This window comes from Rhizobium jaguaris (assembly GCF_003627755.1).
In the GTDB taxonomy this organism is placed as follows: Bacteria; Pseudomonadota; Alphaproteobacteria; order Rhizobiales; family Rhizobiaceae; genus Rhizobium; species Rhizobium jaguaris.
Window position 1 is genome coordinate 4,414,925 of the sequence record NZ_CP032694.1, and the last position, 57,671, is coordinate 4,472,595.

At 59.6% G+C, this 57,671-nt stretch carries 44 protein-coding genes (1 of these 44 cut by a window edge); 14 read left to right on the top strand and 30 right to left on the bottom strand.

What is annotated here, in order from left to right; genetic code table 11:
• Positions 1 to 9: 9 nt before the first annotated feature.
• A complete protein-coding gene (locus tag CCGE525_RS21440) occupies positions 10 to 732 on the bottom strand; it encodes a DUF1868 domain-containing protein (protein WP_120706053.1) in 723 nt (240 codons plus the stop codon).
• A gap of 95 nt (positions 733 to 827) precedes the next feature.
• Positions 828 to 1,574: a monofunctional biosynthetic peptidoglycan transglycosylase gene (gene mtgA, locus CCGE525_RS21445; protein ID WP_414128282.1), complete on the bottom strand. Its 747-nt coding sequence runs from the start codon at positions 1,572 to 1,574 to the stop codon at positions 828 to 830.
• Between the two features lie 181 nt (positions 1,575 to 1,755).
• Between mtgA and CCGE525_RS21450 the strand changes: the two genes are divergently transcribed.
• Complete coding sequence (locus CCGE525_RS21450; RefSeq protein ID WP_120706054.1) at positions 1,756 to 2,670, top strand: polyprenyl synthetase family protein; 915 nt, start codon at positions 1,756 to 1,758, stop codon at positions 2,668 to 2,670.
• 45 nt (positions 2,671 to 2,715) lie between these two features.
• Here CCGE525_RS21450 and CCGE525_RS21455 read toward each other — a convergent pair whose 3' ends face one another.
• Complete coding sequence (locus CCGE525_RS21455) at positions 2,716 to 3,669, bottom strand: GlxA family transcriptional regulator (protein WP_245472056.1); 954 nt, start codon at positions 3,667 to 3,669, stop codon at positions 2,716 to 2,718.
• 190 nt (positions 3,670 to 3,859) lie between these two features.
• Here CCGE525_RS21455 and CCGE525_RS21460 point away from each other — a divergent pair, with 190 nt between their 5' ends.
• The gene (locus CCGE525_RS21460; RefSeq protein ID WP_120706056.1) at positions 3,860 to 5,239 is read left to right on the top strand and encodes an FAD-binding oxidoreductase; all 1,380 of its coding nucleotides are present in this window, start codon (positions 3,860 to 3,862) and stop codon (positions 5,237 to 5,239) included.
• 209 nt (positions 5,240 to 5,448) lie between these two features.
• Entirely contained in the window at positions 5,449 to 6,090 is a 642-nt protein-coding gene (locus CCGE525_RS21465; protein WP_120706543.1) for a LysE family translocator, read from the top strand.
• A gap of 33 nt (positions 6,091 to 6,123) precedes the next feature.
• Here CCGE525_RS21465 and ispG read toward each other — a convergent pair whose 3' ends face one another.
• Complete coding sequence (gene ispG, locus CCGE525_RS21470; RefSeq protein WP_120706057.1) at positions 6,124 to 7,377, bottom strand: flavodoxin-dependent (E)-4-hydroxy-3-methylbut-2-enyl-diphosphate synthase; 1,254 nt, start codon at positions 7,375 to 7,377, stop codon at positions 6,124 to 6,126.
• Between the two features lie 128 nt (positions 7,378 to 7,505).
• Entirely contained in the window at positions 7,506 to 8,705 is a 1,200-nt protein-coding gene (locus tag CCGE525_RS21475) for an MFS transporter (RefSeq protein ID WP_120706058.1), read from the bottom strand.
• A 254-nt stretch (positions 8,706 to 8,959) separates the two neighbouring features.
• On the opposite strand from CCGE525_RS21475, the gene CCGE525_RS21480 reads away from it, so the two are divergent.
• The 6 genes from CCGE525_RS21480 to CCGE525_RS21505 all read left to right on the top strand — a co-directional run bounded on the left by CCGE525_RS21480 (position 8,960) and on the right by CCGE525_RS21505 (position 15,258).
• Positions 8,960 to 9,829, top strand: coding sequence for a DMT family transporter (locus CCGE525_RS21480; protein ID WP_120706544.1), 870 nt, complete (start codon positions 8,960 to 8,962; stop codon positions 9,827 to 9,829).
• Positions 9,830 to 10,099: 270 nt separating this feature from the next.
• On the top strand, positions 10,100 to 12,013 hold the full coding sequence (locus CCGE525_RS21485; protein WP_120706059.1) for an acyltransferase family protein: 1,914 nt from the start codon (positions 10,100 to 10,102) through the stop codon (positions 12,011 to 12,013).
• A 181-nt stretch (positions 12,014 to 12,194) separates the two neighbouring features.
• The gene (locus tag CCGE525_RS21490; protein WP_120706060.1) at positions 12,195 to 12,680 is read left to right on the top strand and encodes a BA14K family protein; all 486 of its coding nucleotides are present in this window, start codon (positions 12,195 to 12,197) and stop codon (positions 12,678 to 12,680) included.
• A 284-nt stretch (positions 12,681 to 12,964) separates the two neighbouring features.
• Positions 12,965 to 13,738, top strand: a complete 774-nt coding sequence (locus CCGE525_RS21495; protein WP_120706061.1) for an amino acid ABC transporter substrate-binding protein — start codon at positions 12,965 to 12,967, stop codon at positions 13,736 to 13,738.
• A gap of 81 nt (positions 13,739 to 13,819) precedes the next feature.
• Complete coding sequence (locus CCGE525_RS21500; protein ID WP_120706545.1) at positions 13,820 to 14,500, top strand: amino acid ABC transporter permease; 681 nt, start codon at positions 13,820 to 13,822, stop codon at positions 14,498 to 14,500.
• Positions 14,497 to 15,258 carry an amino acid ABC transporter ATP-binding protein gene (locus CCGE525_RS21505; protein WP_120706062.1) on the top strand — a complete coding sequence of 254 codons (762 nt, stop codon included), beginning with the start codon at positions 14,497 to 14,499 and terminating at the stop codon, positions 15,256 to 15,258. The genes CCGE525_RS21500 and CCGE525_RS21505 overlap by 4 nt, the downstream gene beginning before the upstream one ends.
• An 89-nt stretch (positions 15,259 to 15,347) precedes the next feature.
• Here CCGE525_RS21505 and aidB read toward each other — a convergent pair whose 3' ends face one another.
• From aidB to CCGE525_RS21520, 3 genes are all read right to left on the bottom strand, one after another.
• The gene (gene aidB / locus CCGE525_RS21510) at positions 15,348 to 16,244 is read right to left on the bottom strand and encodes an AidB family quorum-quenching N-acyl homoserine lactonase (RefSeq protein WP_245472057.1); all 897 of its coding nucleotides are present in this window, start codon (positions 16,242 to 16,244) and stop codon (positions 15,348 to 15,350) included.
• 7 nt (positions 16,245 to 16,251) lie between these two features.
• A complete protein-coding gene (pyc, locus tag CCGE525_RS21515) occupies positions 16,252 to 19,713 on the bottom strand; it encodes a pyruvate carboxylase (protein WP_120706064.1) in 3,462 nt (1,153 codons plus the stop codon).
• A 116-nt stretch (positions 19,714 to 19,829) separates the two neighbouring features.
• Positions 19,830 to 20,570: a helix-turn-helix transcriptional regulator gene (locus tag CCGE525_RS21520; RefSeq protein WP_120706065.1), complete on the bottom strand. Its 741-nt coding sequence runs from the start codon at positions 20,568 to 20,570 to the stop codon at positions 19,830 to 19,832.
• A gap of 366 nt (positions 20,571 to 20,936) precedes the next feature.
• Between CCGE525_RS21520 and CCGE525_RS21525 the strand changes: the two genes are divergently transcribed.
• The gene (locus CCGE525_RS21525; protein ID WP_120706546.1) at positions 20,937 to 22,706 is read left to right on the top strand and encodes a glucan ABC transporter ATP-binding protein/ permease; all 1,770 of its coding nucleotides are present in this window, start codon (positions 20,937 to 20,939) and stop codon (positions 22,704 to 22,706) included.
• Between the two features lie 428 nt (positions 22,707 to 23,134).
• On the opposite strand, the gene CCGE525_RS21530 is transcribed toward CCGE525_RS21525, so the two are convergent.
• From CCGE525_RS21530 to CCGE525_RS21595, 15 genes are all read right to left on the bottom strand, one after another.
• A complete protein-coding gene (locus tag CCGE525_RS21530) occupies positions 23,135 to 24,226 on the bottom strand; it encodes a porin (RefSeq protein WP_120706066.1) in 1,092 nt (363 codons plus the stop codon).
• Between the two features lie 346 nt (positions 24,227 to 24,572).
• Positions 24,573 to 25,787 carry an OpgC family protein gene (locus CCGE525_RS21535; RefSeq protein WP_120706067.1) on the bottom strand — a complete coding sequence of 405 codons (1,215 nt, stop codon included), beginning with the start codon at positions 25,785 to 25,787 and terminating at the stop codon, positions 24,573 to 24,575.
• A gap of 92 nt (positions 25,788 to 25,879) precedes the next feature.
• Positions 25,880 to 34,390, bottom strand: coding sequence for a glycoside hydrolase family 94 protein (locus CCGE525_RS21540; RefSeq protein ID WP_120706068.1), 8,511 nt, complete (start codon positions 34,388 to 34,390; stop codon positions 25,880 to 25,882).
• A gap of 424 nt (positions 34,391 to 34,814) precedes the next feature.
• Entirely contained in the window at positions 34,815 to 35,495 is a 681-nt protein-coding gene (locus CCGE525_RS21545; protein ID WP_205587409.1) for a helix-turn-helix domain-containing protein, read from the bottom strand.
• Positions 35,496 to 35,829: 334 nt separating this feature from the next.
• On the bottom strand, positions 35,830 to 35,988 hold the full coding sequence (locus CCGE525_RS38390) for a hypothetical protein (RefSeq protein ID WP_162950232.1): 159 nt from the start codon (positions 35,986 to 35,988) through the stop codon (positions 35,830 to 35,832).
• 166 nt (positions 35,989 to 36,154) lie between these two features.
• On the bottom strand, positions 36,155 to 36,343 hold the full coding sequence (locus CCGE525_RS21550; RefSeq protein WP_120706069.1) for a hypothetical protein: 189 nt from the start codon (positions 36,341 to 36,343) through the stop codon (positions 36,155 to 36,157).
• A 164-nt stretch (positions 36,344 to 36,507) separates the two neighbouring features.
• Positions 36,508 to 37,257, bottom strand: coding sequence for an ABC transporter ATP-binding protein (locus tag CCGE525_RS21555; RefSeq protein WP_120706070.1), 750 nt, complete (start codon positions 37,255 to 37,257; stop codon positions 36,508 to 36,510).
• Positions 37,254 to 38,087: an ABC transporter ATP-binding protein gene (locus CCGE525_RS21560; RefSeq protein WP_120706071.1), complete on the bottom strand. Its 834-nt coding sequence runs from the start codon at positions 38,085 to 38,087 to the stop codon at positions 37,254 to 37,256. The genes CCGE525_RS21555 and CCGE525_RS21560 overlap by 4 nt, the downstream gene beginning before the upstream one ends.
• On the bottom strand, positions 38,084 to 39,010 hold the full coding sequence (locus tag CCGE525_RS21565; RefSeq protein ID WP_120706072.1) for an ABC transporter permease: 927 nt from the start codon (positions 39,008 to 39,010) through the stop codon (positions 38,084 to 38,086). Before CCGE525_RS21565 ends, CCGE525_RS21560 begins: the two co-directional genes overlap by 4 nt.
• On the bottom strand, positions 39,007 to 40,074 hold the full coding sequence (locus tag CCGE525_RS21570; RefSeq protein WP_120706073.1) for an ABC transporter permease: 1,068 nt from the start codon (positions 40,072 to 40,074) through the stop codon (positions 39,007 to 39,009). Before CCGE525_RS21570 ends, CCGE525_RS21565 begins: the two co-directional genes overlap by 4 nt.
• A gap of 21 nt (positions 40,075 to 40,095) precedes the next feature.
• Positions 40,096 to 41,736, bottom strand: a complete 1,641-nt coding sequence (locus CCGE525_RS21575) for an ABC transporter substrate-binding protein (protein WP_120706074.1) — start codon at positions 41,734 to 41,736, stop codon at positions 40,096 to 40,098.
• Positions 41,737 to 41,773: 37 nt separating this feature from the next.
• A complete protein-coding gene (locus CCGE525_RS21580; protein ID WP_120706075.1) occupies positions 41,774 to 42,841 on the bottom strand; it encodes a dipeptidase in 1,068 nt (355 codons plus the stop codon).
• A gap of 177 nt (positions 42,842 to 43,018) precedes the next feature.
• Positions 43,019 to 44,044: an ABC transporter permease gene (locus CCGE525_RS21585; protein ID WP_120706076.1), complete on the bottom strand. Its 1,026-nt coding sequence runs from the start codon at positions 44,042 to 44,044 to the stop codon at positions 43,019 to 43,021.
• A gap of 32 nt (positions 44,045 to 44,076) precedes the next feature.
• Positions 44,077 to 45,618: a sugar ABC transporter ATP-binding protein gene (locus CCGE525_RS21590; RefSeq protein ID WP_120706077.1), complete on the bottom strand. Its 1,542-nt coding sequence runs from the start codon at positions 45,616 to 45,618 to the stop codon at positions 44,077 to 44,079.
• Positions 45,619 to 45,687: 69 nt separating this feature from the next.
• Positions 45,688 to 46,617 (bottom strand): sugar ABC transporter substrate-binding protein, encoded by a 930-nt coding sequence (locus tag CCGE525_RS21595; RefSeq protein ID WP_120706078.1) that lies wholly within the window; start codon positions 46,615 to 46,617, stop codon positions 45,688 to 45,690.
• A gap of 391 nt (positions 46,618 to 47,008) precedes the next feature.
• On the opposite strand from CCGE525_RS21595, the gene CCGE525_RS21600 reads away from it, so the two are divergent.
• Complete coding sequence (locus tag CCGE525_RS21600) at positions 47,009 to 47,515, top strand: DUF1993 domain-containing protein (protein ID WP_120706079.1); 507 nt, start codon at positions 47,009 to 47,011, stop codon at positions 47,513 to 47,515.
• A 21-nt stretch (positions 47,516 to 47,536) separates the two neighbouring features.
• On the opposite strand, the gene CCGE525_RS21605 is transcribed toward CCGE525_RS21600, so the two are convergent.
• The 5 genes from CCGE525_RS21605 to CCGE525_RS21625 all read right to left on the bottom strand — a co-directional run bounded on the left by CCGE525_RS21605 (position 47,537) and on the right by CCGE525_RS21625 (position 51,882).
• On the bottom strand, positions 47,537 to 49,093 hold the full coding sequence (locus CCGE525_RS21605; RefSeq protein ID WP_120706080.1) for an alkaline phosphatase family protein: 1,557 nt from the start codon (positions 49,091 to 49,093) through the stop codon (positions 47,537 to 47,539).
• Positions 49,071 to 50,054, bottom strand: a complete 984-nt coding sequence (gene galE, locus CCGE525_RS21610; RefSeq protein WP_120706081.1) for a UDP-glucose 4-epimerase GalE — start codon at positions 50,052 to 50,054, stop codon at positions 49,071 to 49,073. Before galE ends, CCGE525_RS21605 begins: the two co-directional genes overlap by 23 nt.
• A gap of 149 nt (positions 50,055 to 50,203) precedes the next feature.
• Positions 50,204 to 50,887 (bottom strand): DUF1275 family protein, encoded by a 684-nt coding sequence (locus tag CCGE525_RS21615; protein WP_120706082.1) that lies wholly within the window; start codon positions 50,885 to 50,887, stop codon positions 50,204 to 50,206.
• Between the two features lie 111 nt (positions 50,888 to 50,998).
• Entirely contained in the window at positions 50,999 to 51,187 is a 189-nt protein-coding gene (locus CCGE525_RS39050) for a hypothetical protein (RefSeq protein WP_120706083.1), read from the bottom strand.
• Between the two features lie 128 nt (positions 51,188 to 51,315).
• Positions 51,316 to 51,882 (bottom strand): cytochrome b, encoded by a 567-nt coding sequence (locus tag CCGE525_RS21625; RefSeq protein ID WP_120706084.1) that lies wholly within the window; start codon positions 51,880 to 51,882, stop codon positions 51,316 to 51,318.
• Between the two features lie 237 nt (positions 51,883 to 52,119).
• Here CCGE525_RS21625 and CCGE525_RS21630 point away from each other — a divergent pair, with 237 nt between their 5' ends.
• On the top strand, positions 52,120 to 53,406 hold the full coding sequence (locus CCGE525_RS21630) for a nucleotide sugar dehydrogenase (protein ID WP_120706085.1): 1,287 nt from the start codon (positions 52,120 to 52,122) through the stop codon (positions 53,404 to 53,406).
• A gap of 4 nt (positions 53,407 to 53,410) precedes the next feature.
• On the opposite strand, the gene CCGE525_RS21635 is transcribed toward CCGE525_RS21630, so the two are convergent.
• Positions 53,411 to 54,343 carry a UDP-glucose 4-epimerase family protein gene (locus CCGE525_RS21635; protein ID WP_120706086.1) on the bottom strand — a complete coding sequence of 311 codons (933 nt, stop codon included), beginning with the start codon at positions 54,341 to 54,343 and terminating at the stop codon, positions 53,411 to 53,413.
• 189 nt (positions 54,344 to 54,532) lie between these two features.
• Here CCGE525_RS21635 and CCGE525_RS21640 point away from each other — a divergent pair, with 189 nt between their 5' ends.
• Both CCGE525_RS21640 and CCGE525_RS21645 read left to right on the top strand, forming a co-directional pair.
• Positions 54,533 to 55,108, top strand: a complete 576-nt coding sequence (locus tag CCGE525_RS21640) for a sugar transferase (protein WP_120706087.1) — start codon at positions 54,533 to 54,535, stop codon at positions 55,106 to 55,108.
• Positions 55,109 to 55,284: 176 nt separating this feature from the next.
• Entirely contained in the window at positions 55,285 to 56,670 is a 1,386-nt protein-coding gene (locus tag CCGE525_RS21645; RefSeq protein WP_120706088.1) for an O-antigen ligase family protein, read from the top strand.
• A gap of 61 nt (positions 56,671 to 56,731) precedes the next feature.
• Here CCGE525_RS21645 and CCGE525_RS21650 read toward each other — a convergent pair.
• Positions 56,732 to 57,671 (bottom strand): IS630 family transposase gene (locus CCGE525_RS21650; RefSeq protein WP_120703057.1). Its coding sequence is split into 2 segments (ribosomal slippage): positions 56,732 to 57,343 and positions 57,345 to 57,671, totalling 948 coding nucleotides (it continues 9 nt past the right edge of the window); the frame shifts between segments, so codons are not numbered across the junction.

Sequence of the window (57,671 nt, forward strand, 5' to 3'; positions counted from 1 at the left end):
TTGTCCTTCTTATTTTTGGAACTCGAATACCAGAAGTTCCTCGAAATGATTCATGTCGTCGAACGAACAAAAGGCCGGCGGTCGCAGCTCGATAACCGGCACCGCAGCGCGGACATCGGCGGCAACCTGGTCCAGCATCGCCTGCCAGCGCGGCAGCGCCTCATCAACCAGCCGCTCGATGACATAGGCGAAGGTGATGTGGAACGGATAGACGTCGTGGTCGGGATGGCGATAGCCGAGAAGATCGGCAAGGGCATTGCGCCACTCCCGCATCACCTTCCGATCCGTCTCGGTCGCGCCGTCCACCAGCAGGCCGCTCGGCCGCGCACGCGTCACCGCCACCTTGAACGGATCGTGCGTGGAAAAGGCCTTCAAACGCTCGCCCATGATCTCCGTCATCTCATCGACCGGTGCATCGAGCGCGATATCGGCCGGCCAATAAGGCCGCGTGCGGCGATATTCGATAATACCCTGAAACAGCGTCATATGCAGGCTGGAAATCGGCGTGAAGGTGAATTGCGAGGCTTCCGGCATCGCCAGAAATTTCTCCCGTGCCGCCACAACGGCGCGCTGCGTCTCAGAACCTTCCACCACATGGCAGACGATCGTATTGCCCGGCTCGTATTGAAAATTGCCCGAGAGGTCGTAGCGCGTACCGAGATGAACGGGCGGTTCCGGATGACGGCTCTTGGAATATTTCAGCAGTTCGGGCGAGAAGGCATCGATGCTCATGGGCAGGTCCGGTTTTGGTTGGCAGATCACCCGCCCTTACGTCACATGCAAGAATGCCAGATGACGGTTACCGGATCGAACGACAAGTTCTGATATCAATCATAAAGGCATTTGATGTACTCGCCGGAATTCTTCGCCCGCCGCTGGATCAGCGACGCGAGCTGGCGCAGTCCGCGCCCCGGTCTGCTGGCCACCCTGTCGATCGGATTGGGCAAGGAGACGGCGAGAAGGGCGGCCTGGCGGCCTGTCAATTTCGAGGCCGGCACCTTGAAATGATAACGCGCCGCCGCCTCTATGCCGTAGATGCCCGGTCCCCATTCGGCGATGTTCAGATAGATTTCCATCATCCTCCGTTTCGACCAGACGGACGAGGAGAAAACGGCGAGCGGCAGTTCCAGCGCCTTGCGCACGAAGGAGCGGCTGTTCCAGAGGAAAAGATTCTTCACGGTCTGCATCGGGATCGTGCTGCCACCGCGCGTGGACTCGCCCCGCAGCGTCTCCTGCACAAGCATGCGCATCTCGCCCCAGTCGACACCACCGTGAAAACAGAATTGCCCGTCCTCGGAAACCATGACCGACTGCACCAACACCGGTGCTATATCGTCGAAGGAAACCCATCGCCGATCATATCCCCGAAGCATGATGGCATCGCGCAACATTAGGGTCGAAATCGGATGGATGAACGGCAGCGCATAGAGGAGGATGAGGAAATAGGGCAGCAGCAGCAAGCCGATGAGGACAAGGACGATACGCTGCCAGAGCGGACGGCCCTTGAAGCGCGCAAGTCGGCCCGGCCGTCGCGGCATCTCGGCTTCTTCCTCGCTGTCCGTCGGAATGTCCAATTGTTGAAGGTCCACCGTTTCTCCACCCCGGAGCACTCTTCGCGTGTCCGGGGGACGCGCCAAGAATACTGCAAGTGTCATACCGTCTACACAGAGCGATGACCAGAGTGCGCCGAGATTCCCACCCCGGCGGTTGACAATTCTCGTTGCCAGCGACCGGCACTCATGCCAAACAGCGGCCATGGACAGCACCACTTCTTCCTTTGAACATCGCCTCAGGGACAACGCCGGCAAAGTCGAGGCTGTCCTGAGTGGGCTTCTTGCCGACGCCTGCCTGAACGGCGAAATCGTTCGCCCCACGCGTTTGCTCGAAGCGATGCGTCATGGTGTGCTGAACGGCGGCAAGCGGCTGAGGCCGTTTCTGGTGATGGAGACTGCAGCGCTTCTCGGTGGCAACGATGACGCGGCGCTGCGCATCGGCGCGGCACTCGAATGCGTGCATTGCTATTCGCTGGTGCATGACGACCTGCCGGCCATGGACGACGACGACCTGCGCCGAGGGCAGCCGACCGTGCATGTCGCCTTTGACTATGCGACGGCGATCCTCGCCGGCGACAGCCTGCTGACCTACGCCTTCGACATCATCGCCGCGCCGGAAACCGACCTGCCGGCTGAGAGAAAGATCGAACTCGTGCTGGCACTGTCGCGCGCGGCCGGTATCGGCGGCATGGCCGGCGGCCAGGCCCTCGATCTTGCGGCTGAAAAAGAGGCTCCGGACGAGCACGGCATCACCATGCTGCAGGCGATGAAGACCGGTGCACTGATCCGATTTGCCTGCGAAGCCGGCGCCATCGTTGCCGGCGCCTCAGCTGAGGATTGTCAGCGGCTGCGTCTCTTCGGTGAAAAGATCGGCCTCGCCTTCCAGCTCGCCGACGATCTTCTCGACCTGACTGCCGATACTGCTACCATGGGCAAGGCTACCGGCAAGGACGCCGCCCGCGGCAAGGGAACATTGGTCGCGCTGCACGGCCAGGCCTGGGCGGAAGCCACACTTGCCCGCCTGGTCACGGAAGCCTCGGAACTGCTGTCTCCCTACCGAGAGAAAGCGACTATCCTGATCGAGACGGCCCAGTTCGTGGCGAACCGCAAGAGCTGAATTCTTTCGTGCAGAGAGGATATGTGGACGGGCGAGGTTGTCACCTCAGCTAGCGGCCAGCTTTGACAAATGGCCGAAACGAAGCCGGTACTGGGCGGGCGTCAGGCCGGTCTTACGTCGGAACAGGCGGTTCAGAAAGCTAACGTCCTCGTAGCCGACCTCGTCGGCTATGGCTTCTACGCTCATGTCACTTGTCTCGAGCAGTTGCTTGGCCTCCTCAATCCGAATCGCGTGGAGATAATCGATCGGCTTCATCCCGGTCGCCTTGGTAAAACGACGGAGGAAGGATCGTTCGGGCAATCCGGATCGCGCGATGATCGATGCGATCGGCGCGCGTGTACGGTAGTGGAGCGCCAGCCATTCCTGACAACTGCCGATCACAGGATCGTCCGAGCGGCGGCGGCAGGTAAGAGACGCGAACGGCTGCTGGCCAAGGTCGTGCCACTGCAGCATATAGACCTTGGCGACCTCGATCGCTTCCTTCAGCCCCACGAATCTCGCGATGACATAGAGTGCGAGATCCTGCCAGCTCGAACCTCCTCCGGCCATGACGATCCGCTCACCTTCGCCCGCCAGGACGAGGGAGCGGTTGATGCTCACACGCACACCGGGATAATTGTCCGCCAACGTCGATACATAGCCCCAATGTATGGTCGCCTCGCAATCCGAGAGCAGTCCCGCCTCGCCAAACAGCACGGCCCCAGCGCACGCGCTGGCAAGGAATGATCCTCGCCTGTAGTTTTCTGCCAGCCATTGCGCCTCGGGCTCATATTGGCCGGAGACGCTTTGGCCCGGGTTCACAAAGAAGTCGGGAATGCAGATGATGTCGGGGGACGGGCAATCATGCAAGGCGAAGTCTGGATGGATCCGCACCTCGTTTATCGCCCGAAAATTCTCGACGTTTCTGGCGACGACATAAGGCCGCATCCGTGGCTCGCAGATCTCGCCCCTGGTTATGAACGGCCAGTCGCGACCGGGCGACGAGAACAGATCGAGCATGCCGTAGAGGGTCGAAGCGGTCGCCGCGGGAACCGCGAGTATCGCGACGTTCAGTGGTCGATCGCCTGCGGTCATCGAAATCACCCCATCAAATGGCGGAAATCACCAGGTCATGGCAGTTATAGCTTTAGCACCTCATCCGACGTTGAACTAGCTTTGTGACATTCCGGGCAGAAGACGGAGGTTCGACATGTCGACTGACCATCTACGCAACGGCTTTCGCGGAGAGCTGCTGGAACCGGATGACGCCGGATATGAGCAGGCCAGGATCGTCTGGAACGGCATGATCGACCGGCGGCCGGCGGTGATCGCGCGGTGTCGCAACGCCGCCGACGTTGTTCTCGCCGTAAACTATGCCCGGGAGCGCGATCTCCTGATCGCCGTGCGAAGCGGCGGCCACAATGTTGCGGGATACGCCGTCTGCGATCGGGGGATGATGATCGACATGTCGCAGATGAACTCGGTGCGCGTGCCTCCCGAGCTCGATCGCGTGTTCGTGGAAGGAGGCGCGACCTGGGCCGACGTCGACGCGGCCACAACGCCGTTCGGCAGGGCCACTCCGGGTGGCCTCATTTCCGCGACCGGCGTGGCTGGCCTTGCCCTCGTCGGCGGCATCGGCTGGCTGCGGGGAAAGTATGGATTGAGTTGCGACAACATAATCTCGGCAGAACTGGTGACCGCCGACGGGCGCTTGGTTCGCGCCAGCGCATCGGAAAATCCAGATCTCTTCTGGGCGCTTAGGGGCGGAGGCGGCAATTTCGGCGTCGTCGTCAATTTCGAGTTCATGCTCCATGAGATCCCGCCGCTGCTCATGTTCTGCGCGCCGGTCTATCCGGAGGAGAGAGCCGTGGAGGTACTCGCCCTGTGGCGCGATTACATGGCGGGGGCGCCCGACGAAGTCACAGGATTGGCCGAGTTCTCCGCGGTTCCTGACGATCCGGCCTATCCGCAGAATTGTTGGGGCCGCAGGGTTTTGAGCTTGGCGACCGTATACGACGGTCCTGCGGAGACCGGCGAGCTGGTCACGATGCCGCTTCGTCAGTTCGGCGAACCCCTGATGGATTTCAGCGACCGGATGCCCTACCGCACCTTACAGACGCTCTACGATAGTCTTTTCCCAAAAGGACGCGACCGGTGCTATTGGAAGTCCACCTATCTCGCGCATCTAAAGCAGGAGACGATCGAGGCCATTGCGGCGAGCCTGAACAGGCGGCCGTCGGAGATGACGTTCGCATCCATCTGGAAGTTTGGTGGACAGGTGGGCCGCATCGCCGCCGACGCCACCGCCTTCGGCGACAGGTCCATGCCCTTCATGCTTAGCCTCGATGCCATTTGGTCGTCGCCGTCGGACGATGAGGCCAACATCGCATGGGTGAAGTCGGTTTGGAACGACATGCAGGTTCATAGCACCGGGAGGAGCTACCTGAACTTCCCAGGCCTCGGGGAGGCCCAAAATCTTGTAAGGGACGCCTTTGGGCCTGATGTCTTCGAGCGGCTTCTGCGGATCAAGAGGAAATATGATCCTGGCAATCTGTTTCGAATGAACCAGAACATCTGCGAGCAACTATGAGCAGTGTTTGGCTGGAGAGCCAGCCAAATCTATTTCGCCGGGGTAATACGAAGACATCGCGCCATGGCGATGCGGCGCAAAATGTCACCATGACAAGAAATTTTCGGCACAAGAGTGACGTTGCAGCGATTCCATGGCAATTCTGGCGCCCATTGCTGCGTCAGGCACGCGGAATCGGCCGCACCTCTGACCTCCCCCGGAGCTATCCCATGCATGAGGCGCTTGCCTATCTGCCGCAGATCCTGCCGGCCTATGTCGCCTACATCATCGCCGTCGTTAGTCCGGGACCGGCGATCATGGCCATCATCGCGACATCGATGACCCATGGCCGCAAGGCGGGCATGACGATTTCGCTCGGCATCTTCGGCGGCTCGCTGACCTGGGCGATCGCTGCCGCAGCCGGGCTTGCAACATTGCTGCAGACCTATGCCATGGCGCTGGAGATCCTGAAGGTCTTTGGCGGGCTCTATCTGCTCTACCTCGCCTACAAGGCATTTCGCGCGGTACGGTCGGGCGGCGACTTGCCGGCCGCCAGGGAGGAAACAAGAAGCCCGAGCTTCAAGTCGCTGATCCTGCGCGGCTACGGCATTCACGTCACCAATCCGAAAGCGATCTTCGCCTGGCTTGCCATCATCGCGCTCGGCATGCCGCAGGGGGCACCGGCCTCCGTCGCGGTGCTGATCATCACCGTCTGCTGCACGACCGGTTTTGTCGTGTTCATGGGCTACGCGACGCTATTCTCCACACCGCATGCCTTGAAAATTTACAGGAATGCGCGCCGGTGGATCGAGGGCGCCATGGCCGGCTTCTATTGCTTCGCCGGCATCAAACTGCTGACGAGCAACATCTAAGGTCAGGTATCAGAGGCCAAGTTCAGCGGCGGATCACTCCGCCGCGACGCTCTTCTGGCCGAAACGCTTCTCGATATAATCGGCAACCAGCGCTTCGAAATCAGAAGCGATATTCGGGCCGCGCAGCGTCATCGCCTTCTTGCCGTCGATGAAGACCGGGGCGGCCGGCGTTTCGCCGGTGCCGGGCAGCGAGATGCCGATATCGGCATGCTTGCTTTCGCCAGGCCCGTTGACGATGCAGCCCATGACGGCAACATTCAGCGCCTCGACGCCCGGATACTTCTCGCGCCAGACCGGCATGTTCTTGCGGATGTCGTTCTGGATGTTCTGCGCCAGTTCCTGGAACACGGTCGAGGTCGTCCGGCCGCAGCCCGGACAAGCCGCAACGACAGGCACGAACTGGCGGAAACCCATGACCTGCAGCAGTTCCTGCGCCACCTGCACCTCGCGGGTGCGGTCGCCGTTCGGTTCCGGCGTCAGCGAGACGCGAATGGTATCGCCAATGCCATGCTGCAGCACATAGCCCATGGCCGCCGACGAGGCGACGATGCCCTTGCTGCCCATGCCGGCCTCGGTGAGGCCGAGATGCAGCGCATGATCGGAACGGGCGGCAAGCATGGAGTAAACGGCGATCAGGTCCTGCACCTGGCTGACCTTGGCCGAGAGAATGATGCGATTGCGCGGCAGGCCGATTTCCTCGGCGAGATCGGCCGATATCAGCGCCGATTGCACGATCGTCTCGCGCGTCACCTCACGGGCCGAAAGCGGCGAGCCCTCGGCGGCATTCCTGTCCATCAGCGCCGTCAGCAGATCCTGGTCGAGTGAGCCCCAGTTGACGCCGATGCGCACTGGCTTGTCGTAGCGGATCGCCATTTCGATGATTTCGGCGAACTGCTTGTCCTTCTTGTCCTTGAAGCCGACATTGCCGGGATTGATGCGATATTTCGCCAGCGCCTCGGCGCAAGCCGGGTGGTCGGCGAGCAGCTTGTGGCCGATATAGTGGAAATCGCCGATCAGCGGCACGTCCATGCCGAGATGCAGCAGCCGTTCGCGGATCTTCGGCACGGCGGCAGCACTTTCGTCGCGATCGACCGTGATGCGCACCAGCTCCGAGCCGGCTCTGTAGAGAGCTGCGACCTGCGCCACCGTCGAATCGACATCAGCGGTATCGGTATTGGTCATGGACTGCACGACCACGGGCGCGCCGCCGCCGACGATAACGCCGCCGACATCGACGGCAACGGAGGAACGGCGCGGCTTCGGATCGAAATCACTGGCGGACGACATGGAAAACTCTCGTTAGCCTCGGGAAATTGGTGCCTTTCAGGTGGATCACGAAGCGGTCATTGTCAACCGCTTCGGGCATTACTTTTACTCGGGCAGGAGCACGTCGATAACAGCCGAAAGCGACGAAATTAATGCGAGCTGTGGCCGATTCCATCGGCGTAACGCGCCAGAGACGATAGCGCCAGCACGATGAGCAGCAGAACCGGCAGCGCCATCAGGACCGGCGAGAAACCGACATGTTCGGCGGCAAAACCGATCGCGGAAGGGGCGACCAGCATGCCGGAATAGCCCATGGTCGTGACGACCGAGATGCCGATACCCGGTTGCAGCCCCGGAATATTGCCGGCCGCCGAAAAGGCGATCGGCACCATGTTGGAAATGCCGATACCGCACAGCGCGAATCCGACAATCGCAAGCACCGCATTCGGCGCGAGCGCCGCAAGCAGCATACCGACAATCGCAAAGACCGTGCAGACACGCAGCGTCTTGACGGCGCCCAGTTGGTCGCGGACGAAATCGCCGGCAAAGCGCATCGTCGCCATGGTGAGCGAGAAGGCGGCGAAGCCGAAGCCCGACAGCGTCACCGATGCGCCCTTTTCCTGGCCGAGATAGAGCGCGCTCCAGTCGAGCACGGCACCCTCCGGGATCATGCAGAACAACGCCATCATGCCGAGCAACCAAGGCAGCGGGATCAACGGCAAGCGCGCCTTCGGCTTTGCCTCATCCGGATGCGGCTGGTCGCCGAGGATCATGGGCCAGGCGACAGCGAGGAACAGAACCGCAAGGGCGGTGGACACTTCGGCATGACCGAGCACACCCCAGCGCGAGATCAGAAAGCCGCCGATCGCCGAACCGATGAGGCCGCCGAGGCTCCAGAAGGCGTGACAGGACGACATGATCGCCCGATGCATGGACTTCTCGACCGACACGGCATTGGCGTTCATCGCCACATCCATGGCGCCGATGAAGCCGCCGAACAGAAAGATGGCGATCGCGGCGGTCCAGACATTCTGGGTAACGGTCAAGGCGAGCAGCATCGGCAGCAGCAACACGGCAAAGGCCTTGACAACGATCTTCGAGCCGCGCCCGGCAATCTGCGCGCCGGCCATCGGCATCATCACCAGCGAGCCCAGGCCGAAAACCAGGATCATCAGCCCGAGTTCGAATTTGGTCAGTTGCAGCCGCTCGGCGAACTCCGGAATCTTGGGCGCCCAGCAGCCGACGGTGAAGCCATTCATCAAAAACAGCAGGGAAACGGCGGCGCGCGATTTTGTGAAGAATCCGCTTCTGCGAGCCTGAAAGCTCCCGGATCGAGTCATATCATCCATAAGAAATCCCCCAAATCGGTGGCCGCAGGATATTTAAATCGATTGAAATCTCAATATCCGAAAAGAGGCGCATCGGTCACGTTTCGTCTCCATCTGTTAAAACGGAGGCAGCGAAGCCACAACCGCAAATAATCTTTCCCGCCCGATCTACCTTGCCGATATGGCCTATTGACGGCGAAAAAGTAGCCTCCTATCGCTTGAGCCTTAAAAGAGTTTTTGTCGGCCCGCCTCTAGCCATTCCCCATGGTGCTTCTGTGAAAAATCCCATCAGCTACGGCATCCTGCTTACGGTGTTTGCCTACATGCTGTTCACCGCCCACGACTCGGTGGTGAAATTACTTGTCGTCACCATTCCGGTCTGGCAGATCCTGTTCTGGCGAAGCTGCACCATCCTCATTGGTTGCTTCATCTTCGAGGGCCCATCGCTGGCGCAGAAAGTGGCGCGTTCGCCGATCATCAAGCCGATGATCGTGCGCAGCATTCTGCTGACGATTGCCTGGACCTCCTATTATTCCGCTGCCCGTTACCTGCAGCTTGCCGAAGTCACCACACTCTACTACGCAGCCCCGATCGTCGGGACGATTCTTGCGACCATCGTGCTGCGCGAGAAGGTCACTGTCGCCCGCTGGATGGCGGTCGGCGTCGGCTTTTGCGGGGTAGTGATTGCCTCCAATCCGGTCGGCCTGTCGATTTCCTGGCCGGTCTATCTGGCGCTGCAGGCGGCCGTGCTGTGGGCGACGGGCATGGTGCTCCTGCGCAAGACCGCGCTGCACGAAAAAAGCCATATCCAGATGGCCGTCTCCAATATCATCTTCATCCTGCTGACGGGCACGATGGCCTTTCTGCACTGGAAAACACCGACAGCTTACGAGCTGATTCTGCTTTGCACTACCGGCGTGGTCGCCGGGGTGGGGCAATTGGCACTGTTCGAAGGCATGCGGCAGGCGCCGGTCTCGGTTTTGGCGCCGTTCGAATATACCTCGCTGGTCTGGGCCTTCCTTCTCGGCTTTCTGATCTGGGGGGACATCCCCAAGATCAACACCTTCGTAGGCGCCGTCCTGATCCTCAGCGCCGGCCTGATCATCATCGTCAGCGAGCGGTTGCGGCTGACGTCAGCGGTTTGAACGAAGCGGGAGCCTCCCGAGACGCTCTCCAGCACTGAAACTCAACCAATAGACGTATTTTTCTGACCGCCATTATTGCGCATTAAGCCATCCCGTTCGCTTATGATGGCAGATTCCGACAATGTCGTTAACGTTAACGACTAGACAAACCCACCCTCTTGGGTCAGGTTGTCGCCCACGAATTTCGTGCGAGCAGAATTTGGCATACTGAATACCTTCAGTAATTCAATTACTAGTTTCTGGTAATTCTTATGAGGGAATCGGCTCCGAATGAAGTATCGACCCGAAATAGATGGCCTCAGAACCATGGCCGTCTTGCCTGTAGTGTTTTTTCACTCTGGATTGTCCGGTTTTTCGGGAGGATTCATTGGCGTCGATATATTCTTTGTCATCTCAGGTTTTTTGATTACGACTCTGATCGAGGAGGAACTTAAAAACGGACGCTTTTCAATAGTAGGGTTCTACGAAAGAAGAGCGAGGCGCATACTTCCCGCCCTCTTCTTCTACCTGATTTTGACGACGTTCTTCGCGGCCCTCTTGTTCTTACCATCGTTTTTTATCGATTATTCCAAGAGCATGGTCAGCGTTGCATTATTTATTTCCAACTTATACTTTTGGAAATTTTCAGGATACTTTGAAGATAGCGCTCTGCTTCGTCCTCTGCTGCACACGTGGTCGCTCTCGGTCGAAGAACAGTTTTATATTTTTATGCCACTCGCGATGTGGCTCCTTCATCGGTGGACCGGCAGTCTCCGTCTCGCGGTTTTCGCTGCGGTCGCAGCCGGGTCATTTGCCCTCAGCGTATATGCAACCGACGTTGCTCCGACAGCCAATTTCTTTCTCCTCCCAACGAGATGCTGGGAGCTTTTGATCGGCGCGCTCCTGGCGATCTGGGGCAGACAGAGTGCTCTGCCAAGCCCGGCAAACAACCTGCTGTCAATTGTCGGACTTTCGGCAATTCTGTTTGCGGTTTTCACCTATTCCGCGGCGACGCCATTTCCGGGTCTCTCCGCAGCTCTGCCCTGTATCGGCGCGGTCATTTTGATTTATGCCGGCGGGGCAGAACGCTCGATCGTTGCCAGGCTGTTATCGACGAAACCGTTCGTGTTCACCGGCAAGATATCCTATTCGCTATATCTGGCGCACTGGCCCATCGCGGTCTTCTTGCGCTATGTCACGCTACGGGAACCAGGAACGTTCGACGCAATGTTTATCATTGTTTCGAGCTACATCTTGGCCAGTTGCTCATGGTGGTTCGTGGAGCGACCTTTCCGTGGAAAGGCAATTATTTCGTCTCGCGGCGGAGTGTTTGCATCTGCCGCAATGGGGCTTTTTGCCGCTTTCACGGTCGCATACGGAACAATCGCCGCCAATGGTTTCCCCAATCGCTTTCCTGCCTACGAGGCACAGACGGAGATGCTGCACTTAAAGAAGCAGCAAACCGCAGCGGCGGGCGAGAACCAGACCTGGCGAAATGACAAGTGCTTCTTCGAGAATGGCGACGCCTTTAAGAGCTGGAAGCCGGAAAACTGCCAATTGACGAAAACCTCCGGCGACGTCGCCCTTCTATGGGGCGACTCTTACGCCGCGCATTATGTCCCGGGTATTGTTGCGAACGCTGACCAAACGTCTCTTCAAATTTACGAGTATACGTATGCGGGTTGCCCACCGGTACTTGCCTACTATTCTTATGCCAGGCCCAATTGCCAGCAATTTAACCGCAACGCGCTGAACCTCATCAAGACGCTCAATGTGAAGCACGTCATTCTTTCGGGGAGATGGGTGGATCTCCGTCTCAGAGGCCTGGATTTGCTTCAAGATACCATATCGACCCTCAAGGGAATGGGGGTGGACGTGACCGTCATAGGTCAGTCGCCGATGTTCGTTACCGACGTTAAGGTTATTGGATTTGAAAAAGCTACGCTGGGAGAATCTTCGTCTTCATGGCCAACAATAATCGAGGCTAATTTCAATGAACAATTAAAGGCCGCAGCAAAGGGTGCTGCCTTCATTGATCCAATTATAAACTTATGCCCAAGTGGAATCTGTGACTATATTATGGATAGTCAGTTCTTATATTTTGATTCTGGGCATTTTTCCGATTTTGGCAGTGCTTTTGTGGTAAAATTGTATTTTCCACTTTCTTATAGAGGTGATTATGCTATTCGCAATGTTGCGAATTGATTTCAAGACGCTCGCGTGGCCCGAGGCTACCAATAGGCGCGCAAGACCGGTCGACCGCGGAGGCAGAAACGGCGGCAAAAGTCAGCCCCACTGACGCCATTGCCGGCTTGGAAATTAAGTGCCACGCAGCCCTTTCCGCGCTATAATGTCCGGCTGCCATTTAGACGGAAAGGTGAAGTCAATGAAGAGGCTAGCAATCGTTGCCTTGTCGGTCGCGACGACGCTGACCAGCGTCCCGTCGGCCATGGCGTTTCCCATCATTGTCATCCCGAAGGTCGAGGCACCGCAGGCGCAGCCGGTAGACTACCATGGCGGCTATCACGGCGGATATTATTATCATGGTGGCGGATACTATCACCACCATGGGGACGACTGGGGTTGGGCGCTTGGCGGCCTCGCCGCAGGTGCGGTAATCGGCGGGTTGCTGGCGCAGCCGAATTATTATGGCTCTGGCTACTATGGCTCTGGCTACTACGATCCGGGCTATTACGGCCCGGCTTATTACGGCCCGCGCTATTACGCGCCACGGTATTACCGCCCGGCCTACTATGGTGGCAATGCGCATGTGCGCTGGTGCTATGCGCGCTATCGGTCCTACAGGGCTTACGACAATACGTTCCAGCCCAATTACGGTCCACGACAGGCGTGCGTCTCACCTTACTACTAATGGCGCATTCATCGGAGACGATGAAGCTGGAATCTGCGGGGAGCATGATGTCTCCTCCGCGGCCGACGGCAATTATCATTAGCTGACGAGGCTGCTGACGACGACGCTCGTTCCTTGGCTGGCTGTCTCTCATCTGCGCGCTGGCAAAATCACCAAATCTCAACCCTTTGAGAAAAATATTCGCACATGCCCATTTCTTTTGCAGTTTTCTACGCTTCCCTGCGCTAGTTTTTCTGCAATGTATTCGGCATCGATTGATGCCGCTCAAGAAACGGAAGAAAACAATGAACTGGTTGAAGACTGTCGCCGCTGCCGCCCTCGTGCAGGCTGCATTCCTGCTCCCCGCCCACGCCGGCGATAACTTGAAGGCGATCCAGTCCGCTGGCGCCCTGAAAGTCGGCACGGAAGGCACCTATGCCCCCTTCACCTATCATGACGAAAGCGGCAAGCTCGTCGGCTTCGATGTCGAGATCGCCGAAGCCATTGCCGGCAAGCTCGGCGTCAAGGCGCAGTTTCTCGAAGGCAAGTGGGATGGCCTGATCGCCGGCCTCGACGCCAACCGCTACGATACCGTCATCAACGAAGTTGGCATTACCGATGCCCGCAAGCAGAAATATGATTTCTCCGATCCCTATATTGCTTCCAAGGCCGTGTTGATCGTCAAGGAAAGCAATAGCGACATCAAGGACTTCGCCGATCTCAAGGGCAAGAAGGCCGCGCAGTCGCTGACCAGCAATTTCGGCAAGCTCGCCACGCAGTCCGGTGCTGAACTCGTCGGCACGGATGGCTTCGACCAGTCGATCCAGCTCGTACTGACCGGCCGCGCGGACGCCACCATCAACGACAGCCTGTCCTTCTTCGATTTCAAGAAGCACAAGCCGGACGCGCCGGTGAAGATCGTCGCTCAGCAAGCCAATGCCGATTATTCCGCCGCCATCATCCGCAAGGGCGAGCCGGAGCTGCAGGCCGCCATCAACAAGGCGCTGGCCGACATCAAGGCTGACGGCACCTACGCCAAGATTTCCCAGAAATACTTCGGCCAGGACGTTTCGAAGTAATAGGCATAGCCGTCAAACTGTGAAAAAGATGCGTCCGGAATCCTTTCCGGACGCATTCTCTTATTGAAAGGCCGTTTCTTCGTGCAGCACTGGTTGCAACTGTGGTGGGAGTCTCTGGGCACGTTGCTTTGGGCTGGGCTCGTCTTCACCATCCCGCTCACCCTGATCACCTTCGTCCTTGGCTTGCTGCTCGGCCTGCTCACCGCCGTTACGCGGCTTTTTGCCCCGCCGCCGCTCGTCGCCATCGCGCGTTTTTACGTCTGGGTCATCCGCGGTACACCGCTGCTGGTGCAGCTTTTTGTCATCTTCTACGGCCTGCCGAGCCTCGGCATCCTGCTCGATGCCTTTCCTGCCGCCGTGATCGGTTTCACGCTCAGTGTCGGCGCCTATACCTCCGAAATCATCCGTGCCGTCATCTCCTCGGTGCCGAAGGGCCAATGGGAAGCAGCCTATTCCATCGGCATGAGCTGGCGGCAGGCGATGAACCGCACCATCCTGCCGCAGGCCGCACGCGTCGCCGTGCCGCCGCTGTCGAACACTTTCATCTCGCTCGTCAAGGACACCTCGCTTGCTGCAGCGATCACCGTGCCGGAATTGTTTCAGGCCGCACAACGCATCGTGGCGACGACCTACGAGCCGCTGATCCTTTATGTCCAGGCGGCCCTGATCTATCTCGTCATGAGTTCTTTCCTATCGGCGCTGCAGGTCTCTCTCGAACGCCGTTTCGCGCGCTATGGCGGCACGCTGGAGGCACGGACATGATTGAGCTGTCGCATATCGAAAAACACTTCGGCGAGCATGTCATCCTGAAAGACATCGGCCTGCTGATCCCGGAAGGCACAGTGACGGCGCTCGTCGGCCCCTCCGGCGGCGGCAAGAGCACGCTGCTGCGCTGTATCAACCTTCTGGAAATCCCGACATCAGGCACGATCCGCATTGGCGGGGAGGCAGTCACTTTCCTGCCGGGCAAGAAGACCGGCTGGCAGGACATTCAGAAAATCCGCCGGCAGACCGGCATGGTCTTCCAGAATTTCCAGCTCTTCCCACATCAGACGGCAATTGAGAACGTCATGGAAGGCCTGGTGACCGTGCTTCGCTGGCCGGCCGAAAGGGCGCGTAACCGTGCCGTCGAGCTTTTGACCAAGGTCGGCATGGCCCACAAAATGGACGCCTGGCCCTCGACGTTATCGGGCGGGCAGCAGCAGCGCGTGGCGATCGCCCGTGCGCTTGCCCCCTCGCCCCGCGTTCTCCTCTGCGATGAACCAACCTCGGCGCTCGACCCCGAACTTGCCGCTGAAGTCGTCGACGTTCTCGGAAAGCTAGCCAATGAAGGCACGACCATGGTGATGGCGACCCACGACCTGCGCCTAGCCTCGAAAATCGCCACCAGCGTCGTCTTCCTCGAGGCCGGCAACATCGTCGAAACCGGCCCCTCCCGCAGCATCTTCGGCGCACCGACACAGGAACGGACGAAGCAGTTCATCTCGACGCTGAATGCCGGGCATACCTACGACATATGAACGGCCGGAGACATGAGCGACGCGAGAAGCCTATTCCAAATAGGTGCCGTTCGTCGGGCGCGAACTGCTGCCGATAAAAGCCTGCTTTTTCACGCGACCGAGATTTGGTAGCCCTCGGAGGCCCGCTGTACGCGGCCAAAGCCAGTGATATGGCCACCGGCAACGATCCACCCTTCACGGGCAGCATCTTCCAGCGTGGCTTGGCGAGTTTGCACCGCCATCTCGGGGTCGAGATCGAAGACCAGCCCGATCTTTGGATCACCAGGTTGAAGATCTTGTAGATGCAAGGTGTCGCCCCAGATCAACAGAGCATTATCGTCGCCGCGCACCAGATATCCGGTATGACCGGGAGTATGGCCCGGCAGAGAACGCGCCTCTATGCCAGCGAAAACAGGACCTTCCGGAATCTGTCGAACTCGGGATCCATAGACGCGTTGAAGCTGTTCGGCCACGGCAAAGCCACCCCGCCGCGCCTCCGGCGTTGCCTGTCGAGCCGCCGGATCGGTAAAAAACGCGAAATCGCTCTCCGGCACAAGCACTTCAGCATGAGGAAAATACGGGATGTCTCCATCGAACAAACCGAGAGCGTGATCGCCATGGATATGGGTGAGCAATATATGCTGGATCTGGTCAGGCGTGATTCCAGCCTCATGCAACGCAGATCGCGCGTGGCCATATTTGGATCCCCACGACGTACCGGTACCGGCATCTACGAGCATAATGCCGTCCGCGTCCCGCAGGACGAAACAGTTTACGTCCACCTGAAACGCCGGCTTACCCAACGCATCGATGGCGCGCTGCCGGGCAACGCTGCCATCCGCATCGATCAGCCTATCCGCTGGCGCTTCAAAGACGCCGTCACGCAGAAGGATAACGTCATATTGCCCGAAGCGGCGGGAACTGATTGTCATTGATGCGATTTCGTCTTCAATTCCACATTCAAGGAAGGGACGGGCTCCGAGAGCTGCCCCTTCCTTGTTTCGCAATGGGCGTTCAAGCCCCGTAAACCACCAGCAGATCCTTGGCATCGATCTGGTCGCCGGCGCGGACCAGGACTTCGGCGATTGTGCCGTCCTTTTCCGCATGGAGCGCCGTTTCCATCTTCATCGCCTCGATGGATACCAAGACGTCACCGGCCTTGATGGCCTGGCCGGACGAGACAAAAACAGTGGAGATGACGCCCGGCATCGGCGCGCCGACATGGGCGGCATTGCCCGCCTCGGCCTTGCGGCGGATGGCAGTGCCGGAGGCACCGTGCGCGCGATCCGGTACCTTGATGCGCCGTGGCTGGCCGTTGAGCTCGAAGAACACCGTCACCATGCCCTTGTCGTCGGTCGCCGTCATCGCCTGGTTGACGACGACGAGCGTCTTGCCCTTTTCAATTTCGGCAAACAGCTCGCCGCCTTCCTTCAACCCGTAGAAATAGGCCAGCGTCGGCAGCACCGAGACCGGGCCATAGGTATCGGCGACCAGGGCATAGTCAGTGAAGACCTTCGGATACATCAGGTAGGAGGCGAATTCAAAATCGTCGACCTTGCGTTCCAGTTTGGTCTCGATCGCCTTGCGCTCGGCATCGAGATCGGCCTCGGCCAGCAGCGAACCGGGGCGGACGGTATAGGGCTTGTCACCCTTCAGCGCCTTCTTCTGCAACGCTTCCGGCCATCCGGACGGCGGCTGGCCGAGATCGCCCTTCAGCATGGAAACGACCGAGTCCGGAAAGGCGATATCCTTGGCCGGGTTCTCGACATCGGCAACCGTCAGGTCCTGGCTCACCATCATCAGCGCCATGTCGCCGACCACCTTGGAGGACGGCGTCACCTTGACGATGTCGCCGAACATCTGGTTGGCGTCGGCATAGGCCTGCGCGACCTCGTGCCAGCGGGTCTCGAGACCAAGCGAGCGGGCCTGCTCCTTGAGATTGGTGAACTGACCACCCGGCATTTCGTGCAGGTAGACTTCCGACGCCGGTCCCTTGAGGTCACTTTCGAAGGCAGCATACTGATTGCGGACCGCTTCCCAGTAGAAGGAGATGCGACGGATCCATTCAGGATCGAGGTCCGGATCGCGCTCCGTGCCCTTCAGTGCTTCGACGATCGAGCCGAGGCAGGGCTGCGACGTGCTGCCGGACAGCGCATCCATCGCTGCGTCGACGGCATCGACACCCGCGTCCACGGCCGCCAGCACCGTCGCCGCCGCAATGCCAGAGGTGTCGTGCGTGTGGAAATGGATCGGCAGGCCGGTCGCTTCGCGCAGCGCCTTGAACAGCACCTTGGCCGCAGCCGGCTTCAACAGGCCGGCCATGTCCTTGAGCGCGATGATGTGGGCGCCTGCCTTTTCCAGCTCGACGGCGAGATCGGTGTAATATTTCAGATCGTACTTCGGACGGGCGGAATTGAGGATATCGCCCGTATAGCAGATCGCCGCCTCGCACAGCTTGTTCTCCTCGGCGACCGCATCCATCGACACGCGCATGTTCTCGACCCAGTTCAGGCAGTCGAAGACGCGGAAAAGGTCGATGCCGCCCTTGGCCGCCTGCCGGACGAAGTACTTCACGACATTGTCGGGATAGTTGGTGTAGCCAACGCCGTTGGCGCCGCGCAGCAGCATCTGCAGGAGCAGATTCGGCGCGCCTTCACGGATCAGCGACAGGCGTTCCCACGGGTCTTCGGTCAGGAAGCGCATGGAGACGTCGAAGGTGGCGCCACCCCAGCATTCCAGCGACAGCAATTGCGGCAGGGCGCGCGCATAGGCGCCGGCGATCCCGGCGATATCGAAAGTGCGCATGCGGGTGGCGAGCAGCGATTGATGGCCATCGCGCATCGTCGTGTCGGTCATCAGCACGCGCTTTTCATTGCGCATCCACTCGGCAAATTTCTGCGGACCGAACTTGTCGAGCCGCTGCTTGCTGCCATCAGGAACCTTGCCGTCGATATAGGGCAATACCGGCTCTGCCGCCTTCGGCGACGGTGCCGGCCGGCCGCGGGCCTCCGGATGGCCGTTGACGGTGACGTCGGCAAGATAGGTCAAAAGCTTGGTGGCACGGTCCTGGCGCTTGACCTGCTGGAACAGCTCCGGCGTCGTGTCGATGAAACGCGTCGTGTAGCTGTTGTCGCGGAACTTCGGATGGGTGATGATCGCTTCGAGGAAGGTGAGGTTCGTCGCGACACCGCGGATGCGGAATTCGCGCAGCGCCCGGTCCATGCGGGCGATCGCCTCCGAAGGCGTCGAGGCCCAGGCCGTCACCTTGACCAGCAGCGGATCATAGAAACGGGTGATGATGGCACCGGTATACGCCGTACCGCCATCGAGGCGGATGCCGAAACCGGCAGCCGAACGGTAAGCGGTGATGCGGCCATAATCCGGAATGAAGTTATGCTCAGGGTCTTCGGTGGTGACGCGGCACTGCAGGGCATGGCCGTTGAGGTGGATATCTTCCTGCTTGGGAACGCCTGACTCCGGCGTGCCGATGGCGAAACCGTCGAGGATATGGATCTGCGCCTTGACGATGTCGATGCCGGTGACGACTTCGGTGACGGTGTGTTCCACCTGAATACGCGGATTGACTTCAATGAAGTAGAATTTGCCGGTATCGGCATCCATCAGATATTCGACGGTGCCGGCGCCGACATAGTTGGTGGCCTCGGCGATCTTCAGCGAATAGGCGGCCAGTTCTTGCCGCTGCTCTTCGGTGAGGTAAGGCGCCGGCGCGCGCTCGACGACCTTCTGATTGCGGCGCTGAACGGAACAATCGCGCTCGAAGAGATGCACGACATTGCCGTGCGTGTCGCCCAAAACCTGGCTTTCGACATGGCGGGCGCGCTCGACAAGCTTTTCGAGATAGACCTCGTCCTTGCCGAAGGCGGCCATCGCCTCGCGCTTGGCTTCGGTCACTTCCTTGGCGAGATCGGCCTTGGAGCGGATGACGCGCATACCGCGGCCGCCGCCGCCCCACGAAGCCTTGAGCATGACCGGATAGCCGATCTCCTCGGCCATGCGGGCGACTTCGGTCATGTCGTCGGGCAAGGGCTCGGTGGCCGGCACCACGGGAACACCAACGGAAATCGCCAGATTGCGGGCCGCGACCTTGTTGCCAAGCTGGCGCATCGTATCGGCCCTCGGGCCGATGAAGATGATACCGGCGGCATCGCAGGCATCGACGAATTCCGGGCTTTCCGACAAAAGGCCGTAGCCGGGATGGATGGCGTCGGCACCGGACAGCTTGGCGACGCGGATGATTTCGTCGATCGACAGATAGCTTTCGATCGGGCCGAGGTCGCGGGCAAGATGCGGACCGCGGCCGACCTGGTAGCTCTCGTCCGCCTTGAAGCGGTGCAATGCGAGTTTATCTTCCTCGGCCCAGATGGCCACCGTTTTTATGCCAAGCTCGTTGGCGGCGCGGAATACGCGGATGGCGATTTCGGAACGGTTGGCAACCAGGATCTTGGAAATGGGCAATGCGCTCTCCTCACGGCATCGAAACGGGCAATGCTGCACCCGCGAAGAGAATTCTTAACTTCATGTCACAAGAAGTTCAATTTCTCCTGCGACATCCGACATCAAAATTGTTGCCACTACGGAATAAGACCGTTTCTAAAAGCGATAGCAACGATGTGCTGGCGGTTCTTGGCGTTCAGTTTATCCTGGATACTATTCATATACCAATCGACGGTGTGATTTGAGATCTTGAGCGACCGGCTGATTTCCATCGAAGTCATGCCTTCCGCCAGATGGTTCAGCACCTCCATCTCGCGCCTGGTCAACTTGGCATCGATCTCGGAGACCTCTTCCAGGAATCGCGCTTCGTCGCGCAGTTCCAAAAGCCTCCAGAAGGCTTTTTTCGCCACGGCATCGAAGAGAGAGATTTCGACCGGCGACAGATCGACCACATTGCCGCCGATCGTCATATTGCCAAGCAAACCATTGCGCCCGTGAATGGGAAAAATATAACCGTCGAGGAGCCCATGGGCGCGCGCATCGGCCATCATCTGGTCCATGCGCCGGCGGAGCGGATCGCCTTTCAGCGCCGCCACGGCATCGCGCCAGCGAAAAGGTCGTTGCGCCCGGCCGAGATAGCGGATGGTGGGATCGATCAGGATGTATTTCCTGGCGAGATAGGTGAGCGGCCATTTATCCGGCCAACGTCCGGCAAGCACGAGATTCACGGGATCGGCATCCGGCCGCGGCTGCCTCAGCAGGCCATAAAATTCGAACTTGTAGGACCGTACTACCTGTTCCAGCTCTGCCACAACATTCTTGGCCTGCTTGCATTCTTCAATGACCACAAGCAATTGTATCAAGGCATGAATATTCACATGCACCCCCTGGCTTAGAAGCCTGGTTGTTCGTCAGCAGATGCCGTCATCATGATCCGCTTTGCCTCCGACGCGGCTGATGGCGGGCAAACATACTTAGATCGAAAATAAATTAACGTATTTGGCGAAAATTTTACAGATCAACCTTAAATAGCGGTCGTATCGCTGCGCGACAATGCCAATACATCAACTATTCGCAATCTGTCACAATTCTCGGGCGGCCGCTTGAACGCCCTTGCGGATATGAGCCAAACGCGTGAAAATTTCCTTGAAAAAACAGTGTTAGATTCCGTTAATCGCCGGTTCAGGTAGCAATCTGTAGCATCCAGCATTCCTAATTTTGCGAATGCACAAAGGGTGCCCGACGTGTCGCTGTTCAAAGTCTATGCAAGAGCCCTGAAGTACCTTGGCGCGTATCGATATCGTGTCTGGATGGTTGTCATCGCAAACATCGCGCTGGCGATGACCACCATTTACGAGCCGGTCCTGTTCGGCCGCATCTTCGATGCCATCGCCAAGAAACAGGCCGCGGCGCCGACGATGATGCTGTGGGCAGGTTTCGCCGTCTTCAGCGCGGTGGCGTTCATCGTGGTTTCCCGCGAGGCGGACCGTCTCGCCCATGGGCGTCGCGCATCACTGCTGACTGAAGCGTTCAGCCGCATCATCTCCATGCCGCTCTCCTGGCACAGCCAGCGCGGCACGGCGAGCGCGCTGAACACGCTGCTGCGTGCCTGCGAAGCCCTGTTCGGCCTGTGGCTCGAATTCATGCGCAACCATCTCTCGACGGCGGTCGCGCTTGTCGTGATGATTCCGACGGCCATGTCCATGGATCTGCGTCTGTCAGCCGTTCTCATTTTGCTCGGCATCTTCTACTGGATCATCGGCCGCCTCGTCATGAGCCGGACGAAGGATGGCCAGACCTCGGTAGAAAGCCATTATAACACGGTGTTCTCGCATGTCAGCGACAGCATCAGCAACGTTTCCGTGCTGCACAGCTATAACCGCATCGAAGCCGAAACCAAGGCGCTGAAGTCCTTCACCGAACGACTGCTCGCCGCACAGTATCCGGTTCTCGACTGGTGGGCTCTCGCCGGTGCGCTGAACCGCACGGCCTCGACCGTCGCAATGATGGCGATCCTGATGATTGGTACACTGCTCGTTCAAGACGGCAGCCTGAGCCTTGGCGCGCTGATCACCTTCATCGCCTTCGCCAACGTGCTGATCGGCCGCCTGGAACAGCTGCGCAACTTCGCCAACCAGATTTTCGAAGCGCGCGCCAAGCTGGAAGACTTCTACACCCTAGAAGATTCCGTCCGCGACCGTGAAGAACCGGCCGGCCTTGCTGAGATCAAGGACGTCAAGGGTGAAGTCGAGTTCCGTAACGTATCCTTCGGCTTTGGCAACACATCACAGGGCCTGCACAACATCAACTTCACGGTGAAGGCAGGCCAGACCGTCGCCATCGTCGGTCCGACCGGCGCCGGCAAGACGACGCTGGTTAACCTGCTGCAGCGCGTCTTCGATCCTCAGGAAGGCCAGATCCTCGTCGACGGCCACGACATCACCAAGGTGACGCGTAAGTCACTGCGCCGCTATATCGCCACCGTCTTCCAGGATGCCGGGCTGCTCAACCGCTCGATCAGCGACAACATCCGTCTCGGCCGCGAGGGTGCGACCGAAGAGGAGATGGTCCGCGCCGCCGAAGCGGCTGCCGCCAACGACTTCATCGAGAACCGCGAAAGCGGTTACGAGACCCGGGTCGGCGAGCGCGGCAACAAGCTCTCCGGCGGTGAGCGTCAGCGTATCGCCATCGCCCGCGCCATCCTCAAGGATGCGCCGATCCTCGTGCTCGACGAAGCGACCAGCGCTCTCGACGTGGAGACCGAAAACCGGGTGAAGGCGGCGATCGACAATCTGCGCCAGAACCGCACGACCTTCATTATCGCCCACCGCCTGTCAACGGTCCGCGAGGCCGATATCGTCCTCTTCCTCGACAACGGCCGTGTGATCGAAAACGGCAGCTTCAACGAGCTCAGCCAGAGCAACGGCCGCTTCGCCGCCCTGCTGCGCGCCAGCGGCATCCTGACGGACGACGAGGTCCGCAAGGCACACGCTACGGAAAACGAGGCCGCCTGATAGTTACAACGGGCCTAGAGATCGAAGCCGGGAGAGCTGCTCTCCCGGCTTTTTTGTTGCCCGATTTCCGACGAGGCGACGCTTGTCAGGCAAGCACGATGTCGTCGCAACCCTGTGCCCAGCCCCTCACCCCGACCCTCTCCCCGCGCGTGCGGGGAGAGGGAGCTTATCGCGTAAAATCGGCACCTTCAGTCCATAGCGCAAACACGGAACAGGTCCCCTCTCCCCGCCTGCGGGGAGAGGGCTAGGGTGAGGGGCCATACCCGCACGGAACGCACTCTCAATTACACGAAACCAAAAGCAAGAAAGGCCCGGCAGGGAAAACCGGACCTTTCTCCTTCTCTGATCGGAGGTCAAATCGGCTAACGTCAAGCTGGAGTCATGGCCGACGTCAAACCGGTTATGACTGGCGTCAAACCGGGATCAGATCAGAACTTACGCTCGAAGCGGAGCACGCCGGCCCACTGGTCCTGGTCGGCAGCGTCCCAATCGGTGTAGGAAACTTCCGGCTCGATCAGCAGGTCCTTGACCGGACGCCAGGCGACGTTGGCGGTGGCGGCGAAGATTTTCGAGTCAGTGTAGGCGACCTGAGCATTGGCTTGCAGTTTCGGCGTCAGCTGATAGCTGGCGCCCGTCCAGAAGGCCCAGTCACCCCAGCCGCAATCCGCGCCGTTCGTCGGGCAAGCTGCGCGGTTGGTGTTGAGGTAGGAACCGGCATACTTGTTCAGCTTGTCGCCATCCGTGTTCCAGCCACCCATAAGGAAGGCCTTGAAGTCGCCGAAATCGGCGTCGATCCGCGCCTTGACGGCACCTTCCTCGACAATGCTGTCATAGCCGCCGATAACCCGGAGGGTCCATGCACCCGCCTTGTAGCCGGCGCCGGCAACGACATCGGGAGCATAATGATTGGCCTTGCCGGTTTGCCACGCGCCGCCATAGGACGAGGTATCGGCCGACGAGTTGGAATCTTCCAGCGAGATCACCGCCGTGAAGCCGTTGCCGGCGTCATACTTGTAGGTGAACTGGTTGAGTTCCTTCGGACCGTCATAGACGACGTCGTCGTTGATGACGTTGCCGGCATAGCCCATGTAGAGATTATACTGCGAGTCGAGCTTGCCGACGGTGAAGCCGGCGAGGCTGATATTGGCCCAAAGCAGCTTGGTGGAGGTGGTGCCGCCTTCCTGCCAGTCCCAACGGTAGACGGTGTTGGTCTTCAGCGGGCCGTATTCGGTATCGGTCGCCGTGTCGATGCTGAGCTCGGCACGGGTGTGCCAGAGCGTACCGTTCTTGCTGCTGGGGTTGTAGGCATCGTACCATTCGCCTTCGGTACGGACGCGTCCGCCGATCTTAAGGCAGGTTTCGGTGCCCGGAATAAAGAAGTAGCCGGCGCCATAGGCGTCGCAGATGCGAACATATTCAAGCGGTTCCGGCTCGGCGGCCACAATGGCGTCAGCCGCCTGTGCCCCCGACGCGGCTGCCAGGGCGGCGGCCGAACCGAGAAGAAGACTTCTGATATTCATAAATACTCCAATCTAGTATCGATTGGGCATGAGCTATCGCGCCGAAAATTCGACGTTCCCTACCCCATTCCCGTTTTGACAATCCCCACGATTGCGTCATGCACCCGTTCGGGCGCCTATGGCGCCGGGGTGGCGGCACTCCCCGAGCACCGTCACGGTCTCGATGTAGGAAATTCAGTTTTGCACAACAAGATTTTGAGCAATATAATCTTTGCTGCAACGCACAGGAACACCAGTGCGTTGCAGAAAAATCACGTCACAATTCGTTCACGAAAATGTCGCAAAACGAATCGTCGATATAATTCAATGGATTATATGCTGCGGTATTGAATGGCCGCGTAACCGACTATCGACGTTTTTCGATGCGCATCGGCAGCGGAATCGCACCCACGGACGTCGCAACGGGCCGCTGGCCGGCTGTGTTCAACCGTTTATGCTCGAGATAATAGGCATAGGCGAACTGCGCGACGATGCCGACGAGGACATAGGCGCCGCCGACAGCCGGGTCCTTGTTGGTGACGTAGAGGATGACCTGGCCGGCCATGGCGAGGATCGTGCCCGCAACGAAGATGTTGAGGGAATGCCGCCCGAGGATTGCCAGCGGATGATCTGCGGGCCGGCGCAGCAATCGCGAGACGGTCGGCATGCTGATGATGAGATAGGCAAGCGCCAGCACATGTAGCAGTCGCGGCAACGACAGAAAGGTCTTGTCGAAACCGGTGACAACCGTGGGCAGACCAAACGCGGCGAGATGATCGCCGAGCATCCAGAGCTTGTCGGTGACCCAGATGAGGGACAGAACGACATAGGCGAGCGATAGCGCAAACAGGATCGGATTATAGGATATCCGGCCGCCACGCGTCACATGCATGACGGCGACGAAGCCGATGACGAACAGAAACTGCCAGGAGAGCGGGTTGAGAAACCAGAAGCCGTCCAGCAGCATTGTGTGCGGCGCGATATGATAGATGCCGGCGACCAGCCAGACACTGCCAGAAACCGACAGCAAGAGCAGCGGGCTTCGCGCCTCCAGCACCAGGATCAGCGGCAGCATCAGGAACAACGCACCATACATCGGCAGGATATTGTTGTACCCGATCTGGTGCCCAAGCAGCAGCAGGGCCGAAATACCCCGAGCCGGATCCATCAGCACGGCAAGGATGTTCACCTCGCAGAGCAGGCCTGGCTGACGGAATATCCACGCGCCGGAGATGAACAGCACCAGCGTGATGAAGGTGGTAATCATGTGCGCCGCATAAAGCGTCAAGGCGCGCCTGATCGCCTTCCAGGCAATTGAAAGCTTATTGCCGGGCTTAAATCGCGTGCCGTAAGCGAGACCGACGGAAATGCCGGAGATCAGCACGAACGCCTCCGCTCCATCGGAGAAGCCGAAATTCTTGGTGGTCAGCCCTTCGAGGAACTGGCCGGGCACATGATTGATGAAGATCGTGATCAGGGCCAAGGCTCTTAGAACATCCAGTCTCGTATCCCGCTGCGTCGCCGCCTTCGGCAAGCTCACTCGAGTCGCCGAAGCCAAGTCGATATTTGCCCTGGAATTCATGGACTTCTCCTGTTCCGACAATCAAATGCGATCGGGGCCAAAGAGTTCCCCCTTTGGCCCCGATCGTCGAAGCGAAACAGTGCAGGAAAACGCTACTGTCCGATCGGATAGCCCTCTTCGGGATGGGCGATCGCCCTGTCATTCACGGACACCAAGTATCCCTTAGCATCGGGCGCTTTTGAGACGGAAATGCGGTAATTTCCGCTCGGCAGATCGAGGTCCGCCGCAAAGCTATCCCAGCTCGAAGGCAATGCCGGCTTGACGAAAAGTCGGCCGTTTTTCACTCGGATACCGAGAATGCCTTCGACAGCGACGCGATACAGCCAGCCGGCTGACCCCGTGTACCAAGTCCAGCCGCCACGGCCGGTCAATTGTCCTTCACCGTAAATATCAGCAGCAACCACATAGGGCTCTACACGATACGTATCGGCCTGATCACGATCGCGTGCATGGTTGACGGGGTTGAGCATGTCGAAGCAATGCCAGGCATCGTCGCCACGATTCATTTCCGCCAGCGCCATCACCACCCAGGTCGCGGCGTGGGTATACTGGCCGCCGTTTTCGCGCACACCCGGCGGATAGGACTTGATGTAGCCCGGATCGCGCGCCGACTTGGCGAATGGAGGCGTGAACAGCCGGATGATGCGGTTGTCATCGTCTACAAGCTTTTCAAGAACGGCATTCATCGCCATCTCGCCGCGCCCGCGATCGCCTTCACCGGAGAGAATGTTCCAGGACTGGGCGATCGAATCGATCTGGCATTCGAAATTCTCGTCCGAGCCGAGCGGGCTGCCGTCGTCGAAATAGCCGCGGCGATAGTGACTGCCATCCCAGCCCGCCGTTTCCAGCGCCTTGCGCAATTCCGGCAGGTGCTTCTTCCAGCGCTCGACGCGCTCCTTGTCGCCCCGCGCTTCCGCATAGGGTAGGAAAGCGGTGAGGGTGCCAGCCAGGAACCAGCCGAGCCAGACGCTTTCGCCACGGCCCTGGATACCGACGCGGTTCATGCCGTCGTTCCAGTCGCCGCCGAGGATCAGCGGCAGGCCGTTGCCGCCCTTGCGCTTGATAGCGAGATCGAGGGCCAAGGCCGCATGCTCGTAGACGCTGACCTTATCCTGCGAAACGGTCGGCTGATAGAAGACGTCGTGCGTGCCGGGCATCAGGGCGGCCCCTTCGACGAAGGCAAGCTCTTCGTCGAGAAGCGACTTGTCACCAGTCACGGTGCAGTACTGGTCGATGGCATAGGCGAGCCAGACGACGTCGTCCGAGATACTCGTGCGCACGCCCGCGCCGCTGCCCGGCAGCCACCAATGCTGCACGTCGCCTTCGCGGAACTGGCGTTGCGCCGCATTCAGGATCTGCTTTCGGGCAAGCTCCGGCGCATGCATGAGGAAGGCCAGCGTATCCTGAAGCTGGTCGCGGAAGCCGAAGGCGCCCGAAGACTGGTAGAAAGCGGTGCGTGCCATGATGCGGCAGCCAAGGCTCTGATAGGGGAGCCAAGCGTTGATCATGTTGTTCATCGCCTTGTCCGGCGTCGAGATCTGCAGACGGCCGGTGAAGCCATCCCAGAAGCCGCGGCTGGCCGAAAGCACAGTCTCGAAATCGGCTTTGCGGATATCGGCGACCAAAGCACGCGCCTCTTCGAGAGAAGCCGTATCGCCCATATAGAAGCAGATATCCTTCTGCTCGCCGGCTGCGACGGTCAGGTCGAAGGCGAGCGCCGCGCAGGGATCGCCGTCGAGATCGGTGGAGTTGGAAAGGACGGCGCCAGAAACGACGGCCTCCGGCATCTGCACCGTGCCGTAGCGGCCGATGAATTCGCGGCGGCTGGCCGAGAAACTCGAATGCGCCTCGCTTGCCGCCATAAAGGCAACACGCTTGGAATAGTCGATGCTGTAGGGATTGTTGGCAAACAGCGCACCGGTCTCTTCGTCCAGCGACGACAGGATGAACGGTCTCGTCTTATGCGGATTGGTGCCAAGCACCCATTCCGCATAATTGTAGAGCCGCAGGCGGCGGGCACCGGCGCCCGTGTTGCGGACACGCAGACGGAAGAGCTTGACGGGGCGCTCGCGGTCGACCGTTTGCGCCAGTTCCAGCGCTATGCCGTCCTGTTCGCTCGAGAACACCGAATAGCCGAGACCGTGACGGGCCTCATATTGGACCTTCGGGTTGCGCGACAGGCCCGCATAGGGAGTCATCACCGTGTTGCTGTCGAGGTCGGTCACGTAAAGCGCCTCACCCGGACGGTTGATCACCATGTCGTTGGTCCACGGGGTCAACTGATAGTCGCGGGAATTGTGGCTCCAGGTGAAACCGCCGCCTTCGGCAGGCACATGGAAGCCGAAGCGCTCGTTGGAGATGACGTTGACCCACGGCTGCGGCGTCGACTGGCCGCCGGCAAGCCGGACGACATATTCGCGGCCATTGTCGGCGAAGCCGCCATAACCGTTCCAGAAATCGAGATCGTCCTGCGATTCCAAAACATCGGACGCGAAGACCGACCCCTGCGGTATCATCGGAACGGCAAGCCGATTGACTGGTGCCGACTCATCGGACTGCGCGGACGCGAAGAGCGTTGCGGCACGCGCGATCTGGTCGACGAGCTTGCCGTTGCGCGCATGGAAGATCACCCGCGAGGTGGCGAGGATCTGCTGGTAGGTCTCGTTCTCGATCAGATCCTTGCGCACCGAAAAGATGTTCTGCCGCAGCCCGTCGCCCTGATTGTGGCGGACGTGCTCGACAAGCTTGTCCAGTTCGCGCTGCATGTCCTGGGCGAGGTCTGCTGCGCGCTCGTTGACGATCACAAGATCGGCATTGATGCCGCGCGAACGCATGTATTCCGCCGCGCTCAGCGCTTCTCTGGCGATTTCAAGGTCGATGTCGTCGTTGATGCGCAAGGTGAAGATCGGGAAATCACCCGAGATGGTCACCGGCCAGAGCGCCGACTGCGAATGCAGGCCGGCCTGAACGGTGGCGCCGTCGGCGCGCAGGTGCATATCCGGATAGACGAGATAGCGGGCGAGCTTCTGGAAGGCTGCCGCCTGCTGCGAGGTGACGCCGACATGGCGCATCTGCATCTGCGTGCGGGTCCAGGCCTGCGTGAGCTCAACCCCGAAGGTATCGGGATTGCGGTAGCGTTCGACAGCCTTGTCGACATCCTCGCGGTTCGGCGCGGCAATTGTCCAGAAGATGATGCTGACCTTCTTGCCGGCAGGCACGCGCACGACCCGGCGCAGCGACAGACAGGCGTCCATCGTGAAACCGTCCGTACCGGACAAGGTTGCGCCCGGATCGAATGCCGCAGCTTCCGCAAGCGTGCGGCCGCGGCCGAGGAACTTGCGGCGATCCGTCTCGAATTCGGTCGGACGCTCGGAGCCGGCATTGTCGACGACCAGATGGGCGATCGACATATCCGGTTCGTTGTAATCGCGCTTGTTGCGCTCGGCGCGGATCACGTCGCCGCTGCTGCCGATTTCCGTGCGCACGAACATGCGCGCAAAGACGGGGTGACCTGAATCGACATCATCACTGGCGATCGCCGGCTCGAGATAGGAGGTCACTTCGATGAAGCGGTCTTCCGTACCCATGTTGAGCAGCGTGACGCGACGGCCTTCGGCATCGTTTTCTGTTCCGACGATGCACTCGACCTCACTGGTCAGATCGCCGATGGTCTTGGTGTATTCCACCTTTTCGTCGCTGAAGGAGACCTTGACCTTCTCACCTTCGACGCTGCGCGGCTCCGACGTCGTGGACCACCATTGGCCGGAGACAGTATCGCGCAGGAAGATGAAGGTGCCCCAGCGATCTTCCGTCGGATCGGGCCGCCAACGCGAGACGGACAGGCCGTTCCAGCGCGAATAGCCGGCGCCGGTCGCTGTCAGCATGACGGAGTAATGACCGTTGGAAAGGAAGGCGAGTTCGCGATCCTGCGTGGCCGGATCGGCGATCTTCCGGATTTCCGGGCGCAGCATATCTTCCTGGATGTTGGCCGGCTGGTCGCTCTCATGCTTGGCAGCCATGACCGGAATGTCGCGCGGTGCTTTTTCCTGCAACAGCAGTTCGGCCGCCTCGATCACCGGATCGGCGTGAAACAGTTCACGCAGACGCCCGTTGAAGGCAACATTGGCAATAGCCGCGATCGACATGCCGTGATGGTGGGCATAGTAGTTGTAGACAACCGCGCACTTCTTGCCTTCCGGAACGCGGGTCGGCGTGAAGTCGACAGCGTCGTGGAAGCCATAGGTGCCGAGCGCGCCGACCTTTCGCAGCTTCTGCAGATTTTCGAGTGCCGCTTCCGGACGGTACTGGCTGGCGAGGATAGAGGCATAGGGCGCGATGACCGCATTCTGGCCGAGGCCGCGCTTCAGGCCGAGCGAGGGCACGCCGAAGTTGGTGTACTGGTAGTGCATATAATGGTCGCGGGCGTTGAAGGCCGCTTCCGAAATGCCCCAGGGAATGCCCGCGCCCAGGCGCTTGGCATAGTTCATCTGCTCCTGAACAATCAGATTGTTCGTCTGGTTGAGGATACCGCCCTGGCGCTCCTGCATCACGAGCGGCGGCATCAGATATTCGAACATCGAGCCGGACCAGGAAACCAGCGCGCCCCGCGAGCCGATCGGCACGACCTGGCGGCCGAGGCGGTACCAATGTTCCGTCGGCAGATCGCCCTTGGCGATGGCAAAGAGGCTGGTGAGGCGGGCTTCCGACGCCAGCAAGTCGTAGCAGGCGGCATCGAGTTCGTTGGTTTCCACGCGGAAGCCGATGGAAAGCAGGCGCCGTTCCGGACGGTAGAGGAAACTGAAATCCATCCCGAAGGCGATCTCGCGCATGCGGTCGCGCAGCTTTGCCAGGCGCTGACGTAGCGCATCGACATTGGCAAGATCGAAGACGCTGTCGGCGATATGGCCTTCGCAGACCTTCACCAGCGATTCCGACCAGGTGAGCACTTCGCCGCTCTGCGGTGACTTGACCTCATGGTCGAGGTTGGCGGCAAGCTTCTGGATATCATGCGCCAGGACCGACAGGTTGATGATGCGTATCGAGGCGAACTCGTGCTCGCGCTTGACCGCCGCCAGAGCGTTGCGGAAGCCGATGATGCGCTCTTCCAGTCGATGACGCAGCGGACGTACGGTTTTGCGATCATCCGGCAGTTCGGCAAGCATTTCACCGAGAATGCCGGCGACATCGCCGATGCCGTCGAGATTACCCTGCATATGCGCGGAGGGCGCTTCCGCCCAGATGCGGCAGGCCGAAGACACGGCGATCAGGTGGCCGGCGAAATTGCCGCTATCGACCGCCGAGACATAGCGCGCGCCCATCGGCTTCAGCGTGTCGGTATGATACCAGTTGCAGAGATGCCCGCGGAACTTCTCGAGCTTCTCGACGGTCGCCATCGTCTTTTCCATGCGATCGATGGTTTCCTCGAAGGAGGTCCAGCCGAAATTGCGGGCCGAGATCACCGAGAGCAGGTAGACGCCGATATTGGTCGGCGAGGTGCGCGAAGCGACCACGGCATGCGGCGTCTGCTGCACGTTGTCCGGCGGCAGATGGTTTTGCTGGTCGACCACGAAGGTGTCGAAATAGCGCCAGGTGCGCCGCGCAATCTTGCGCAGCTCGGCCGAAACGCTTTCCGGCACTTCGAGCTTGTCTTCGGTTTCCGCCGTCTGGCTGACATACCAGGCGATGGCCGGCGACAACATCCAGAGCAATGCGAAGGGAATGCCGACGAAGAAGGCGTTGTCGCCGGACACCGATGCGAAGGCCAATGCCAGCAGCGCCAGCACCGGCGCGTGCCACATGACGCGGTAATGGCCGAGGATCGTCGTCTGTGCCGCTGCCTGGGCGCTGGCCGCCGTGCGCCATTGCAGCATCAGCTTGCGGCTGACGAAGGCACGGTAGAGCGAGCGGCCAATGGCGTCAGCCATGATGCAGGCGCCGTCGGCAATGAAGACGATGCGTAGCGCCACTTGCGCATTGGCGGCGCGGATATCAGACCAGACCGTATAGAGATGGGCGCGGGCGACGATATCGCTGGTGCGGGGAATGATGCCGTTGATCAGCGACAGCGTCGGTGCCACGAACAGGCAGAAGATCAACAGGATCTGCCAGATAAGGGCGGCGAACGGTCCCATGAAATACCAGCCGAGAACGGAGGCGAAGAACCAGGCGATCGGCGTCAATGAGCGGCGCAGATTGTCCATCATCTTCCAGCGGCCGAGGCCGGTGACGCCGCGCTTCGGATTGAAGAGATAGGGGAGCAGCTGCCAGTCGCCGCGGGCCCAGCGATGCTGGCGCGAGACTTCCACTTCGTAACGGATCGGGAAATCCTCGACGAGTTCGCAGTCGGTGACGAGCGCGCAGCGCGCCATCGAGCCTTCGAGCAGATCGTGGCTGAGAACCGCGTTCTCCTCGATCTTGCCCTTCAGCGAGGCCTCGAAAGCATCGACATGATAGAGGCCCTTGCCGGTGAAGGTGCCTTCCTCGACCAGGTCCTGATAGACGTCGGAGACAGCAAAGACATAGGGGTCGAGACCGCGATTGACGGAGAAGACGCGCTGGAACACGGAGGCGTCCTTGCCGGTCGTCAACGACGGGGTGACGCGCGGCTGCAGCACACCATAACCGCGGACAACACGCTTGCTCTCGGGATCGAACACCGGCCGGTTGATCGGATGATGCAGCTTGCCGACGAGCTTCGTGACCGTGTCGCGCACCAGGCGCGTGTCGGAATCGAGCGTCATGACGTACTTCACGTCCTTCGGCACGGCATTGGCACCGGGCAGGAAGGTCGTATCGCGATCGCCGCGCAGCAGCAGGTTCAGCTCGTGCAGCTTGCCGCGCTTGCGCTCCCAGCCCATCCAGGCACCTTCAGCCGGATTGTAGAGGCGGCGACGGTGCAGCAGATAGAAGCGCTGCTTGCCGTCCTCTGCATAGCGGGCCGAGAGATTGGCGACTTCGCGGCGGGCGTAATCCAGAATTTCCAGATCGCGTTCGCTCTCTTCTTCCTTGCTGTCCGGCCAGTCGCTGAGCAGCGCGTAATAGACCTCGCCGAGCGGATTGGCGAGATAATGAACCTCGATGTTGCGCACCAGTTCGTCGACACTGTCGCGATTGGCGATCAATGTCGGCACGACGACCAGCGTGCGGGCCTCTTCCGGAATGCCCTCCTTGAACTCATAGCCGACGAGACGCGCCGGCGTGAGGTACATGGTGACCACGAAGTTGAACAGGCCGGTGGCGCCCTCGGATGCCGGCAGCGAGAACATCAACAGCAGGATGATGGTTTCAGCCCAGCCCATACCAGCCTGGATCATGAAATAACCGACGATCCAAAGAGCGATGACGGTGAGCAGAAGAACGGGGGCGGCGATCGCCAGCCAGTTGAACTTGCGCCACTGGCGAACAAAACGCTGCGACAGCTTCGGGCTGAAGCCGATCGCCTTTTCCAGCTTCTCGATCTGCTGGCCGACGATGAAATCGCCGATATTCGGCTCATGCGGCTGCGGCTCGCCCGAGACCTTGGCCGCCTCGGTCATGGCCATGGCGACCTGAGCGATCTCCATTTCCGTCTTGTCGGAACGGCGCGCAAGCTTTTCGATGGCGCGGCGATAGCTGTTGCGCGAGCCAGGATCGAGCTTGGCGTAGTCGGTCTCGTCCCAGAGCAGCTTGTCGACCGCGCTGACCTCCTCGACCCAGCCCGACCAGTCGGTGTCGTCGATCAGGCGCAGGCTTTTGATGATGTTGCCCATCGTCACATTGCCGGACGACAAGCGGTTGTGCTCGGCCATCATGACGGTTTCGGCGTCGGTGCCGGCGTCCGCCAAACGCCTTTCCAGCCAGGTGACGGCAAGGCCCGACGTGTGCGAACCGTCGCGCAGGCGATAGAGGAACTGCGTGGCGAAGGTATTGTCTGATGTGTAGGGTTCGAGCGTCCTCAGAAACTCGGTGACCTTGGCGTCGTCATTGATACGGATCAGTTCATCGACGGCGGCGTTGGCCTTCTTGCGCGTCAGGCGGCTCTGCTCGACGCGGCTGGAGATGCGACGCAGGTTATCGACCAGAACATAGCGCACCAGCGATGGAACCGCCCAGAGTTCGCCGATCTTCAGCATCTCGTGCGACTGGAAGCCTTCGACGAGTGCGAGCAGGCCCTGGTTGGACACGGTGCTGTGCGTGTGGGCGACATAGAGCCAGGCGAGTGCCAGCGTGCGCGGCATCACCATGCCGTCGATGGTGATCGTCTGCAGCTGATCGTAGAATTTCTTCGGAAAATCGCGGCGGACTTCCTGGATCGCTTCTTCGATGATGTAGTGGTTGTCAAGCAGCCATTCGGCCGCCGGCGTGATCGATTCGCCGGCATCGACGTCGGCATTGGCCGAACGGTAGACGCGCAGGATCTCTTTTTCGTTCTCCTTGTGCCGGGCGAAGAAATCGAAGGGCGCAAAGCCCGGCAGCTTCGTGTTGGCGCCGTTGCGGGCGAAAACAGAACCGCATTCCCGGATCTGATCGTTGGAGAAATAGGCAGCACGGATCGAATCGTTATGATCGATCTGCTTGGCTTCAGAATCGCGCGGCGGAACAGTGGAGAGATTTTGAGATGTCATGGATTCGTGTTCTGGGTCCAAACAGAGTGACAGGCATTGTCGCCTTCAACGTCTTTTGCCCTGCCCGACACAACTATTCACGCATTTGGACCCTTTGCTTCGCTTCCCGGCGTGCGAAGGGGATGAATTCGAAGTGACGGCTTAGAACAAACGTATTCAGGCGAAGATTTTCACGGCCTCTTCTTCAGGATCATGGCGATTTTGCGCCACCATTCGAAACTGGCTTCCGTGAAACTTGAGACGCGGCCGGATGATTCCGGCAGCTGTCCGCACGTGTCAAAGACAATCGATCAAGGTCATGAGGCATTCTCCTTAGGCTGATTTCTTGCGATCGGAATTCAGCAGGGCTTGGCAGGTTGAGCCCTCCATATCCCGCAGAAGATGAACTTAAACTGAACTCCCTCAAAAGATTCGCAAATTCCTCTCACGAGCCGTTTTTCTCAGGGTAGGAAATGATCGACAGGAAGCGGATCGGCAGGCTTACGAGCACTTCCGGACCGTGCGGCGCATCGGCGTCGAAGAACAGACTGTCGCCGGGCCGCATCGCATAGAGCTTATCGGCATGACGGTATTCGACCTCGCCTTCCAGCATGTAGATCAGCTCCAACCCTTCGTGTTGAAACGCCGGAAAAACATCGGAATCGGCAGTCAGCGTGATAAGATAGGGTTCGACCTGCAGTCCGCTAGATCCGTTGCCGATGTGACCGAGCAGATTATACTGATGACCGGCGCGCGTACCACGCCGCTCCATCTCCAAACCCTCGCCCGCCTTGACGAAGACGGCATTGCGCTTTTCCTCGAAACGCCGGAAAAACGACGTGACGGGCACGCCGAGCGCCCGCGCCAAGGCTTGCAATGTGGTCAGAGAGGGAGAGGTGTTACCGTTTTCGATCTTCGAGAGCATGCCGAGCGATATGCCGGTGGCCGAGGCAAGATCGGCGCCGGTGATGCCGAGCTTCTTGCGAAAGGCGCGGACCTCGTGGCCGATCGCCAATTCGAGATTGTTCTCCTTCGCGCCGCGTAGCGCATGCGGGTCCTGTTTCAGAACCGCCGTCGCTCCGTGAACACCGTTCCGCCTGCTGTGCCCAGCCTCCGCCTTCGTCATGCTTCCGCCCCGTTCTATTTTGTATTTTGGCGGAGCTTACTGTTTTCATGAAGCGCATTCTATTGGGAACAAGAAATTTTCTTTGCCCGGCGAAGTTTTGACAGCGCTGAGAAAGAAGAATTGCCGTAGCGGAAGGATTTCAACTTGGAATGAGAAGGGGCGACGCAGCGCCAAATCGGGCTCATCTGGATATCCGCCCGATCAGCCTCTGCTGCCGTTGAGAAAGAAAAGGGGGATTAAACTTAAGCCACGACCATGTGGCACACACCACATCAGCAGCCATCCGTCGATGATCATGATCGACCACTGCCGGTCATGTCATCTTTGCGAGGGTTCAGACCACGATGCCGAAGACGATGGCGGCAATGAAAAGGAACGCAGCGGAAAACAGCGCAACGTGAATCGCAGTCTGAATCTTATGCCGCGTCGCTGCGACACGCTTCGAACCGTCGAACTGATTCACATGCGTATTCGACATACCCAAATTCGCCATGTGTTGCCTCCGTTCGTTTTTTGTCGATGTTTCACGAGACCAGCCCGCGCTCGACATTCATACAATCCCTATCAATTAGGTAGAGATGATTTTTCGTCCAGGGGACAGCGAAGAAAAAATAAACCACTGGACTACGGTCAGGCTCGAAAGATCAGCAACGCCAAATTCAGCAGAGAATGCGGCGAGCCCAGATCAAGGTGCGCTCTACGGCGCTTGCTTCAGGAGCCGGAGTTTCGGTTGGACCGATCTGACCGCGGCTCTTTTCTTCCGGCAGAGTGACGGTCAACACGTCCTCCTCTTTCGCCGGCATTGGCGGATGAAGATAACCCATGGTCATGCCACCCATGAAAAACATGCCTGCCTCCACTCGTGTATGACCCAAAACTGGGATCACGAAAGTTAACCGCCATTAACGGGATCATGACAGAAATGCGGCAGGTGTCAATAGTCTATACGATTGGTCGTCTTTTAAACACTCCTTAACTAAAAGAGTGCTGAAAGCCTAATGATTACAGTTTGTTAAGCGCGGACGAACCCCTTGCTAGCAATCATCAGATTACGCGTGTAATCCTGCTTGACATCGCCGGTCGCCAATTCTTTTGCGCTCAGCCGCTCGACGATGGCCCCGTTCTGCATCACCACGAGGCGTTCGCACATATGGGTGACGACGCCGAGATCGTGGCTGACCATCACGAATGTCAGACGGCGATCCCTGCGCACTTGCTCCAGCAGATTGAGCACTTCCGCCTGTACGGAAGCGTCCAGCGCCGAGGTCGGCTCGTCGAGCAACAGGATCGACGGCTCGACGATCAGCGCGCGGGCGATGGCCACGCGCTGACGCTGGCCGCCGGACAATTGATGTGGATAGCGGAAACGAAAGCCGTTGCCGAGGCCGACCTCGTCAAGCGCCCGCGTGATGCGCGTCTCGCTGTCGCCGATGCCGTGGATTGCCAGGGGTTCCAGCAGCAGCCGATCAATGGTCTGACGCGGATGCAGGGAGCCGTAGGGATCCTGAAACACCATCTGCACCTGGCGATAGAAAGTCTTGCTACGTTTCGAACCCGTCAGCGCCTCGCCATCGATGCGGATGGCGCCGCCGCTGACCGGCGCAAGACCGGCGACGGCGCGCAACAGGGTCGATTTGCCGGAACCGGACTCGCCGACAAGGCCGAATGATTCGCCCTTGTCTACACCGATGCTGACGGCATCGAGGGCATAATAGCCATCATAGACGACGCTGAGGCCGTCGACTGCAAGCGCTGCCGTCATGCCGCCCACTCCGGTTTGCGGTCGAGAACCGGCAGCGGATGGCGGTCCTCGCCGATCACAGGCATGCAGTTCAACAGGCCGCGCGTATAGGGATGCTGCGCATTGTTGAGCTCGGAAGCCTTTAGTTCCTCGACGATCTTGCCGGCATACATGACGATGACCCGGTCGCAGAAGGAAGACACCAGCCTCAGATCGTGCGACACGAAAATCAGCCCCATGCCGCGTTCCGACACCAGCTTATCCATGATCCTGAGCACATCGAGCTGCACGGTGACGTCGAGCGCCGAGGTCGGCTCGTCGGCGATCAGCAGTTCCGGCCCGGCGATCAGCATCATCGCGATCATCGCGCGCTGCCCCATGCCGCCGGACACCTCATGCGGATGCAGGTCGTAGACGCGCCTGGGATCGCGGATCTGCACGGCTTCCAGCATGGCGAGCGCACGGTCGCGTGCTTCCGCCTTGCTGACTTTCTCATGCGTGCGCAGCGTCTCGGTGATCTGCCGGCCGATGGTCATCACCGGGTCGAGCGAATATTTCGGATCCTGTAGCACCATGGCGATGCGTTTGCCGCGCAGTGACCGGCGCTCCCTGGCTGAGATCGACAGCAGCTCGATGCCGCTGAAATTCAGCCGGTCGGCGGTGACGATGCCATGCGACGACGTGAGCCCCATGATGGCGCGGCCAGTCTGCGACTTGCCGGAACCGCTCTCGCCGACGATGCCAAGCCGTTCGCGCCCGAGCGTGAACGACACGCCGCGTACCGCTTCTATGATGCCGGTGCGTGTGGGATAGCGAACCCTCAGGTTCTCGACCGTCAATAGCGTGGTCATTGGCCGCTCTCCCTCGGATCGAGCGCATCGCGCAGACCGTCACCGAGCAGGTTGAAGCCGAGGCTGACAATCAGGATGGCGATGCCGGGCATTGCCGCGACCCACCATTGGTCGAGATAGTATTTGAACCCGGTGGCGATCATCGCACCCCATTCCGGCAGTGGCGGCTGTGCGCCGAGGCCCAGGAAGCCGAGGCCCGCCGCCGTTAGAATGACGCCGGCCATATCGAGCGTGACGCGCACGATCACCGAGGAGATGCAAAGCGGCATGATATGGCGGAAGACGATACGGATTGGCGATGCCCCCATCAGCTGCACGGCGGCGATGTAGTCTGAGCGCCGCACGGTCATCGTCTCGGCCCGCGCCAGGCGCGCATAGGGTGGCCAGGAGGTAATGGCGATCGCGATGATGGCGTTCTCGATGCCGGGGCCGAGCGCACCAGCAAATGCGAGCGCCAGCACCAGCTTCGGGAAAGCGAGGAAGATATCGGTGATGCGCATCAGCACGGTATCGGTCCAGCCGCCTGCATAGCCAGCTATCATACCGATAAACAGGCCCAGCGGCGCGGAGATGATCGCGACGAGCACAACGATATAGAGGGTCCATCGCGACCCGTAGATCAGGCGGGACAGTATATCACGGCCGAGATTGTCGGTGCCGAGAAGATAGCCGCCGGTGCCGGGCGGCTTCAAATAGGCATTGGTAAGATCCCCGATGCTTGGCGGATAGGGGGCGATAACATCGGCAAGTGCCGCCACGAGAATGAGGGCGACGATGATCAGCAGTCCGAGAACGGCCAGTCGATTGGCGGAAAATTGCCGCCAGGTGACATAGGCGCGCCCGAGGCTCGCTTGTCGGCGCGACCGCGGCCGATCCGACAGCAGCCACTCACGCCAGGAAAGTTGCGTGGTCCCAGCCGTCATTTACGTCGCGTCCTTGGATCTAGAGTGCGATAGAGCAGGTCGGAAAGCAGGTTGATCCCGACGAAGACCGTACCGATGACGACCGTGCCGCCGAGCACGGCGTTCATATCGGCGTTCTGCAGCGAACTGGTGATATAGAAACCGATGCCCGGCCAGGAGAACACGATCTCCGTCAGCACCGAGCCTTCCAGTAGCCCGGCATAGGAGAGCGCAATCACCGTGATCAGCGGCACGACGGCGCTGCGCAGCGCATGGCCCCAGATCACCCGCGTCTCCGAAAGTCCCTTGGCGCGAGCAGCGACGATATATTCCTGACCCAGCTCATTCAGCATGAAACTGCGCGTCATGCGGCTGATATAGGCAAGCGAGAAATAGCCGAGCAGCGAGGCAGGCAGAATAATGTGGCGGAATGCGTCCCAGAACACATCCCATTGCCCCTGCATGGCGCTGTCGACCAGATAGAAGCCGGTGATCGGCGTGAATGTATATTCGTAGGCGATGTCGATGCGGCCGGGATAGGCCACCCAGCCCAGCTGGGCATAGAAGATGAGGAGCGACACCATTGCAAGCCAGAAGACCGGCACCGAATAGCCGACGAGGCCGATGACGCGGACGATCTGGTCGATGAAACTGTTGCGGCGCACGGCAGCGAGCACACCAAAGGGGACGCCGAAAGCCGCGCCGATGATCGTACCAACGGTCGCAAGCTCCATCGTCGCGGGAAAGACGCGCCTGATGTCGTCAATCACCGGATTGGTCGTCAGTACCGACGTGCCGAAATCGCCGGTCAACGCACTCAGCAGATAAAAATAGAACTGCACATAGAGCGGCTGATCGAGATGCATTTCGCGGCGCAGGCGCTCCAGCACCTGCGTAGGCGCATGGTCACCGGCAATCGCCAATGCCGGATCGATCGGGATGACGCGCCCGATGAAGAAGGTGACGGCAAGAAGACCGAGATAGGTCGTGACCGCCACGACCAGGAAGCGCAAAACACCCATCAGAATGGGCGCGGCACGGCCCTTTTTGGGCCGCACCTCCATTTTCCGTTCGACTGTGCTCAAAGAACTAGTCCTATCGGACCATCACTTCGACACTGGCCAGACAAAGTTGGTGTCGAAGCTCGGACCGAGCTTGAAGTCCTTCACATCCTTGCGATAGCCGGCGACTTCCGTCTGCTGGAACAGGAAGACGAAGGGGCTGGCATCCAGGTACTTCTTCTGGATATCCTGATACATGGCGCCGCGCTTGGCGGCGTCGACCTCGAACAGGGCGGCTTTGGTTTCCTTGTCCAGTTCAGGCGTCGTCCAGTCATTGCGCCAGGCAAGCGTCTTATTGGTGCCTGCGTCGGAATTGTCAGGATTGTTCGTGAAGGTATCGGCATTGGAATGGGGGTCCCAATAGTCGTTACCCCAGTTGCCGAAATAGATATCGTGGTTACGGGCACGATACTTGGTGAGCTTTTGCTTGCCGTCGCCCGGAATGATCTCGACCTTGATTCCGGCCTGGCCTAGCGTCTGCTGGACCGAAGTGGCCACACCGGTATCCGGCTCGATGCTGCGCACGTCCATCGTCACGGAGAAACCGTTCGGCAAGCCGGCCTTGGCCAGCAGCTCCTTTGCCTTCGCGACATCGAGCTTGAACGGATTTTCATCCAAAGAGCCAAGCATGCCCTTCGGCTCGAAGGTCTGATGGATTTCGCCGATGCCCTTGATCAGCGTCTTGCTGATGGCGTCATAGTCGACCAGGTACTTGAACGCCTGCTGCACTTCCGGCTTGGCAAGATTCGGGTTCTTCTGGTTGAGGCTGATGTAATAGATCGTGCCCTTCGGCGCACTCGTCGAGGTGAGCTGTGCGTTCTTCTCGATAGCGGCCGCATCGGTCGGCGACAGGTTGCGGGCAACGTCGATGTCGCCTTTCTCCAGTGCCAGACGCTGTGCCGAGCTTTCCTTCATGAAGCGGTAGATGACGCGGGCGAGCTTCGGCTTGGTGCCGTAATAATTGTCGTTGCGCTCCAGAACGACGGCTTCGTTGGCGCGCCATTCGCGCAGCTTGAACGGGCCGGAGCCAGCAAAGCCGGTCTTCAGCCAGCCATTGCCGAAATCGTTGTCATATTTGTTGTCAGCCGACGGCGTTACCGGCTTCACATGCTGCATGACCAGCTTCTTGTCGACCACTTCGGCAACGGTCGCCGTCAGGCAGTTCAGCACGAAGCTCGGTGCATAAGGCTTGTCGACGGTGAAGGTGAACGTGCTGGGATCGGTGGCTTTCGCCTTTTCCGTGACATTGGCGCCCGTCAGGCCGAATTGGGTGAGAATGAAGGCCGGGCTCTTGTCGAGCTTGACGACGCGCTCGAAGGACCAAGCGACGTCATCGGCGGTGATCGGATTGCCGGAGGCGAATTTCAGGCCGGGCTTCAGCTTGAACGTATAGGTCAGGTGATCGTCGGACACCGACCAGCTCTCGGCAAGGTCGCCCTGGATCTTGGAGGTGTCGTTGATGTCGAGGCGAACGAGCAGGCTGTAGGTGTTGCCGGTGACTTCGGCAGCGGAGAGTTCGTAAGCTTCAGCCGGGTCCATACTCAGGATGTCATCGAAGGCAAAACCTTCGACCAGCGTATCCTTCGGCGTCGCAGCGTATGCGCTCGGCACGGCCATCGTTAGAAGTGTGAGAGCCGCACCGGCCGAAAGAGCGCGGAAGTTGCGGTTCATCTTGGTCATCATCATGTTTTCGTTCCCTTATTTTAGCTTTTGTTACTGTATGTTATGCACGCGATCCGCTGCTTTCTCCCCAAGCAGACGCCAGAATCCGAAGCCAGTTCTCCCTGCATAGCTTCACAAGATCGGTTTCACCATAGCCAACGTTCCTGAGCGCAGCAATCAGCTTTTGATTGCCTGCTGCATCGCCGATTTCCTCCGGAATCGTCGCCCCGTCGAAGTCCGATCCGAGGCCGACGCAATCGATGCCGACACGTTTGACGAGGTGGTCGACATGGCGGACCATCGCCTCGATCGGCGTGTTGGCATCCGAACGGCCGTCCTCGCGCAGCATGGCGGTCGCATAGTTCAGGCCGACGATGCCACGGCTCTCCTTGATGGCGTCGAGTTGCTTGTCGGTCAGATTGCGGGCGACAGGGGTCAGCGCATGCGCATTGGAATGGCTGGCAACCAGCGGCTGGTCCGTTGTTTTCGCCACATCCCAGAAGCCTTTTTCGGTGATATGGGCGAGGTCGATGACGATGCCGAGGCGGTTGCATTCGCGCACCAGCGCAAAACCGGCATCCGTCAGACCCGGGCCGGTATCCGGCGAACTCGGATAGGCAAAGGGTACGCCATGAGCAAAGACGTTGTTGCGGCTCCAGACAGGACCGAGCGAGCGCAGGCCGGCCGCATAGAAAGTTTCGAGCGCGACGAGGTCGGCGCCGATGGCCTCGCAGCCTTCCATATGCATTACCGCTGCGAAGATGCCCTTTTCCATGCAATCGCGGATTTCGGCAGTCGAGCGGCAAAGCTTCCAGACACCGGCGCGATCGAGCCGGAGAGCGATCGCTGCCATTTCAAGCGCGGTATCGAGCGAGGGCGCCCGTTCCAGCGGCGGCGAGAGCGGCGTTGCATAGTGGCCATTGCGGTCGGGATCGGCGAAGACGAGATTGCCGGAGGGGATATAGATGGCGCAAAGACCCCCGGCCAGCCCGCCGGCCTTGGCGCGCGGCGCATCGATATGGCCGGCCGATATTCCATCCCTGAATTCAGCGACCGGATCGGTACCCTCGCGCGCGTGATTCCAGAGTCTCAACAGAACGTCGTTATGGCCATCGAATACGGATTGCATTGTCTATCCTGGATAAAGCGCTCGAACGAGCGGAGTGGAAGCGGCCAGAATAGAAAAGATGGCGGGATTCGCCATACCTAAATGAAAAAAATCTGCATTAGCATAGAATGTCGCAGCAAACGGAAAAGGCGGGAGCAAAACTCCCGCCCTGACATATCAGGCAAAGCCTCGGTCGTTTCAGTGTTTAACCCGCTTCTTCTGGCGGTAAACGTCGATTGCGACAGCGGCGACGATGATGATGCCCTTGGCGATCTCCTGGTAATAGGCGTCGACGTTCAGGAACGTGAAGCCCGAGATCATCACCCCGAGAATGACGGTGCCGATGATCGTACCGGTGATTCGGCCAACACCGCCGGTGAGCGAGGTGCCGCCGATGACGGCGGCGGCGATCGCGTCCAGCTCGTAGGTCACGCCCATGCCGGCCTGCGCCGTCTGGACGCGGGCGGCAGTGATGATACCGGCCAGACCGGCCAGAAGTCCGGCGATCGCATAGACCTTGACCAGATGCGCCTCGACATTGATGCCCGATACCCGCGCCGCTTGCACATTGGCGCCGATCGCATAGGTGAACTTGCCGTAGCGCGTGTAGCGCAGCACGATGTGGAAGACTAGCGCGACGAGGAGAAACACCACGACGGGCCAGATGCCGGTGCCGATGAAATTGAACTGATCAGTGAGGCCGGAAACCGGTTGACCCTTCGTGTACAATTTCGACAGGCCGCGTGCCGACACCATCATGCCGAGCGTCGCGATGAACGGCGGAATCTGGGTTTTCGTGATGAGCTGGCCGTTCACGTAACCGGCAGCAAGGCCGATCAGCAAACCGATGCCGATCGGAACGAAAAACGGCATATCGGTCAGCGCTGGATAAAGCGCCCGCGCCCAAGTGGAGGACTGTGCGAAGCTCGCCGCTACCATGGCAGTCAGCCCGACGACGGAGCCCGATGAAAGATCGATGCCGCCGGTGATGATGACCTGCGTCACCCCGACCGAGATGATGCCGATAACGGAGACCTGCAGGATCATGATCTTCAGGCGCTGTATATTGAGCAGAAAGCTCTGGCCGACGAAAATCCAGCCGAGGATTTCGCAGACGAGTGCAATGCCGATCAGTACGAGGAAGATGCCGAGCTCCGGCGGCACGCGGCGGCGCCTGGGACGCGTCACGGACGGTGCGGTCGCCTCTGCAACTTTGCTAACCATGGTTCAATCCTCCTTTGCGACGGCCGGCCCGATCATTGCGCCGCCAGCTCCATCACCTTGACTTGGGTTGCATCCGCACGATCGAGAAAACCGGTCACCCGTCCCTCATGCATCACCATGATGCGGTCGCTCATGCCGAGCACTTCGGGCATTTCCGATGAGATCATGATGATGGCGACGCCGTTGCGCGCCATCTCCGTGACCAGACGGTGGATTTCCGCCTTGGCGCCGACATCGATGCCGCGGGTCGGCTCGTCCAGAATCAGAATTCGCGGATTGGTGAGTAGCCAACGGCCGATCAGCACTTTCTGCTGGTTGCCACCGGATAGATTTTCGACACGCTCGTCGAGGCTCGGCGTCTTGATGCGCAGCTTGCGCGCCATGTCGTCGCAAGTCGCCTCGATCGAGCCCTCCTGCACGAAACCGGCCTTCACGAACTTGTCGTGCAGCACGGCGACCTGCATGTTTTCGAGTACGCTGAGGATCAGCAGACAGCCGGTATCTTTCCGGTCCTCCGTCAGAAACGCCATGCCGTGCCGGATCGCCGCCGCCGGCGAGGAGATATCCGCCTTCTTGCCGAAAAGCTCGATCGTGCCGGATGAGGCCGGCGTCACGCCGAACAGCGTCTCGGCGACATTCGAGCGGCCTGAGCCGACGAGCCCCGCGACGCCCAAGATTTCGCCCGCCTTCACCTCGAAGGAGACGTTGGAGAAGACCCCGTTGAGGCTGAGGTCCTTGACGGCAAGAACGGTCTCGCCGATCGGCACCTCTTCCTTCGGGAACATCTGGGTGATCTCGCGGCCGACCATCATGCGGATGATGTCGTCGCGGGTGACATCGGTGGACAGGTGCGTGCCGATATATTTTCCGTCGCGAAACACCGAGAATTCATCGGCGATCTCGAACAGCTCATTCATTTTGTGAGTGATGTAGACGATGCCGATGCCCTGCGCACGCAGATCGCGGATGATCTCGAAGAGATGCGCCACCTCGCGTTCGGTCAGCGCCGAGGTCGGCTCGTCCATGATCAGCACATCGGAATCGTAGGATACCGCCTTGGCGATCTCGACCATCTGGCGGTTGGCGACCGAAAGCTCCCGCACCTGAATGTCCGGATCGATGGTGATGTTCAGCCGGCGAAAGAGTTCCTCGGTCTTCCTGTTCATCGCGGCATGATCGACAAAGCCCAGACGGTTCTTCGGCTCGCGACGGATCCAGATATTCTCCGCGACTGTCATAAACGGCATCAGGTTGAGCTCCTGATGGATCATCGCGATGCCGTTCTCCAACGCATCCAGCGGCGATTTCAGTCGGATCTCGGCGCCCTTCAGACGCACTTCGCCCTGATCCGGCGTATAGATGCCGGCCAGAATTTTCATCAGCGTCGACTTGCCGGCGCCGTTTTCACCCATGAGCGCATGCACGGTACCGCGCTTCAGACGGAAGGAAACGTCGTCCAGGGCAAGCACGCCCGGAAATTCCTTGCGGATGCCTTCGGCACTCAGCAGATAGGTGGCGTTGGGGACCGCGCCGCTGGCGCGCACGGCAGCCATGGTGGATGGGCTCACAACCATCTTTTCCCTCCGGGGCTGGCGGAATTTGAGGATGCGGGCGCTAGCGCCCGCATCCGTCGGTAACAGCCGTCAGTTCTTCTTGACGAAGTCCTTGGCGTTTGCGGGCGTCACGAGCTGGAAGGGGATATAGACCTTCTTCTCCACCTTATCGCCCTTGGCAAGCTTCAGCGCGGCATCGACCGCACCCTTGCCCTGGCCGGCGGCGTCCTGGAAAACGGTGACTTTGAGGTCGCCGGCCTGCATGGAGGCCAAGGCATCCTGCGTCGCGTCGACACCGCCGACGACGATTTTATCCATCGATTTGCCGGCCGCCTTCAGCGCTTGGATCGCGCCGATCGCCATTTCGTCATTGTTGGAAATGACCGCATCAAAATCGAGACCGCTGGAGAGCCAGTTGGTCATCAAGTCGGAGCCCTGGGTGCGCTGCCAGTTGGCGGTCTGCTCCTGAACGATCTGGATGCCCTTGCAATCATCGGTGGCAAGAACGTCATGCACGTCCTTGGTGCGCATGCGGGCCGCCTGGTTCGAGAGCTCACCCATCATGACGACGGCCTTGCCCTTGCCCTTCAGCAGACGGCAGACTTCCTTGGTTTCCAAGGTGCCGGATTCCTGCTCGTTGGAAGCGACGAAGGCCTGCTTGTCCGGCAAGCTATCGACGTTCGCCGGCTCGCGGTTGACATAGATAAGCGGAATTTTTGCATCCGCTGCCAGCTTCGATATGGCCGCCGTGGCATCCGTATCCACCGGGTTGACGATGATGGCATCGACGTGGCTGGCAATGAAGTTCTGGATTTGGCTCTGCTGCTTGGCGACGTCGTTCTGTGCATCCTCGACCTGCAGCGTCACGCCCTTCATCGACTTGGCGTAGTCCTGCATGCCGTTGCGCAGAACGGTCAGAAAGTTGTCGTCGAACAGCGCCATCGACACGCCGATATTTTCGGCATGTGCGGCCGTCGACAGCATAAGCGCCATGGCGGAACCCAGAATGAGTTTTTTCATGATTTTTCCTCCAACTACGGTGTCCGGCTACACCCCTCCTCAACGCCGGAACCCCCGGTCTCCACCGCAGGGTCAATAATCCGGGCGGCCGTTACTCCCATAACGACAACCCCAAAACGGAACAAACAGACCGTTAAACTCCATATGCGGAATATTTATTCCATTTCTCGGTGGAAACGTCAACACTATTTTGTAGCCGCGCGCCTGGAACCGGCGATCGACGGGCGACAGAAGAAGTTTCAACGGAAAAGGCTGTAAAAGGTGACGATCGGGCCTACATGTGAGCCGCCCAATCCGATGGAACGGACATTCCATCTACATTTGAATGGCGTAAAATACCGTCGATATCAGGCCGAAACCAACCCCCACCGGCCGACAATGGAGAACCAGCATGCCCTCGATGTACCGCTTCTCAGTCCCCGTCTTTCAACGCGGCCTCGCAAACCTTTCGACCTATCTCGACAAGATCGAGGCCTATGCCGCAGAAAAAGGCACCGATCCGAACGAGCTTGTCAGCGCACGCCTTATTGACGACATGCTGCCGCTCTCCGGCCAATTTCAACGCGCCACCGACAGCGCCAAGCTTGCGATCGCCCGGCTGACGGGCATCGATGCGCCACGCTTCGAGGACAATGAGACCACCGTTGCCGAGCTGCGCGAACGCCTGAAGAAGACGCAGGATTTCTTGACGATGGTGACGCCCGAGACGATGGAAGGCACCGAAAGCCGCGAGGTAACGATCTCGCTCGGCGGCAACAAGACCGTGTTCAGCGGTGAAGACTATCTCGCAAGCTTCGCGCTGCCGAACTTCTTCTTCCACGTCACCACCGCGCACGACATCCTGCGCAGCCGTGGGCTGCCGGTCGGCAAGATGACCTATCTCGGCTCGTTTTCATGATAGCCTGCTATCGAAGCGCGATCAGGGCCGGCGCGATACCGGCCCTTTTTCCGTCAGTTCGGTATAGGCAAGCGTCTGATCGAGATGCCGTGCCCTGAGCGACAGCAGCTTTTCGGCGTAAGCAAGCCGGGTTGCCGCATAATCCCGGTCATCGGCGAGATTGGTGAGCTCCATCGGATCATTCGCCAGGTCGAACAGCAGGGGCGGCAGGCCGGCGAAATGGACGTATTTGAAACGCTCGTCCCTGATGACAGCAAGGTTGCAGGCATCCGACTTGAGGCCGAAATGCCGTTCCGCCTCGCTCAGGGCGATATCGCGGAAATCGAACTCCCAGAACGCCGCATCGCGCCAGTCCTGCGGCTCCGCGCCTTGCACGAAAGGCATAAGCGTCTCACCGTCGAGGTGATTGTCAGGCACGAGGCCAAGGCGATCGCAGAGAGTCGGAAAAATATCGGCGGCGCTGGTGAAGCGCTGCACTTCCCCGCCCATGCCGCCGGGCTGTCCGGGATCGCGGATGACCAACGGGATATGATAACTGCCGTCGAAAAAGCCGCCCTTGCCGAGCAACCAGTGATCGCCCATCATTTCCGCATGATCTGATGTGAAGATGATTAGCGTATCATCCCAGGCATCCGCATCCTTCAGCGCTTGCCAGATCCGCCCGAGCTGCGCATCCACTTCGGCAATCATGCCGTAATAGATGGCGCGGATCGCCGACAAATCCTCAGCCGTCCAATCACTCGCTGCCCCCTCGCCGCCATGGATGAAGCCGCCCTTGCCGATCAGCGGCATGGCGAAAGCGAGAAAGGGATGCGCCGCCTGCTCCATCTGGCGGTCGGCAGCGCGAGCAAAAGCCGGACCGTCGCCTGGAGCAAACATGCGGTTATAAGGCTCCGGCACAGAAAACGGCGGATGCGGCCTGAGGAACGAGACATGCGCGAACCATGGCTCGTCCTGTTCGCCGAGCCAGCGAATGAACTCGCCCGCCAGAAAAGCCGTCTGCGTCTCATCCCTGGAATAGGCCGGAGCGGCATTGGAGATTTCACCGGGCTTGGCCCCGACAGGAATATGGATATCGCGGCTTTCGGCCTGGCTATGCCCCTTCGAGCGCAGCCACGACAGCCACTGCCTCTCATGTTCGGGTAGGAGCTGGCGCGCGCTGAAGCCGGGAAGCACGCCCTCATAGGTCGTCAGATGCGGATCGTTCGGATCCATGCCGCGTGGATCCGGTGCCGTATCGGTATAGCCGAACAGCGTCGGATCGTAGCCGGCACGCCGGGCGGCAAGCGCCAGATTATCGAAACGGGCATCCAGCGGAGACCCGTTGCGGCAGACGCGATGGTTCATCTGATAAAGGCCGGTGTAAAGCGTCGCCCGCGCCGGAGAACAGGGCGCCGCACCGGCGAAATGCCGGCGGAACAACACGCCGTCACGCGCCAACGCATCGACATTGGGCGTCTTCACACAGGGATGACCGACGGCGGAAAGACAATCGCCCCGCCATTGATCGGCCGATATCAGCAACACGTTTGAGCGCTTGCCCGAAGCACGCCGCTCAATGCTGGTTGGATTTGGCATGCCAATTCCAGGCCGATTCGATGATACGCGACAAATCATATTTCGGCGACCAGCCGAGAACATCGCGGGCCTTGTCGTTATTGGCGACCAGCGTGGTCGAATCGCCCTCGCGGCGGCTGACATATTCGACCGGGAAAGGCCGGTTCGACACCGTTTCGATCGTCGATAGCAATTCCTTGACTGTGGTGCCCGTACCCGTGCCGAGATTGAGCGCGACCGATTCACCGCCCCGCAGCAGATATTCCACCGCCCGAACATGCGCATCCGCAAGATCGAGGACGTGGATATAGTCGCGCACGCAGGTGCCGTCGCGCGTATCATAATCGCTGCCAAACACCTTGAAGCCTTGGCGGCGGCCAAGCGCCGCATCGATCGCCAGCGGGATGGCATGGGTTTCCGGCGTATGCCATTCACCAATGCGCCCTTCGAAATCGGCGCCGGCCGCATTGAAATAACGCAGCACCACCGAGCGCAGACCCTTGTACTGATCATAATCGGCAAGCGCCTGCTCGACGATATATTTGGTGCGGCCATAGGGATTGATCGGCACCTGCCGGTGGCCCTCATCCAGCGGTACGCTCTGCGGCAGGCCATAGGTCGCGCAGGTGGAAGAAAAGACGAAAGCCCCGATGCCGGCCGCCTGAGCTGCCGACAGCAGCGTCAGCGTGCCGATGACGTTGTTCTCATAGAAGGAGACGGGATCCTTGACCGATTCGCCGACCTCGATCAGCGCCGCGAAATGCAGGATGGCGGCTGGCTTGTATTTCGCCAGGACTTCGTCGAGCCGCGCCCGGTCCCGGATATCGCCCTCTTCCGCCGGGCCCCATTTGACGAATTCGCGATGACCGTTGGAAAAATTGTCGTAGACGACCGGCTGAAACCCCTTATTCGCCAGATCCAAACATGTATGCGAGCCAATATAACCAGCTCCCCCGACCACCAGAACCGTTTCGCCTGCCATAATCACCTCTTCTCAAAGACTGACTGTCCAAGCACGCAGCATCGTGCTCGAATCCCCGCGTAGAGTTAGAGACCTGTAGATCAGTTGCAAGACCAGAAAAAGACGAGAGATTTGCTAGCTCGACGAAGAACGAAGAACGCCGAAACTGTCTATGCCGGCTTTGTCTCGGCCTTGGCCGTATGAAACAGGATTCCTACCAGCGCCAAAATTGGCGGCACGAGGAAACATTTCGTGCCGGCAAACATGAAGAGCAGGGCCGCCGCCGCGCAGCCGCAGGCAAAACCACCGACCGCAGCGCCCATCCGGCCAAGTCTTGCCTTGATGGCGGCTTTCGCCTCCGGGGCAGGTCCTTGCAGGAGATCGGCAATATCGATCATGATTTGCGTCGTCGTACCCGTCATCAGCGTCGTCGGCGGCGCTGAGGCTAGATGAACGCGGTGCAACGCATTCTGAACAGCCATGGCCGAAACCAGCGTCATCCCCGTGAGGATCGCCTGCCAACCGTCACCGCTGGCAAAGGGACCGAAGCTGATGGCAAAGATCGCGGCGAGCAGGAGCAGCAGGAATTTCAACGTTAAGATCATCCGCAGCACTGGCAACTTGCGCCGCGACAGACCATCGCCCAACAGGCGGGCAAGAATCACGACGATGCAGAAGACCGGTAGCGCCAGCAGCTTGGCCGTCGCGCCCGACGTTCCCAGCACCACCGAAGCGCCGAAGGTGACGAAGTTGCCAGTGACATGGGCCGTGAACAGGCCCTGCAAGGCAAGAAACCCGGCGGTGTCGACATAGCCGCCATTGATGCTGAGAAGAGTCGGCAGGCTCGGCTTCATTGGCTCCTCGTTTCGCTGTGATCCAATCCAGATTTCGGTTGTTATCACGCGGAACCGGAGGCGATGTCGAGATATCGCCAGCCATCCTGCAAAGAATTTTGGAAGACTACCCTATTGGCTGTGCTCGTTTTCTTGCGCGGCGATCTCATCGGAAACCTCCCGGATTCGTTCCCTCAAATCCGCCTCGGTTCCGTCGTCGACCTCTCCCTCGCCAAAACAATAGCGCGCTATGTGCAACTCGAGTTTAGATTCCAGCTCCGAGCGTCTAGCATGTAATTGGGCAAGATATTTGTTACGCATCGCGAACCACGCATTCCGAGAAACATCTCTCTGAATACTAAATAAGTTCGCGGCGAAAAGGTTTCGATGGGGGGCGGCGCGACCTTTTGGCCCGCCGCGGCATTCATAGCGAGAAGCGGCCTAGCCGCCTATCCGCGCGCGGGAATCATCCGGACAAGCACGCGGTCACGAAGCACGTAATGATGCATGAGGGCTGCGGCCGCGTGAATTCCCGCAACGGCGATGATCGCCCAGGCGGTATAGTCATGCAGTTCACCGATCACATGCCGCGTTGGCTGATCGACGATGACCAAGGGCGGCACGGAGAACAGGCCGAAGAAGCTCGGTCCGTTGCCGGAGGCCCAAATCATCAGGAAGCCATAGGACACCTGCGAAATCATCAGCACATAGAGAGCAAGGTGGACAAAAGTCGACACTGCATAGTGAAGCCCGGAGACCGCTGGCGCCGTACGCCGATGGGTCGCGATGCGCCACACGATGCGCAGGATGAGGACGACCGCAAGCAGAACGCCGAGCGAGATATGCACGAAGATCAGATCCGCGCGAAGGGGCGTTCCGCGGGCAACGAAGCCTCGGGCCTCAGCCAACGCGAACAAGGTCAGGACCAGAAGGGCTGTTAGCCAGTGGAGCGTGATGGTGAAATGGTCGTAGCGGGCCGCCCGCGCATCCGCGGCGGTCATATTGAAATTACTCATGATTTACGATCTCCTTGGGAGGGACAGGCAGCAAACACGTGAGGCTTCCTCTTTATTCGGCGACCTCAAAAAGATGGGCAGCATACGAAAGCGCCCCGCCGATGCGCCTATTGCAAAGCCTCGGCCCGATAGTCACATTGATCTGACTTGCACCTGAATTGGCGTCTGCAAACAAAGATTTGCGCTGACATGCCGGCGAGGTTTGGGCTAATTCAGGCCGATTGTTCGAGGTAGATTGTGTTGAGCGAAAAAATTGCCGTCATTGGCCTGGGTTATGTCGGATTGCCTGTCGCGATTGCCCTGGCCGAGAAATTTTCCGATGTGGTCGGTTTCGATATCAAGCCATCGCGCATCGCCGCCCTGAAAGCCGGGGAAGACGATACCCGTGAGGTTTCGCCGGCACGCCTGAAGGAAAGCGGGCTGCGCATCAGCAGCGACATTCATGACCTGCAGGACCGCGAAATCTTCATCGTGGCCGTTCCGACGCCGATCGACCGGAACCGGCAACCGGATCTGAGACCGATGATTTCCGCTTCGCGCACCGTCGGCCAGGCTTTGAAGAAAGGCGGCATCGTCGTCTATGAATCGACGGTCTACCCCGGCGTAACGGAAGAAGTCTGCGGCCCCGTGCTTGCCGAGGTCTCGGGCCTGCGTCAGGGCGAGGATTTTCACGTCGGCTATTCGCCGGAGCGGATCAATCCCGGCGACAAGGAGCACACGTTCGAACGCATCGTGAAGGTGGTCGCCGGCGACAACGAGGAAACGCTGGAGAGAATCGCCGCCGTCTATGGCGCGGTGGTCGAAGCCGGCATTCACCGCGCGCCCAGCATCAAGGTGGCGGAAGCCGCGAAAGTCATCGAGAACACCCAGCGCGACCTCAACATCGCCTTGATGAACGAACTGTCGATCATCTTCGAGAAAATGGACATCCGCACGGCCGACGTGTTGAAGGCGGCCAGGACGAAATGGAATTTCCTGCCCTTCACGCCCGGCCTGGTCGGCGGCCACTGCATCGGCGTCGACCCCTATTACCTTACCGCCAAGGCCGAGGAACTCGGCTACCATCCCGAAGTCATCCTCTCCGGCCGCCGTATCAACGACGGCATGGGCGCCTTCATTGCCCAGAAACTGATCAAGATGCTGGTAGCAGCGCAAAAGCCGATCAACGGTGCTCGGATTGGCATCTTCGGCCTGACCTTCAAGGAAAACGTACCCGATCTCCGCAACAGCCGTGTGCCGGACATCATTCGCGAACTGCATCAATTCGGCCTCGAACCGCTGGTCCACGATCCTATGGCCAGCCACCACGAAGCGGAAGAGGAATACGGCGTGCGGCTGGCGGCACTCGAGGATTTCGGCAAGCTTGACGCCCTCGTGCTTGCCGTACCGCACAAGTCCTATCTGACCGACGGCGCAGCGCAGATTCTTGATCTGCTCGGCGAGAATGGCGTGGTGGTCGACGTGAAGGCAGCGCTGGAACAAAGCAATCCGCTGCTCAAAGGGCACGCAGTCTGGAGTCTGTAAGCAGTCAGCGATCCTTCTCGAGTGCCGCAACCGTCAGCCGCAGGCCGTCCTCGATAGAAAATGGCGGCGACCAGCCGGTGATCGCTACTGTCTCGCCGATATCGACTTGCAACGAGCCCAGCAGCCGTTGTGCCGCCGCACGACGCCCAAGCAACGCGGCGAGCCCTTCCAACAAGCGCGGCGGCACGGATAGCAGCAGCGCTCTGCGCCCCATTGCCGAAGATAATTTGCCGATCAATTCGCCAATGGAAAGATCCGCGCCATCGCTGACGAGGAACACTCGGTTCCCCGCATCGGGATGACGCGCGGAGAGCAGGATGAAATCGACGAGATTGCCGACGAACACCAGCGATCTGCGATTGGCAATGAGGCCGAAAGGCCAAGGAAGCGGGCGCTTGGCCCATTTCATCAAGCTCGCGAAATTCGCCTTCACCCCTGGCCCATAGATGAGCGGCGGGCGGATGATGACGACATCCATGTTCGTTTCTTTGCCGATGGCCAGGAGTGCCTCCTCCGCCTCCCGCTTCGACTGCCCATAGGGGTCCTCCGGATGCGGTCTGTCGGACGCCGTAAACGGCCTGCCCCTTGCGGTCGCCTCACCATTGACCTTGATCGAGCTTAGGAAGATGAAGCGCTTTACACCGACCCGCGCCGCCTGCCGCGCCAGATTGACCGTAGCCTCGACGTTGACGGCGCGAAAGGCGGCAAGAGGATCGGCCGCTGTGTCGTTCATGACATGGACACGCGCCGCCAGATGCACGACCGTTTCGATGCCCGCAAGCGCGCCGGCCCAATCCGTTTCGCCATCGAAGCTGCCCAAGGCCAGAAAACCTGGCTTAGGCGTACGGCTGATCGGTCGATAGGCCATCTCTCGCCGCGAAAGCTCGACACAAAGCGCCTCCCCGACAAAACCCGTCGCGCCCGTCACCAGGATCATGCGTCTGCCACCTCTTGTTCCGCCCGGCTTTCACTCCCATCATGCTTTGCACATTCCCTCAGCAGGGAACAAGTCCGACAAAATTCGCGGGCAGAGTGATTGTGAACAAGCCCGTGATATGAGATGCACTCCGCACAAAGCCGTCATCGGCGCAATGAGACACGAGCCCCGGCAGAACCATCAGAAACGATGCCTTATACGATCGCCAAGCGCCTTTTCGACTTCCTTGCCGCCCTCAGCGCAGCCGTGATTTTTTCCATCCCGGTCCTGATCGTTGCCATCGCCGTCCGGCTGACCTCTCCGGGCCCAGTTCTCTACTGGTCGGATCGCATCGGCCGCGAAAACAGGATTTTCCGCATGCCGAAATTTCGCAGTATGCGGACCGACACTCCGGCGGTTGCCACCCATCTTCTGAAGGACGCCAACGCCTATCTGACGCCGATCGGTTCCTTCCTGCGCAAATCCAGCCTGGATGAGCTGCCCCAGCTCTGGTGTATCCTGAAGGGTGAAATGAGCATCGTCGGCCCTCGCCCCGCCCTTTTCAACCAGCATGACCTGATTGCATTGCGCACCGAGCGCGGTGTCGAAGCCCTTCTGCCGGGCCTGACCGGCTGGGCACAAGTCAACGGCCGCGACGAGCTGCCGATCCCGGAAAAAGTGGCGTTGGACGAGGAGTATCTGCGCCGACGCTCTTTTGTCTTCGATCTCAAGATCATTGTCCTGACGGCGCTGAAAGTTGTGCGCAGTGACGGTGTCATTCATTAATGCGACAGCGATATTATAAGATTTCGATATCATAAACGGACGACGCAAAACGCCGGCCACCAAAATGCCGTATTACTGCCTCCTTGCGACCTTACTGGCCGGCAGGCGAAGGCTGAGGCTTTCTGGGATGGCTGAAATGTAGACGAAGGCGGACGAAGATATTGGCTCAGTTGCAGATGAATAAACCACCGGTCGATCTCGCGTCTGGAAATAATGCCGGCGAACTCGTGCCCGTTGTCCTGCCACAAAGCCTGATCATCCTGGGTAGCCTCCTGTGGCTCGTGGTCGTATCGCCGCTATTCGTCGAAAGCGCCGCCTATCGCTATGTCGCTCCGTTCCTCGCCCTCATCGCTCTACACTACTACAGGACGGCATCGGTGCGTCCACGCACCAACTGGCTCGGCTGGCTGTGCATGGGATGGGGTACCTATGTGCTCATTCGCTTCGTCGCCATCTTCCTCATGACGCCGGAGCATACGATCGGTGCATCCGACTGGCTCTATGCCTATCCCTTCTTCTTTCCGATCCTTGGCGTTGCCTTTTTGCTCTATGAACCGGTGCTGGAGAAAATCATCGCCGCAGTTTTCGCCGTCGCGCTCATCATGTTGATCGCCACGCAGCATTTCCGCGATGTCTTTGCCGGCGAAACGGTGCGCCCGCTAATCATGAACAATCAGATTCACGGCGCGGTCGCTTGCGGCATGATCTTGATCTTCACCGCGTTCTGGCTGCTGCACTATCTGACGGACAAATCCAGCAATCGATTGATCGCTCGCTTCGCCTATATCGTCTCGCCATTGATCGCCGCTCTCTGTCTGATGGCCATTTACGGCGCCAAGTCGAAAGGCGTCTGGCTGGCACTCGGCGCCACGCTGCCGGTGCTGGGCTTGGTTACCTTGACTTATCTGCGCTTAAAAACCGGCCTTATCGTCGTCGCCTGCGCGGCGGTGCTTCTGCTAGCCGGCGCTTATGGAGTGCGGCACAATATTGAGAAAACCGCTGGTCCGACGGTGTCTTCCACCATCGAGATGATCGACAACATTACCAAAAATGACGATCTCAGTGACGCCGTGTCTAGCACGATAACCTCCGATACCACGCCCTTTGCCATGGACGCGCGGCTGCAGCTCTGGTCGAACGGCTGGGAGCTCTTCTCCTCCGCGCCTATCTTCGGCTGGGGCGGTGAATGGGTGGAACGCTGGAAGCACACGCGCTATGCCGACGTCCAATATACGCTGCTGCACAACGGCTATCTCGAAATGCTGGTGCGCCATGGCTTGTTCGGCGGCCTTGTCATGACGGTCATTCTCGTCGGGCTCATCGCCAATGTCTGGCGTGCACGCAAGGCAGGCCTCATACCGCGCACCGCCTGGCATGCCTACGCTGTCTGCCTGTTCTTCTTTGCATTGACCTTGCTCAGCAACTCCAACAACCGCCTTGCAATCGGCGAAAGCCTTGCACTGACAAGCTCTGCTTTCGCCTGCTGGTGCAGCATACGCTTGAGTGGGGAACGTCTGCTGATACCGGCGAAAAAACAACAGGCAGAGGCTGTTAGCGCTTGATCATGAGCGGGTGGGCACAGCAACCCTGTGGTCGACGGGTCCCCTGCCCCTCTAGAGCCTTTCAGGTTTTGACGGAAGCGTAGCCGGCATTGGCGAAGTAGTTGCTACATTCGTTGGGCTGGATTGTTGTAACGAGTTGTCCGATGTGACGCCACGTGTCATCGATGGTTCGCTTCTGAGCCAAGCGCATCCAGTGCTTGATTTTGGCGAAGGCCTGCTCAATCGGATTGAGGTCGGGTGAATAGGGCGGCAGGTACCAGAGCCGTGCACCGGCGTTGCGGATCATCTGACGGATGGCGACCGACTTGTGGGAACCGAGGTTATCCATCACGACGATGTCGCCGGGTTCGAGCACCGGTAGGAGTTGTTGCTCGACATAGGCACGGAAGCACTGACCGTTGATCGGTCCATCGAAGACACAAGGTGCGGCGAGCCGATCGCAGCGCAGCGCGCCGAGGAAAGTCAGGGTGCGCCAATGGCCGTGCGGGGCGAAGCTGCGCAGGCGTTTGCCCCTCGCCCCCCAGCCTCGAAGCGGCGCCATGTTGGTCTTGATCCAGGTTTCGTCGATGAAGACCAGCCGTCTTGGATCGAGACCGGCCTGCCAGGACCGCCAGCGCTGTCGTCGCCGCGCTATGTCGGCACGCGCCTGCTCAAGGGCGAACAGTGTTTTTTTTGAACCGCAGCCCTTCGCGCCGCAGGAACTGCCATACGGTATCGTGGGACACCTTCACCCCTCGTGCGGCCAACTCTTCCTTCAACCCGTGCAGTGACAGATGCGGCGTCTGGTTGATCCGCTCTGCGATAAACGCCCGGTACGGCTCCAGAACACGCTTGCGGTGACCACCCATCTTCCCGGGCGCGACGGATCCGCTCGAACGATAACGCTGAGACCACTTCACCGCTGAAGACACCGCAATACCGAACCGTGCCGCCACCGACCGGCAGCTCTCGCCGGCCTCGATCGCATCAACAACACGCTTACGAAGATCATTTGAAAGAGG

Excerpts from the sequence above, each read along its gene's own strand:
- CCGE525_RS21440 (WP_120706053.1), bottom strand. The coding sequence starts at position 732 with ATGAGCATCGATGCCTTCTCGCCCGAACTGCTGAAATATTCCAAGAGC.
- CCGE525_RS21450 (WP_120706054.1), top strand. The coding sequence starts at position 1,756 with ATGGACAGCACCACTTCTTCCTTTGAACATCGCCTCAGGGACAACGCC.
- CCGE525_RS21455 (WP_245472056.1), bottom strand. The coding sequence starts at position 3,669 with ATGCTCGATCTGTTCTCGTCGCCCGGTCGCGACTGGCCGTTCATAACC.
- CCGE525_RS21460 (WP_120706056.1), top strand. The coding sequence starts at position 3,860 with ATGTCGACTGACCATCTACGCAACGGCTTTCGCGGAGAGCTGCTGGAA.
- CCGE525_RS21465 (WP_120706543.1), top strand. The coding sequence starts at position 5,449 with ATGCATGAGGCGCTTGCCTATCTGCCGCAGATCCTGCCGGCCTATGTC.
- ispG (WP_120706057.1), bottom strand. The coding sequence starts at position 7,377 with ATGTCGTCCGCCAGTGATTTCGATCCGAAGCCGCGCCGTTCCTCCGTT.
- CCGE525_RS21475 (WP_120706058.1), bottom strand. The coding sequence starts at position 8,705 with ATGGATGATATGACTCGATCCGGGAGCTTTCAGGCTCGCAGAAGCGGA.
- CCGE525_RS21485 (WP_120706059.1), top strand. The coding sequence starts at position 10,100 with ATGAAGTATCGACCCGAAATAGATGGCCTCAGAACCATGGCCGTCTTG.
- CCGE525_RS21490 (WP_120706060.1), top strand. The coding sequence starts at position 12,195 with ATGAAGAGGCTAGCAATCGTTGCCTTGTCGGTCGCGACGACGCTGACC.
- CCGE525_RS21495 (WP_120706061.1), top strand. The coding sequence starts at position 12,965 with ATGAACTGGTTGAAGACTGTCGCCGCTGCCGCCCTCGTGCAGGCTGCA.
- CCGE525_RS21505 (WP_120706062.1), top strand. The coding sequence starts at position 14,497 with ATGATTGAGCTGTCGCATATCGAAAAACACTTCGGCGAGCATGTCATC.
- CCGE525_RS21530 (WP_120706066.1), bottom strand. The coding sequence starts at position 24,226 with ATGAATATCAGAAGTCTTCTTCTCGGTTCGGCCGCCGCCCTGGCAGCC.
- CCGE525_RS21535 (WP_120706067.1), bottom strand. The coding sequence starts at position 25,787 with ATGAATTCCAGGGCAAATATCGACTTGGCTTCGGCGACTCGAGTGAGC.
- CCGE525_RS21540 (WP_120706068.1), bottom strand. The coding sequence starts at position 34,390 with ATGACATCTCAAAATCTCTCCACTGTTCCGCCGCGCGATTCTGAAGCC.
- CCGE525_RS21545 (WP_205587409.1), bottom strand. The coding sequence starts at position 35,495 with ATGACGAAGGCGGAGGCTGGGCACAGCAGGCGGAACGGTGTTCACGGA.
- CCGE525_RS38390 (WP_162950232.1), bottom strand. The coding sequence starts at position 35,988 with ATGGCGAATTTGGGTATGTCGAATACGCATGTGAATCAGTTCGACGGT.
- CCGE525_RS21550 (WP_120706069.1), bottom strand. The coding sequence starts at position 36,343 with ATGTTTTTCATGGGTGGCATGACCATGGGTTATCTTCATCCGCCAATG.
- CCGE525_RS21555 (WP_120706070.1), bottom strand. The coding sequence starts at position 37,257 with ATGACGGCAGCGCTTGCAGTCGACGGCCTCAGCGTCGTCTATGATGGC.
- CCGE525_RS21560 (WP_120706071.1), bottom strand. The coding sequence starts at position 38,087 with ATGACCACGCTATTGACGGTCGAGAACCTGAGGGTTCGCTATCCCACA.
- CCGE525_RS21565 (WP_120706072.1), bottom strand. The coding sequence starts at position 39,010 with ATGACGGCTGGGACCACGCAACTTTCCTGGCGTGAGTGGCTGCTGTCG.
- CCGE525_RS21575 (WP_120706074.1), bottom strand. The coding sequence starts at position 41,736 with ATGATGATGACCAAGATGAACCGCAACTTCCGCGCTCTTTCGGCCGGT.
- CCGE525_RS21580 (WP_120706075.1), bottom strand. The coding sequence starts at position 42,841 with ATGCAATCCGTATTCGATGGCCATAACGACGTTCTGTTGAGACTCTGG.
- CCGE525_RS21585 (WP_120706076.1), bottom strand. The coding sequence starts at position 44,044 with ATGGTTAGCAAAGTTGCAGAGGCGACCGCACCGTCCGTGACGCGTCCC.
- CCGE525_RS21590 (WP_120706077.1), bottom strand. The coding sequence starts at position 45,618 with ATGGTTGTGAGCCCATCCACCATGGCTGCCGTGCGCGCCAGCGGCGCG.
- CCGE525_RS21595 (WP_120706078.1), bottom strand. The coding sequence starts at position 46,617 with ATGAAAAAACTCATTCTGGGTTCCGCCATGGCGCTTATGCTGTCGACG.
- CCGE525_RS21600 (WP_120706079.1), top strand. The coding sequence starts at position 47,009 with ATGCCCTCGATGTACCGCTTCTCAGTCCCCGTCTTTCAACGCGGCCTC.
- CCGE525_RS21605 (WP_120706080.1), bottom strand. The coding sequence starts at position 49,093 with ATGCCAAATCCAACCAGCATTGAGCGGCGTGCTTCGGGCAAGCGCTCA.
- galE (WP_120706081.1), bottom strand. The coding sequence starts at position 50,054 with ATGGCAGGCGAAACGGTTCTGGTGGTCGGGGGAGCTGGTTATATTGGC.
- CCGE525_RS21615 (WP_120706082.1), bottom strand. The coding sequence starts at position 50,887 with ATGAAGCCGAGCCTGCCGACTCTTCTCAGCATCAATGGCGGCTATGTC.
- CCGE525_RS39050 (WP_120706083.1), bottom strand. The coding sequence starts at position 51,187 with ATGCGTAACAAATATCTTGCCCAATTACATGCTAGACGCTCGGAGCTG.
- CCGE525_RS21625 (WP_120706084.1), bottom strand. The coding sequence starts at position 51,882 with ATGAGTAATTTCAATATGACCGCCGCGGATGCGCGGGCGGCCCGCTAC.
- CCGE525_RS21635 (WP_120706086.1), bottom strand. The coding sequence starts at position 54,343 with ATGATCCTGGTGACGGGCGCGACGGGTTTTGTCGGGGAGGCGCTTTGT.
- CCGE525_RS21640 (WP_120706087.1), top strand. The coding sequence starts at position 54,533 with ATGCCTTATACGATCGCCAAGCGCCTTTTCGACTTCCTTGCCGCCCTC.
- CCGE525_RS21645 (WP_120706088.1), top strand. The coding sequence starts at position 55,285 with ATGAATAAACCACCGGTCGATCTCGCGTCTGGAAATAATGCCGGCGAA.